Source organism: Leptolyngbya sp. PL-A3 (genome assembly GCF_039962325.1).
Lineage (GTDB): Bacteria > Cyanobacteriota > Cyanobacteriia > Elainellales > Elainellaceae > Vacuolonema.
Genome location: NZ_JAMPLB010000019.1, coordinates 57,672 through 115,342, shown reverse-complemented (window position 1 = coordinate 115,342; position 57,671 = coordinate 57,672). Strand labels below are relative to the sequence as shown.

Sequence of the window (57,671 nt, the reverse complement as noted above, 5' to 3'; positions counted from 1 at the left end):
ACCTCTCCCTACGCCTTCCAAGGCCACGGGGAAAGTGCTCTGGCGCTGCTGGCAGCAGCCAAGGAAGCAACCGGTCTGGGCATTATCACCGAAGTGATGGATGCCGCCGATATTGAAGTAATTTCTGAAGTTGCTGATGTGCTACAAGTTGGGGCACGCAACATGCACAACTTCTCCCTTCTGAAGAAGATGGGCGCTCAAGACAAGCCTGTCTTACTGAAGCGTGGCATGTCAGCCACCATTGAAGAGTGGCTCATGGCTGCTGAGTATATCGTGGCCGCTGGCAACTCAAACGTTATCTTCTGTGAGCGGGGTATTCGCACCTTCGATAACCAGTACGCTCGTAACACGCTGGATCTGTCTGCAATTCCTGTGCTGCGATCGCTCACCCACCTGCCCATTATGATCGACCCCAGCCACGGCACCGGCAAGTCTGAGTATGTGCCCTCCATGGCAGCGGCAGCTCTGGCAGCAGGTGCTGACTCCCTGATGATTGAAGTTCACCCTAATCCCTCCAAGGCGCTGTCCGATGGGCCTCAATCCCTGACACCCGATCGCTTCGATCGACTGATGACTGAACTTTCGGTCATTGGCAAAGCGGTAGGCCGTTGGGATACTCGGGTACCTGCTTTGATCTAGTTTTTCAACGCCTCACGACTGTTTGCATAGATTGGTTTTTAGTGGTGTGTCCCGTAGAGGTTACACACCACTTTTTTATAGGGTGTGGGGAAAGGGGCACTTCGTGCTTCTTTCACCACACCCTATCCACATGTCTAGAACACTACCTAATCGTCTTCGTTATTCTGATGAGACGATGAGGGGGGCTCGTCATCCTGCAAGCTCAAAATCTGCTCCTCTATCGTTTTGAGCATCTGGGCCAGAGCTGGAATAATTTCAAGTCGGGCACCACTCAGGGAAGATTCTTGTCGAGCGCGATCGCGCAACTCATTCAACTTATTTTGCAACTGTCGTGCAATACCCAAGGCATCCCGCTCCAGCAAAGCTAGTTGTTGCTGCTGGTAGAACCGTAAGGCCGCACCGCGCAGCACCTGCACTGTCGCTTCTTCACCATGATTTGACGGCATGAAGCGGCAGCGTAGAAGTAAGCGAGAGCCATTAAAAACGCGTTCCAAATCCACCTGTTTTGGTTTCTTCAGGGGAACCAGGGAAACATCGGCAAATCGCTTCAATTCACTCAATAACCCTCGAAACTTATCGAGGTCAACAGGGTCTAGCACAGATTTTAGTACGCCGTTCTGGCTCCAGAGCACTCTACCGTAATGCTCCTGACGTTCCAGGTAAAGGCGACCAATTCCCCCAACTAATACTCGGCCCAATAACTCTTGAAGTAACTCTCGGGGTGACAACGAGCCCAGTACTTCAACGGGGCTAGAAAGGTAATTAAAATTTAGCTTGAGGATTGGCAGGGGCTCTGCTAGCCCGGCAATATCCGAACTGGAAGCTGCTGGCTCGGCGGTAGACGGCGGTTCTACGATTTCCGTTAATGGTGCAGCCGCAAAGGTTACCTCCTGGATTGGAAGCTCCTGCTGTAGAGGTTGCTCCTCCTGAGCCACAGGAGTTTCTGAAGGCTTTACCTCAGGAGATGGCTCCTGTCTCAGCTCATCCACTAAGTTATCAGGGCTGTCTACTACCAGGGTGGGCTGCAAGTTGTGGTCAACCGGCTGCGCTGCACGAGAGCGGGCCGTGCGGCTTTCGGGCCGGGGGCGCTGTTCTACCTTATGCTCCCGTTGACCGGCATAATTCAAATAAGCCGTTAGCGACGCCTGCAAAGCTTCCGAGCTAATCTGCCGGGGTAGCACCATATAGTGGTGGTAGCTAATGATCCGCCGCACATAGTCAGAAGCGCTGCGATCATCAGGGCTTACCATCCCCAATATCAGCCGACTACCCTCTAGATAAAGAGGTAACACCTGATAGTAAAGACAAGCTTCAAAAGGCAGCACACCATCAATCAGAACGAACATTTGCTGAAAATCGATGCGTTCAGCCAGGTCGCCCTGAAAGTAGGTCAAGATGGAACGGGTAGACTGCCCGGAGGCATGAGGCTCCTGACCGTCGGATGGAGAAACCATAAAGTTGGGTAGAAGCGTGAGGTGGGATGCGCCTCAACGATCTTATGCCGAAGTATCGTTTGGAGCATCGTCATTATCCGATGCTGCACTCCTGAAGGCGTACGCCTCTAAGAGAATTTTAGTCCATTCGCTCTTCAGTTGGTGGAGCTTCACATTCCGCATACGAGCAACGTCCTCAAGGGTTTCGTGTTGCTTCACGTCTTGGATAAGCTGTTGCTGGTCAGGGGCGAGGCTATCCAGAAACACGGGCCACTGCTGAACTGAAAGACCCAAGTTATGCTCCAGTGTCGTTCCCAACCAGGTTCCTACCAGATCGGGCTGAAGTTTTGATGCAAAGACGTTTTTGGCGTGATAGCTGATCTTCTCACGCAAACGATAAACCTGCTTAATCGGCACATTCAGTTGGCTGGCGATCGCCTCCTGTGTCTTCCCCTGCACATGCAGTTCCAACCACCGGGCGGCCAGCGGGTCAACTTTTTCCTCTAAATATTGAGCAAACTCATCCATCACCGACTTCCGCAGAGCCTGTTGCTCTTCCCAGGCTTGTTGCTCCTGGTACTGCTCCAAGGCTTGAACATCCGTCAGACTCAGAGTACTTTCGGCTTCATCGTGACCGATCTCATCGGACACAAGACGAATGATGTCTCCGGTGGGAACCTGGGTCATGCCACCCCGCTGCGATCGCCGTAAATAATTCACAAAACGATACACAAGGAGCGGCTGATTGCGGATAGGTCTCAGACAATATTCTTCAATACTGGCCAATAGAAGCGAGTTCCGTAACCGGGGGTTGGGGGTACACTCAGCAATCCATTCCACCTGCTGGCGAATGTAGTTATCCCCCTGAATGAGTTCCTGCACAACCTCCTTCAACACGTCCATGACGCTGCGTTGGCGATCGCGCGACAACGAGACCCAGGTTTGAACTTTGCTACGAATTAGGGAAAGGCTTGCCAGTCGTTGTAATAGGTTACGGTACGCTGCATCCGGCCCTACCCCTAGATAGCGCTGTTGCAAAATTCGATAGCGATACTCCAGCGCTTGCTGAATGACCGTCCATTGAGCCGGGGGCAAACCCTCATAGCGCTCCATATCAGACCCTAACAACCAGTGAATGATACTGTCCTGGGTCGCCGCAGGCTGATTGGGATGGTCGGCCGCTAACCGCGCCTGCCACTCGTGTTTCAGTTCCTCCACCCGTGACATTGCAGAGTGTTCCTCGGTGAATGCGTGCAAGGGTAACTCCCCAATTTAGATCGATTTTCGATAGTTTTACTGAGAAGGTTTTATTTTTCTACCCACCATTTCCAGGAGTATTCCTGTTTCTGTTGATGTATAGCTGATATCAACAAAAACTGAAGCATTTCCCTGTTAAGGATACTTAGGATCGGGAAGAGTTGGAATCTTCCGGCAACTCTAAGGCCTTAACCAGTCGCTGCAACACTTCAATCACCTGATCCATCCGGGCGATCGCGGCATCATGGTTCTCCGCAAGGGTCTGCACAGCATCGCTCAGGGCAAAAATTTGGTACCCCTGCTGCTGCACCTGTTTCGATAGGCCATCTACATGATTGGAGAGCTTCTCAACAGTCTCCGTAGTTGCCAATACAGCCTCGCCAATGTGTTGAACCAGGGTGACTAATTCCTTCGTTTCCACTTTCTCTTGTTCCACAATGCTCCTCACGCACAATGGTTATGTTTAGCCTACTTCATAGCCCCCTGAATGTAGGGTTAATCCCCCGGTCATCCTACTCATTTTTCCAACTTATTTCTCCGTCAAGCAAAAATTTGCAGGAGTTTGAATCAAGGGAATGGACAGCAGTAGGTAGAATGGGGGTGCGATTGCGACCCTAATTTATAACGCGTAGTCTCGACAGTATGACCTCTGCCACTCCTGTCAAAACCCAGTACGAAGCGGTCATTGGGTTAGAAACCCATTGCCAGCTCAGCACCGAAACCAAGATTTTTTCGAGTAGTTCCACCCAATTCGGGGCCGATCCCAACACCAACATTGACCCCATCTGCCTAGGTTTGCCGGGCACCCTGCCGGTACTCAACGAGAAAGTGTTGGAGTATGCCGTTAAGGCGGGGTTAGCGTTGAATAGTACGATCGCCCCTTACAGTAAGTTCGACCGTAAACAATACTTCTACCCTGACCTGCCTAAAAACTACCAGATTTCTCAATACGATTTACCTATTGCCGAACATGGTTGGCTCGAAATTGAGCTAGAAGATGAGAGCGGCAACCCCACCCGTAAGCGCATTGGGATCACGCGCCTGCATATGGAAGAAGATGCCGGCAAGCTGGTGCATGGAGGGAGCGATCGCCTTTCTGGCTCTACCTTCTCTCTGGTAGATTACAACCGCGCCGGGATACCTCTCGTCGAAATTGTGTCGGAACCGGACCTGCGCTCTGGAGCAGAAGCCGCTGAGTATGCCCGTGAGCTGCGTCGCATCATGCGCTACCTGGGCGTATCAGACGGCAACATGCAGGAGGGCTCCCTGCGTTGCGATGTCAATATTTCCATCCGGCCGGTTGGCTCCGACAAGTTTGGCACGAAGGTCGAAATCAAGAACATGAACTCCTTCAACGCCATTGAACGAGCTATCAATTATGAAATTGAGCGGCAAATCAAAGCTTTGGAGTCGAACGAGCCCATTGTTCAAGAAACCCGGCTTTGGGAAGAAGGCTCTCAGCGCACCATCAGCATGCGCACCAAGGAAGGCTCCAGCGATTACCGCTATTTCCCAGAACCGGACCTAGGGCCCATTCAGGTCACACCCGAACAGTTGGAAACATGGCGATCGCAGCTCCCCGAATTGCCAGCTCAAAAGCGCAACCGTTATGAAACTGAGCTGGGGCTCTCCTCCTACGATGCACGCGTGTTGACAGATGACCTGGCGATCGCCACTTACTTCGAGGCTGCGATCGCCGCTGGGGCTACTCCCAAGCCCGCCGCCAACTGGATCATGGGCGACATCAGCGGCTATCTCAATAACGAGAAGAAGTCCATTACCGAACTTCCCCTCACCCCGGAAGCCTTAGCCGAGTTGGTGAGCTTGATTGAAGCCAATACCATCAGCAACAAGATTGCCAAGGATTTGCTACCTGAACTTCTCACTCAAGGCGGCTCCCCTAAAGCCCTAGTGGAAAGCAAAGGATTGGTGCAGGTTTCTGATCCGGGTGTGATTGAGGCTGCCATTGATGAGGTGATCGCCGCTCACCCGGACGAGCTTGAGAAGTACCGGGGTGGTAAAACCAAACTTCTGGGCTTCTTTGTCGGCCAGGTCATGAAGCGGACCGGAGGCAAGGCTGATCCGAAACTGACCAACGAGCTGCTGACCAAGAAACTAAACGGATAGAACCTGTCTAAAGGGGGATGTGGCGATCGTGCGCACCCCCTTTAGCATAAATAAAATAATCTAAACTTATATGCAAATCTTAGAATGATAAGAAAACAAAGAAAAAGCCAAAAAAGATCTGTCGAGGGGGGTGACACCCCTCACCCCTGGGATGGCATAATATGATAAGTAGATGCACCCTGATGGTAGGGAGAGTTCCCAAAAGACTCTCCCTTTTTTTTATGCTTTTTTGGGTTTGGCAAGAGGGATGTATTGCATAGTGCTGCGCTCAATTCGGTTGTGGCAACAAGAGGATTTGCAGCATTGCCTGAGGTTCTTCCTTTGCCACAACCGAATTGAACATAGCTATAGAATGGATCAGAGATCTCTGCCAAATGCACGTAAACCATGTTTGAAGCCTTAGCCGATCGCCTGGAGGGAGCCTGGAAAACGCTCCGGGGTTTGGACAAAATTTCTGATACCAACATCCAGGAAGCCCTGCGGGAAGTTCGTCGGGCGTTGCTAGAAGCTGACGTCAACTTGCAAGTGGTGAAGGAATTCGTCGCTGAGGTACAAGAAAAAGCTCAGGGCGCGCAGGTTGTCAGTGGTGTTAACCCCTCTCAACAGTTCATTAAAGTTGTTTATGACGAGTTGGTTGAGGTCATGGGGGAGACGAATGTGCCCCTGGCTGAGGCAGATACTGCCCCAACCGTCGTACTGATGGCAGGCTTACAGGGGACGGGTAAAACAACGGCCTCTGCAAAACTAGCTCTCCACCTCCGCAAGCAAAACCGTAGCGCACTGCTGGTCGCCACTGACGTTTACCGTCCTGCTGCTATTGATCAGCTCATTACCCTGGGTAAGCAAATCAACGTGCCCGTGTTTGAAATGGGCACAGACGTAAACCCCGTTGAAATCGCACGCCAGGGGATTGCCAAAGCCAAGGAAGACGGTATTGATACCGTTATCGTTGACACGGCCGGTCGTTTGCAGATTGACCCGCAGATGATGGCCGAATTGGCCCAAATCAAAGAGGTGGTGCAGCCCCACGAAGTGCTGCTGGTGGTGGACGCCATGACTGGCCAGGAAGCCGCCAACCTGACGCGCACCTTCCAGGAAGAGATTGGCATTACCGGAGCCATCCTGACAAAGATGGATGGCGACACCCGTGGGGGAGCTGCTCTCTCCGTACGACGGATTTCCGGTCAACCTATTAAATTCGTTGGGGTTGGTGAAAAAGTCGAAGCACTGCAACCTTTCTATCCAGACCGGATGGCCTCCCGCATTCTGGGTATGGGTGACGTGCTGACCCTGGTAGAAAAAGCCCAGGAAGAAGTGGATATTGTAGAAGCCGAAAAGCTTTCGCAAAAAATTCTGGAAGCTCAGTTCGACTTCGATGATTTCCTGAAGCAGACCCGATTGCTTAAGACAATGGGTTCCCTGGGGGGCATCATGAAGATGATCCCCGGGATGAACAAGCTCTCAGGTGAGCAACTGGAGCAAGGAGAAACCCAGCTCAAGCGAGCTGAGTCCATGATCAACTCCATGACACGGGAAGAGCGCAAGAACCCTGATCTGTTGGCTGGATCTCCCAGTCGTCGTCGTCGTATCGCCAAGGGCTCAGGCCTGGGCCTGGATGATGTCAGCAAGCTGGTCAGTGATTTCCAGAAAATGCGTACTCTCATGCAGCAGATGAGCCGAGGGCAGTTTCCAGGTATGCCTGGCATGGGAGGAGGACTGGGTGGATTGTTTGGGGGAGGCGGAGCCCCTGCCATGGGCGGTGGAATGCCTCCTGGAGCGGGTATGCCACCGCCAGGTTGGCGCGGTTACCCCGGCGGTGTGGCCCCTACTAGCAAACAGAAAAAGAAAAAGCCCAACAAGAAGAAAAAGGGCTTTGGTAGCCTCTGACGGGTAATGCGTCTGAAGTGCAGGAGCAGGCACAGCCATCAGCGATCGCTAAAGTTGTGCTTTCTCCCTACCTGTTGTGATAGCATTACTAACTGGGCGTTAAATGCCTTTTCTATCTATTAGGTGGTAGGCTAAGTGCCATTCACCTGATCTATCCACTCAATTCTCTGGAGTTAGTTTTTCAGGCATGATCAAGCTGCGTTTGAAGCGGTACGGAAAAAAATTCGCCGCTAGCTACCGTATTGTGGCGATGCAAAGCACCTCTCGCCGCGACGGCCGTCCGTTGGAAGAGCTGGGTTACTACAACCCCCGCACTGAGGAAGTTAAGATTGACGTTCCGGCCGTCGTTCGTCGTCTACAGCAAGGCGCTCAGCCTACTGAGACCGTGCGCCGCATCCTCGAAAAAGCTGATGTTTACGCTCAAGTGAATGCCTGAATCTCCTGTGCCTGATGTAACTAACACCGCGTCCAATACTCACCCACCGGACTTTGAACGGTTGGTACGATTCCTCGTGACGCCTTTTCTTGAGTCCCCCGATGCACTCAAAGTAGATTGTGAAGTGCGCCCATCCCGACAAAAAGCGCTGATTCGCATTGCCTTTGAGGGGGAAGAGAAGGGCAGAGTTTTTGGGCGCGGTGGGCGTAACATCCAGGCCATCCGCACCGTTGTAGAAGCGTTCAGTCAACTGGCAGGCTACACGGCGCACTTAGATGTTTACGGCAGTTCCAGTGCCAACCACCGGGACGGCGGCCCTCCCCGAGAACGAGACGGAGGGGGAGGCCATTCGCGTCCAGACCGTCGCCCTGGCCCACGTCGTCCTCCTCGACATTAGCGGCCTATTTTATGGCAACAGCCATCACGATTGAACTTCCCAGTGTAGACAGTGCGATCGCCCTCGCAGGCCACCGGGAAGAGAACTTAAAACAACTCTCGAAATTGACTGGCGCGACCTTTGTTTTACGGGGTCGCGATCTTGTTGTGTCGGGTACTGAGTCACAGGTGCAGCAGAGTGAGAGCTTAGTGCGATCGCTCCAATCCTATTGGAGTGAAGGCCGAGCCATCACTGGAGTTGACATCCTGACGGCTCGACACGCCCTTGATACACACCGCACAGATGACTTGCAGACGCTCCAGAAAGATGTTCTGGCTCGTACCCGTAAGGGTGATGATATTCGCGCCAAAACCTTTCGCCAGCGGCAATATATCGAAGCGATTCGCAATCACGACCTAACGTTTTGCATTGGGCCTGCGGGAACGGGAAAGACGTTCCTCGCCGCAGTGATTGCGGTGCAGGCGCTACTTTCTAATCAGGTGGAGCGGCTAATTCTTACGCGCCCTGCCGTAGAAGCGGGGGAACGCTTAGGTTTCTTGCCAGGGGATTTGCAACAGAAAATCGACCCGTATTTGCGTCCACTGTACGATGCGTTGTACGAGTTGATTGAGCCCGAAAAAATCCCCAATCTTATGGAACGGGGAATTATTGAAGTGGCTCCTCTCGCTTATATGCGAGGTCGGACACTCAACAATGCTTTCATTATTTTGGATGAAGCCCAAAATACAACGCCTGCTCAAATGAAAATGGTGCTGACGCGTCTGGGGTTTCGCTCCAAGATGGTGGTGACAGGAGATGTCACCCAGACAGATTTGCCCAGCACACAAACATCTGGGCTTTCGGTAGCGATTAATATTCTCAAGAATGTTGAAGGCATTTCCTTCTGTCAGTTGACGAAGGCAGATGTGGTGCGACATGCGTTGGTGCAGCGGATTGTGAGTGCTTACGAAGCCCACGAGAATCATTAATCACTATAGTCACTAAAAAACTTCAGTTCGGGATAAGCTGAAGTGCTCATTTTGACGTGCGCAAAGCGCACGCCAAAATCAGCGTTTTCGAGTGCCGCGCAACGCGTGGCACTCGAAAACGCCCTTAACCCGAACTCAGGTTAAAAATGAAGAAGTCGCCGTTCCTGAGGGATGGCGACTTCTTCATTTTGGTGAGCATGAGTGTCCTTACCCTTACCCTTGACGTTGCTCTAGTTTGAGATCAATTTTTTGTTCAGCGGCAAGACGTTCGAGGGCGTAGCTTTCCATATCAACGAAGTGCATGGAGGCGACGAGGGTAGGGTGCACGTGCTGGATTAGGCGATACATTTCCTGGGCGATCGCTCGATACGTTGGATGCCCCTGCCGAGCACTCCGCAGCTCCACAAAGTGATAAACCTCGCGGAGATTGAGCTTCATTCGCCAGCGCACCCGGTAAGCGAAGGGCACAACATATTGAGACGCAATGGGCAAATCTTGCGCGATCCATTCGGTGGTTTCAGCAGCTTTTTCCAGAGCGTTGCGGTAGGGTTCGGCTAGCCCGGCTTCTTCTAGCTCGGGGGGAATCATGTGGCCGTGACGGACGGTGTAACGCTGACGCTCCTGAGTAAGCACGCGGTGGCGATGGAGGTCGCGATAGGCTCCTAAATCGGCCAGCACATCGAAGGTGTAGTAAGTTTCTTCAAAAGCACGGCCGGGCCGATGGAAGCGGGAGGCGCGATCGCCCACATAGGTCTGAATAATCTCCTCACGCTCTGCCACCGAAAGTTCGGTAGCTTCTATCAGAAGTTGTTCGAAGGCGAGGTCACTGTGGGGATAGAGAATAGCAGCAATGACTTTCGCTTCTGCGTCCGGGTCGTACTCGACTAACTGGACATGCGATGGGGGCGGGAGTGCTGAGGTCGCGAGGCGTTTCTGGGTGAGGTGTTGCGTGCGATCGCGATTAGTCGATAGGTAGCGGGCATATTGCAGCCCCCGCTCAGACTTAGAGCGTTTGACAAAAGACGGAATCATCTGGTCTAAGGCTTCCTGCATGGAGGCTCCCAAAGCATGAACCTCCGCATGAGGGGAAGCAGCCAGCTTAACCAACAAATATTCAAAGGCTCGCCCATTACCAAACAGACCAACATTCGTTAAGGTGGCCATGGGTAGCAAGCCCCGCAACAAATCTAGTGCTTTGGCACGAGTCGCATTGTAATAAGCTCGATCTGAGGTATTGGCGTCTTTCGGTGTACAAGACTGAACCCAGGCCAGCAACGGCTCAACTAATGTTGTGTAGGTTTCAAATAGATGATCGAGAGTTGCTTCGTAAAGAGACGCATGGGATGAAGCCATGATAGAAGCTTCTCGATGGTAGCGATACCGGCCATTGACCTTACGGTTAAAGGGCACGTATCGGGTAGACTTCTCCAGCGGAGAAATGCCGAGGCGGCTATCTTCCAGGGCTTTTGCAGCGATATTGCTGATTCCCTCACAGGCCAGGTGAGCGCCACCCAACTCCGCTACGGAGTCGTCACCGTACCCAACCAGAACGCGATCGTAAAAGGCTTCGGCCTGCTGAATGGCGACAATCTGCTCTCCATCCTGCGTTGAGCCACCGACAATGCGGGAAAAGTCGGCTTCGGGTGCTTTGATAAATTCGTCTAGCAGAATGCGTCGCAGATCTTTATCACTGCGGCTATAGCGAGAAAACAGCGCACCTTTGACGACTTCTGGTAGATTGCGTAGGCCAAATATTGGACTATCTAAGCTCGTGACAAACGGCTCCAGCAATGCCTCTTCTTGATGAGTTAGGGAATTTTCTAAGCCGTCCGCCATGCTGCATCCACCACAGAGGTTATAGGGCAAACAATTCTATCAGAAACCCTACCTATTGGGTATAGATATAGATGCCAAACGCAATAGGTAGGGTTTAAGGCGTTACCAGGGGCTACCAATCATTGTGAAGCCTGCCCAGTAGTAGGGGTGTGCCAAGTTAGGCGTACTACCCTTGTCAAATTCGGAAGGCAACTCAATTACACTTCCCCGACGACGGCTAACAAGGCTTCTGCCATCCAGTTGTACTTCTCCCCTCAGCATAGCCAGTTGAGCTTGACGCAGGGCTTCTGCCTTCATGGGGACATCCTGCAAGTTCTGGTAGAACTCGGTCATCAAAGCCAGCGTGCCTGCGTCAGATACATACCATAAGCTAGCCAGAGCACTTTGAACCCCAGCTTGAAGAGCCAACCCCGCAAAACCCAACTCAGCCTGTGCATCTCCCATAGCTGTACGGCAAGCACTTAACACCAGCAGATTAACAGGTGGATTGTTCAGGTTCATTTGTCGTAGTTGATCGAGCTGTAGCCGCTGATCCCAGAATTGGATGTAGGAATTGCTAGGATCGCCGGGTCGGAACTCGCCATGGGTAGCCAGGTGAACAATGCCAAAAGGCTGGGCGTCGCGCTGCGCCAGTAGGTTTTTGAGGGTAAAGTCTTGATTTAAAAAGTACTCGCCTCGCCAAACTTGAGTAGCAACCTCCTCCAACTCAATGGGGACGGCAGGAAGCGGTAGCTGATCCGTAAACTGGGAAGCCCCCATTGCCAGAACTTGGTTGTTGCGAATGTCGCGGTAGCGGGTATCTACCAGAGCAAGGCTCGGCATTAGGCCAATGCTGTAGCGCTCGACCAGGAAGTGCTGACCATCGTGGAGGGCTGCTACGGGGAGCGATCGCAACCCCTGGTCAAAAATAAACGCCAGATTGTCAATCCCCTGACCCTGGAGATCCTCCTCTAGAGGTGCGACTAGCCACTGGTAGAGTTGCTGAGCTGGAGCCAGGTAGGAGGCCGTACGGGTGCGGGCGGGATTGGTCACTTCATTGCGAAAGCGGGCAGCGGTGGCAAGCACTTGCGATCGCGTCGTTTGTAAAACGCGTTTGCGGATGAGATCTCCTTCCGGAGTGACTAGCACCAGTTCTAACGAGTCGTTTCCTGAGTCGCCCGTATCCACGGCCCTCGGGACAAAGTTGACATAGACCAACGCTGGGGTAAGCCCGGTAGCCTGGGCCACATTCGATAGGGTACCCTGGACCCCCTGAAGCGACAGTGCGCCACTCTCAGGCAAACCAAAGTAATCCTCAAAGTCATCGGAAAACTCCTGGTCGATCGTCCTTGCAGTATTCTCTACCAGGCCATCGGAGGTCTCGTTATCAAGAGGCCTAGCCACGTCATCCAGCTCGGAATCTTCATCGAGCAGAGGATCTCCATTGAGCAGAGGATCTCCATCCTGTGAACCGGGATTAGCCTCGCGCGATCGAATGGCAATGTTGCCCTGGGTATAGTCACCCTCGAAGGATTGCGAGGGAGCAATGGTAGAACGACCAGAGGTGATACTTCCAGCAGTTCCGTTAACCGAAGCGTCTCCTACCGTAAAGGGGATATCCTGTGCAGCACCACCATGGGTGATGTCGACGGGACCACCCCACAACCCTCCTGTCGTATTGATGCTGATCAGACTGCCATTCCCGTCAGCATTTGTCCCCCCCGTGGCCCGGAAAAAACGATTCGTGACAATGCTGACTGCCCCGCCCCGCCCGTCAGTTCCCCCACGGGCATCAATTTGCTCCACTTGCACATCACCTGCGGGATTAATTAACACATCTCCGCCAGAACCTATCGAACCGCGGGTGAAAATGCCACCGGTTTCAACCGTACCGGCGGCCTGCAGTGTGACATTCCCACCCTCAACACCAGAGGCCAAAAGATTGCCTGTCTGAATCCTGAAGGCTTCGGTGAGGGTTAGATTACCAGCCGCTCCAGTTGACGCAGAGCTGGTGAGGTTGCCGGTCACAATTGCACCCGCAGCTTGGAAGAATTGGTTTCCCCCGCGATCGCGCCCCAATGTATTCACATCCCCAATCCGGATAGATCCCTCCCGACTCACCAGGCTCACGTCCGTTCCTGTTCCGCCAGAGGTGGCAGCAATGCTATTGATTGTTTGGGTTCCCTGCGACCCAATCCAGATAGGATCACCGACTCCATTAATTCCGGAGCTTGCCAGGATGTCTTGCAAGGCCAGGGTGCCACCAGCTCGAAGGGCGATCGCCCCACTCCCGGTTTCCCCGGAGGTGGTGACGGTACCGGCTTGAAGGTTGCCATCAACTGCGGCCAGTCGAATACGGCCTCCTGAGTAGGGCAGGTTGGATGTGCCACCGATCGCCTGGGTACTTACATTGCCAACCTGCACATCACGGGTAGATTGCAGGTTCACTGAGCCGCCGGGGCCATCCGTTCCAGTAGCGGAGACATCCCCTGCAATGGTTAGATCACGACCCGCCCGCGCCACAATATCCCCTCCGGCACCAAGGTCAGAATCAGCATTCAGCTCCCCATTGATCCGGATATCCCTCCGGCTTTGAAGGTTAATATCCCCAGCCCGATTTCCAAAGGTATTCACGCTGCCCCGAATCACAATGTTGCGCTGGGCCAGCACAACAATATCGCCAGAGGTTCGAGCTAAGGTAGCCGCATCCAGAGTGCCAGCAGAGGTAAACCGGGCGCGGGAGTCAATGAAAATATCTCCCCCTAAGCCCGTAGAGGCATCGGTTGAGATACCATCAGCTCTGGTGACGCGAATATTACCGCCCGGCAGGCTAAGGTCTGGCTGGTATTGCGTACTGAGGAACACCTGGCCATTGGGAGCATCAATCAGGATGGAGCCAATGGAAATGTTGGCCGATGTCGGCCTTGCTTGAATACGCAATCCAGGAGGTAGGGGCGTACCAGATATGCCTGAACCCACCACGTTGGGTTGCACCCCAGCCCGAATATCTAGCGTTGGCCGTTGTCGACCGTTGATCAATATGCTGTCGCCATTCGAAAGCGTGACGGTCTCCTGCAAGCCGTTCGTCGGATCTGCCCCTGTAATCGTGATGCTTCCGGGTATCACTACACGACCTGATGCAATGACGTGGAGTGAGGCTCCGGTATAGCTGTTAAAGCTGACATTTCCCTGGGCTCGAATGATGGGATCGTAGGGACTGAATAGATCACCCATGTCCCCGTCCAACTGGCGAATTCGGAAGTTACCTCCACTGAAAAAGTGGGCGTCGGCACTAACGGTTTGAGCCGATCGCAATGTCATATCGCCCCCTGACCAGAAGCCACTATCTGGATGGCTGAGGGCAAAAACATCGACCTGGCTGTTGCCACGCAGCACTAAGTCATCCCCAGCGATAATCCGCACTGCATTCGTATTGCTATCGCGTATCTGCAGGCGATCGCCAGCCAACAAAAACAGATCGTCAGCCGCCTGCACCTGCGCTTCACTCAGCAACAGGTCATCTGCTGCGGATATCAGCATATTTCCACCCCATACAGAAGGGTTGGGCGATCGCCCCAGGGCCACATCGCCTGCTGTGATGATGCCACTACCTTGCAATCGCACCGTACCATCGGCACTCACCGTCAATTGCGAAGCATTGTTCAGGCCACCTCCCGTCAACAGTTCAGGTAAAGTCGCCGGACGCAGATTCAGATTCTCGTCAGCCAGCCCTTCTAGCTCTAAGCTCAGAAGACTACCCTCCTGAGACAGGCGTACACGGCTTGAACCGGGCACTGCTGTCACGGTGAGATCGCCATTGGGGGCCGCCAGGCTGCCTGTGTTAATGACGGTCCCTGCGAAGAGAGACAGGTCACCGTTCGCCACCCGAAGATTACCGAGGTTAGCGATCGCCCCTGGTTCTTCCAAAGCAAAGGAAAAGTTTGTGGGATCGCCCACCAGGTTGCTGTAGTTCGTGTCTCCAACCACAGAAAATTCTCGCACTCCGAAGCCGATTCCCGTCGCGGTCGTAGCAACGAAGCTACCCGGTAGATCGAGCCGGGCCTGGGGGCCAAAGATGATCCCCGATGGGTTGATCAGAAATAGGTTGGAGTTGCCGCCGACAACTCGCAGCAGCCCGTCAATCGTAGACGGATCGCCTCCCACAACGCGTGCCAAGATATTGCGAATGTCTGCCTGGGATTGGAAAAGGGCAATTTGATCAGCGGTCAAACCGAACTGCTCAAAGCTATGAAATAGATTCGCGCCATCCTGCGAAGTGCGGCCTCCTGTGACGCGGATACGATCGCCCTGCACCTGTACCTGAGTACCCGTACCATCGGCTGCGGGTTGAATGGTTTGGGCGAGTGCGCGCTTCCCCAGAAGCAAGCTCAGCAATATTAGCGCCCCCAACCCCCACCGTCTCTGTTTTTGGTCCATGCTCCCTCCCTATCCCTCGGCTTTCGATCTGCGTCCCCAGACACCATTCCCCAATACATCAAGCTGCATTGGGAAACTTTAGGCAAACTTCTTTAGGATAGGCCAGGGATTCATCTCCTGCCCAGAGTGAACTTCTGCGCAGACTGACCATGCCACGCCTGTTTTAACACGACCTTCGCCGAATCGCAGCCGGACCTGAAGCAGGAATGGACAGGAATGGACAAGTCGTGAGGACTCAAAACTCAAGTTCTTTAGAAATCTGGGGAGCAGCTCTTCGTGTAGCTGTAACCGACAACAGTGCGTTAGTCCAGGCTATATTAGGTCGTGCGATCGCCCCTGCTCCAGTTCCTCAACGGTTCTATCCTTTATGTCGCCTGTCTACCGATCGATACCCCTTCCCAAGCTGATGAAGAACGAGAGATGGATGCGGGCCCAAGGCCCAGATCTATCTCTCGCACCTCCTCAGCTCCGACAATGCCGTCAGCAACGTTCAAAACTTAGACTGTCTCACCATGGGCTTTGGTTGTGTGGGTTGTTGTTGGTATGGCTTCTGGGTGGCGGCTCGGCCTGGGCAGGACCTTTATCTCAACGGCTAGCGACATTTCCTAACTGGGAGGAACGGCCCATTGTTCAAGCGGCAGTAGGAGATTTGTACTACCCGGATTGGGCCGCAGGTACCTGGGATGTCGCCACAACTCTGGTGGATATGGTCGCACCTCTGGCTCCAAATGTTGTGACCCCCGGATTTGAAAGTAATCGCTCTTATTTAAATCAGCCTATTCGGTTTCAGGCCCGCTTCGTGCCGGAACAGCGAGAGCCGCCGAGTTGGCTACCCATATCGATCCCCCGCACCCCACCCATTGTGGCCGATCGGGCTTTCAATGGAGAGAACTTGGCCCATGCTTACCTGGATTCCCCTACCGGACAAAGTCCTGTATTGGCCGTTAAAGTAGATCCAGAAAACCCCAACCGCCAGCTGACAGTATTGCAAGGCAAACGCCTGTTAGTTTCAACCGTGACTGCCCGCGCCACCGAGCGCCCTGACGACAACCAATTCATCACTACGGAAATTTTTCAGCAGGAATTTCGTAGCTCACCGCAAATCTATTTGAATCAGGTAGAAACAACCACCGCTTATCAACGCTTTCCCGAAACACGTCCGGGAGAGCCCAGCCTCACAGCGGATCAAGTAACGGCAATTTACCTATCGCCCCAGGATCCTGATTTTACTCAGGCAGGCGATCGCCCCGTTGCCCTCTACCGCTACCGCCTGGAGTTCTATCCAGCCAATTCTGACGAAACGACGACCTCATAAATTTGCCCATTTCCGGCTGACCCGATGCGTCTTCCTCTGGTCTACCATCCCGATTATGTTGCGCCCTTGCCTCCTGGCCATCGATTTCCTATGGCCAAATTTGGCAAGCTTTACGAGTTGCTACTCACCGATGGGGTCGCGACCCCAGACCAATTCTTCGAGCCCGAACTCCTCCCCCGGGACCATATTGAACTGGTGCATACCCACGCCTATGTGCAGGACTACTGCAGCGGCAGTCTTTCCCCTAAAGCCATGCGCCGCATTGGCCTGCCCTGGAGCCCAGCTTTGGTCAACCGCACCTGCGTCGCTGCCAGTGGAACACTGCTAGCAGCTCGTCTGGCCTTACAAACAGGACTGGCCTGTAATACAGCTGGAGGAACGCACCATGCGTTCCCACACTATGGCGCAGGCTTCTGCATTTTCAACGATTTGGCGATCGCCGCTCGAGTCGTCCAACAACTGGGGATCGCCCAGAAAATCTTGATTGTCGACCTGGACGTACACCAGGGCGACGGCACGGCCTACATCTTCCAGGACGATCCCAGCGTCTTCACCTTCTCCATGCACTGCGATATCAACTTCCCCAGCACCAAGCAGAACAGTGATCTGGATGTTTCCCTCCCGACTGGCATGGAAGATGATGCCTACTTGCAAACCCTGGCCCATTACCTGCCTGATGTCCTGAGCCAGGTACGGCCCGATCTGGTGTTTTATGACGCTGGAGTGGATGTTCATGAAGGCGATCGCCTTGGCAAACTGGCTCTCACCGATGCAGGCCTGCGTCGTCGCGATCTCCAGGTGCTTCACACCTGCATCTCCCGAGGGCATCCCGTCGCCTGTGTGATTGGTGGCGGCTATGCCGAAGACATGGAGGCACTGGTCTATCGCCACTCCATTCTCCACCGGTCAGCGGATGAGATTTTTCGGCAATTTCAGCTGTAACGATTCAAGAGGGGGAGCTTCGCTCCCTCTCTTGAATCCTTATCCGACGTTCACTCGTTTTTCAGATACTCGACGGGATCGCCGCCTAGGCAATGTTAATCGGGGACGAATGCCCTCGGGATCGCGCCACTGCACCCAATCCCGCAACTCACCTAATAGAGAATTGGACGCGCTACGAATTTCAACTAGAGCCATCCCGACTGACAACACCATCACACCATTTCCCACCGCGAACATCACCATCGAAGCTGGGATCAACCAATCCTGGTTCCACAAGCTCCGCAAGGCTAGCATTAGCGAGCTGATCAGCAGCAGCAACAACGCACTGTAAGCAATCAAAATGCTGGCGTGGATTTGTCTGTAGTGCCGACGTAACTCCTGCTGCTGGCTTTTCAACTGTTGAAAGCGATCGCCCTGTAAAATTGCCGTGCCCATCAGTTGCTCGCGGTATTCCCGGTTAATCCAGTGCAACTGTTGCTGAAGTGTTCCCTGACGCACCAGCAACCCCATCAGCACCAACCCACATACCGCCACCATTAGGGTTGAATTGAGAATGAGCTGAATCAGTTGACTCGTTTGCTCAACGGTCATGGCGATCGCCCCCACATAAGATACAAACAGAGAAAAAGCCTAAAAAAAGTAGCCAAAAAGTACAAACGTATTAATACTCTATATCAATTGAGCGAGGGAGCAAGGGTATTCTAGAAACTGTCACATAAAAGTCTGGAAACGTTCACAGATCAAAGTTATGCTGTGTTCGCAAGTAGGTGTGAGGTCCGTTCATTTTTTACACAACGTAATGATTTTCTGCCGTACCGACCGCGAGAATCGTCGTAGTTGTTACAGAGGAAAACCGCACCCTCCTCGCAAGCTTAGAGAGTGGTAGCTGACAATCTTCAGGGGGCTTACCGTTTTTGCCAGGTTTGCGGAATTTCAATTATCCGGTCCAGCAGGCCGGAGGTTTGCCACAGCCCTCCCGCTGCTGCTCAGGCTCCTTGTTATGCCCGTCTTTTTTACAGCGAGTCGTAAACTATGCCTCAATCTCCTCGATTTCGTTCGTCCTTGCATCCTCTCTTCTTGGGAAGTGCAGCGGCGGCTGGTGCAGCTCTTTCCATTGTTAACCCCCTCTTCAGTACCGCTGTTCAAGCATCCCTAGAAGACAGCCCCAAGGCCGTTTTGGATGAGGCATGGCAAATTGTTAACCGCAGCTACGTCGACAGCAACTTTAATCAGGTCAATTGGCAGGAAACTCGCCAAGAACTGCTGAGCCGTGAGTATAGCTCCCGCAACGAAGCTTATGCAGCTTTGCGACGAGCGCTACAACAACTGGATGATCCCTATACGCGCTTCATGACTCCTCAACAGTTTGAAGCACTCACCAACCAAACCTCTGGGGAACTCTCTGGCGTTGGAATTCGCCTGAGCAAAGATTCCAGCACGAATGCCTTGGTGATTGTAGAACCGATCCCCAACTCCCCTGCGGCTGAGGCTGGAGTGCAGCCAGGCGATCGCATTCTCTTCATCGACGGAGCGGCTACCGATGAAATGACCCTGGAAGAAGCTTCTGAACGGATTCGCGGAGAGGAGGGTAAACCTATCACTCTACACCTCAGCCGCAATGGTGGTAATGGATTCGACGTAATCCTGACCCGCGCCCGGATTGAGCTCACGAACGTCACCTATAACCTTCGCCAGGAACGGGATATGAAGGTTGGGTACATTCGTTTGACCGAGTTTAGCGCCCATGCCGACGAACAGATGCAGGAGGCCATTCAGAATCTGTCTGAACAGGGAGCCGATGGCTATGTTCTAGACCTGCGGGGAAACCCCGGTGGCCTTGTGGATGCCTGTTTATCGATCGCTCGCATGTGGATCCAAAATGGTACCCTGGTACGCATTGTGGACCGAGTTGGAACGAATGAATCGGCTCTGGCTGACAACAGCGCCCTCACCCGCTTACCCCTGGTTGTCCTGGTAGATGGCAACTCCGCCAGCTCCAGTGAGATCTTAACAGGAGCATTAAAGGATAATGGACGGGCGACAGTTGTAGGTAGCCAGACATTTGGTAAAGCCCTGGTGCAATCCGTTCATGAGCTTTCGGATGGCTCTGGGTTAGCCGTAACAATTTCTCACTATTACACCCCCGACGGCACCGACATCAGCCACCGAGGCATTACTCCGGATGTCCCCATCAACCTGACAGAAGCTCAACAAAGACGCCTCGCCACCGAGCCCAACGCTTTGGCAAGCCAATCTGACCCACAATATACCCGAGCGATTTCTGTCCTTCACAACGATGTCATCGCCTGGCGTAACAACCCCGATAATCGGGTTTCGCCATCGGCTCAAACAGCTCCTAGCTCTGAAGTTGGAGCCCGTGTCCTGCACCCGTAGCTCGTTTCAGGCAGCCTGCTAACGGTATGGAGGATGGGCGAAAAACCTATCCTTCATATTCCCAGTTCTATTTCCATCAAACCTCTATCATTCGATAGGGATCAGGTTAAATCCCTCAGATTGTGCTTACTAGAGACTGAGCACAATTCAGAAGGTTTATATCCCTTTCTATCTGACGAAGAGGGGTGAGTGCTGAACACTCACCCCTCTTCACGCTTAATCTGAAGAGCAGTAGTTAACTTGAGTTCGGGTAAGGGTATTCGCCTGAACTCCATTAAGAATCGCCCGCCACCATTCCTCGCACAATATCCGAGTCGTTAAAGTTAGTTCCTCAGATGATGTTTGTGGGGTTGGGCATGTCCACTCTCGTAGAATCTGAGCGTACCCGCAGAGTAAAGTGGCTGAACGCCGGTGCTCCCTGCCGAGCGCGAGCAACCAGGCGAATGGTTATAAGCACCTTCAGAGGCAACCGGCAGCAGTCCCTGGAAGAGATTTTGTGGGTTAAACCGTAGCCAGGCTGGCAGAGTGTGGCCATTGCTCAGTTGAGCCTGATGGCTCAGGCGATCGCCCCGATTCCCATCGATAAAAGTGCTGCCCGGAAAGCGGAGGCTAAATAAAACGAAGCCATTCAGGAAGGGCAGCCCCATTGCTCAGACGTGCCTTATAGGTGAGGCGATCGCCATTTAGATCTACAATCGTTGGCTAAAACGCCATTCAGGGCAGTAACGGTCGGAATAGTATCTTCGTTCAGGGTGTACTGGTCGGCGATCGCTCCGTGAATATTCTTACAATCCACATTGCGATGATAAAAATAGGCGATCGCATTCAGTAAAAAAACGGTTTTATATACACAACTGTTTTTACTCCGTACTCATAACAGTACACAGTAATGTTCCATTTAAATCCAAATCCTGTTTCTGATGGCATCAACTCTTTTGCGTAACAACTGCTTAGGATTAGGATGAAACGCCGTTCTTGCACACCTTCATTTCTATGTTCTGGAAGTGTGATTCTTGAAAGAAGAGTGCTTAGCGTCTCTCTCAACAACTACACACTTGAAATTGGATTCAGCCCGAAGACTGCTCGCTTGGGCCGAGTGGTCTTCGGCTTCAAAGCCGAGAGTTCGTGCCCTATGGGCACGAACTCTCGGCTTTGAAGCTCACTATGAGAATTACTGACGGATTATGGAATCAATTGCCGGATAGCCTGGAGTTGCACCTCAGTGAGTAGGACTTGGGGACGAACCTGTTTCACCTGATGAATGGCTTCCCATAGTTCTAAATCCTGGTGGCAGCACAGGTAGGCAATACAAACAGCAGGCGATCGCTCAATCCCCGCCAGGCAGTGTACATATACTGGAGTCTTCTGGCTAACCTGTGTATGGATGAAGCACACAGCACGGGCCATTTGAGTAGCATCCGGGCGAGCGGCATAGCGACTGTCCGGCAGCATCACCCGCAACCAATCAAACTGTTGAGGCATGTCTGCTGGAATATCCCCTTCCTGAGCGGCACAAAGGGTCAGTACACTGCGAATCCCAAGTTGATGAAAGCGCTGGCTATCTCCTTCTCTGGGCAAGGAACCAAAGGCTAACAACCCGGGCAGAAGCCAGGCCATTGAACAGCCCTTAGAAGCTGGAGACAGTTCATCCTGGCGTGCGCTTTTTCGCCGGGGATTACCCCAGGGTGATGCAAGTGATTTCCACATGGAGAATAGCTCGATTACGGATGGCGATATGGGCCTCTAAACAGGTTTCAATGGAGCGATCGCCTGATCCGGCTAAAACATAAGAGGTTATTTAATGTATTCATAAGGAATTCATAACTTGAACAATATTTGCTGTCAGCACAGAAGAGGGCAGGTACGAAGTACCTACCCTCTTCTGTCCCAAGATTAATCCTTATAGTGATTCGGGATTTGGAATTGGCTTTTTCGCCCCTTTCGATCGCTTCTTATTACCTATACGGGCCCAGGGAGTGAGATACCAGACGTAGGCAAACAAGACACTCGAGATCAACGCACTCAAGTTCCACTTGATGGAGCTTTGCAGCAATGTGTTACGCCGAGCCGCTTTTTCTGCATCAGCTTGGGTCTGCATCTGTTGCCGGAGAGTTTGTAGTTGCCCCATGATTTGCTCCTTCGGGGGCTGCGTGGATTCCTCTAACTTAATTCCCTGGCTGGAGAGGAAGTTGGCAATATCCTCTGGTGTGGCTTGATTCAACTGTTGCTCAAATTGAGTAAACCGCTCTGTTTGAGCTTGAAACTGCTGGTTAATCGTTGCCTCGTTCATAGTATTCAGCCGCATCGTATCCATCACACCCCATAACGGAATCATCAGGAACAGAAATAGGCTAAAGCCCAGTGCCAACCACGATAAAACCTTCAAGCAGGGACGCTCCCACGCCTGGCGAGTTTGCGTATCTCCTAGAAAGACCAACGCCAGGGCCAGCAATGGCACAGGAACCCGCTCCACCATTTGTCCCATAGCGGAGAATTCCCATTCAGGGTTCATCAACTGGGGAGGAATAAGAATGGTTAGATATTCCAGCAGGCTGAGTAGCAATAGACCATAGCCTACCATTCGGATAATGGAAAATGAAAAGGCTTTGGATGGGGCGTCATGGGATACTTGAGACATGAGTAGTTCTCCACAGTAGATGTTGAGAAGAAGTGAAATCAGGTTGGATAACTCGTATCCTTTGCAAAAACACGAACGGTGCGATTTAAGGGTTGGGAAAGCGGCTTTGCCATTGAGTTTGCCAACGTTCCCAAGAAGCTTCGAGGACAGGGTAAGTGGCCTCAGCGGAAGCGTTTGGAGCGATCGCCAAGGTCATATACGTCCATAAGCAACGGCTATCTTGCAGAGACACCTGCCCCAACACAATTGGGATAGCCCGGTCAAGGCGAAGGTCATAGGTATAGCGGTTTTGGGTGAACTGAGCCGACGTCACCGTCGTTCCACCTTTGGGATTGATACAACTACTGAGGTAAGCGGTGTCACCCTCGGCAAAAAGGCTGTAGTAACCTGCTTCGTTTTGCCGAATAGTGCTTTCAAAGGGAATGGTCGGTGTGACCTTGCCGTATTGCAGTATCAGGTTACGAACGCTGGTATCAGACTTTTCGAGATACCGCATTTCAATATCCAATTGGCGATCGCCCTGGTGATAGCGGTACAAGGCCACAGCTCGCAATTCGTTGGCCTTATTCTCGGGAATAGGCAAGGATTGGGGAGGTTGTGAGCGCCAGTTGGGAAGTTCGATGGCGTCAGCAAATACGGTAGGTGCGGCGATCATGCGAGTTGGCATCAACCACAGCACTTTTGCCAGAGTGATCAGTACTCCACCACAAAGCAGGGCAAGCCACGAAGCCCGTAGGGACGGCGTCAGAGAAGTCATTCTTCCAGTACCTCCAAGTCGCTTTCATCCTCCCAGTCACTCTCATCCTCCAGATCGTTCAGGCGCATCATGAGATAGCAGAGAGCCCCGGCGATCGCCACCGCAATCATTGAAAAAATTAAGGAACCTGTACCCTCGTGCCAGTAGCGAAACGCCTCTGGTTGCGAGTTGGCTACCAGGTAGGCCATCAGAGCTACCCGAAAAGCGTTCACCATAAAGGCAATGAACACTCCTGACACCAGCAGAAATAGACGCGACAGCCATCCCAACGGCACCAGTACCAGAAACAGCCCGGTCAATGACAAAACATGGGTCATAGACTCAATCCCTGAACAACCGGGGTAAACTTCCACGGCCCCCCCAGCCATTTGAATATTCAGCCCATCTCGCACTACAGAAAACCCGGAATACCAAAGAATCAGCGACGCAAATTTAGCGGTCCATGGTGTTGGATCCAGTAGTATCGGCAAAATCACCCGGGGTAATCCCAGAAATGCCAGGGCCGTAAACTCCTGGCTATATTGCCTCAAGTAGGAAAAGCCAGAAGTCAGTAGAGCCAACCCTAAACCTGCTACCAGCGGGGCCAAAAGCAAAAATGTTGTGCTGGGTAACCCGACGCTTCTCAATAGGATGAAGACCAGCAACACAGTCCCCACCGCACTCGCAATATAGGTGGATTGCCGGCTTAAGCTAGACCAGCGATCGCCTAACAGCGAAGCAATAACGGCCAGAAAGAGGAGGTTTGCAGCCAACAAATCGGCATCATTGACCCGCCAAACCAGGGTGAGTTGGATAGATACTAAACCTGTGGCGATCGCCCGTAACCAGAAATCGCTATATCTGAGCAAGCGCAAATTGTGTGATAGAGAGGAAGCTTTTGTATTCATGGGTTAAACCACGACAACAGCCAGGAGCCAGGGAATAAGGAGATTAGGTGATCACTTGAGAAGGATAGTTACCCGTTCAAGAATTGATTTTGGGAAACGTAGCGCACAAAATCAACGCTCAGACAACAACAGGTCAGATTATTCTTTAAGCTCTTGAATAGTTTTAGAAGCATTTATTCTCTTCAAAGTAGAGCCGAATGAAGGGAGCTTTCATTTCAAGGAATTTTAGGCTGATTCTAAAGCAGTCAAATTCCTTCCAAGAAGGCCAATTCATGACAGCAAACTAGACACGAACTTTACATAGAATTCAAAACTTTTTCTGGAATAGACCTCGTAGAAATTGCTAGGGATAAATTCCCGAAAAGGGGATGGTTGGCAGCCTCAATTGCAGTTCAAAAAACATTTTATCTATCTACAGAAAAGCCATAGACCGAATACAGATGATGCCAAGGATTTTGTAGGGTAATTACACAATTCCAAAGGCACCAGGTTCATACTGACGTGCAAGCTTAGTTTACCCAGTTCCTTTAAAGCACTAACAAAGCCTCCTTAGGACTATTCTCTTGGAAGGCTTTTGAGAAGGTTTTTCGTGGACTGAGCAACACAACAGAAAATAACAGGACTTATGCATTTAAGTTGTAGGTGGTGTGCAAAGCACACCACCTACAACTTAAATGCTCTAGGTATAGAGTACTTGCGTAAGTCCTAAATAACTTAGAGAAACATTCAATCTACTTTTCAGGCAGGAAATTTATTCCCAAAATGTCTGCCATGGTATTTCCGTCTCAAACAAGTAAAGACTCCGTAAAGAGACAAATTACCTTTCTAAAAATCCCATCAAGTCCGGCGTTACTCTCTCCTATCAAAGCACTCCACCGGTTTTAATCAAATTTAGAGGCAATATCAATCTACTGATCCAATGGTATTGCTAATCCAAATTCCGTAATTCTTCTGAGTCTATTTACCTTTTTCCAGTGTTAGTCGTAGAGGGGCTACTCGTGTACGGAATTTGCGATGCTACGTCTGAAGCCAGTTAGGTGGATATACCGAATCCCTGAATTCCGTAAAGCGTATTTCATGGGTTCTCCCCTATTTTCACCGTCTGGCTCGCGCACTTTAAAAGAGCGCAAACTGCTCACGCACAGGCCTGTGCAGTGATTCGTCTGCAAGGTCTTCTCTATCCTGCTGCCTTTCGCAATGTCATGGAGTACGCGGTTAATGGACACAGTTAAAATTCTAAATCTCGAAATTCATAACCTAACAATGGACTCGTTTCTGCATCAGCTAAAAGCAGGAACGGTTTATACTCCAAACACCGATCACATCATGCAATTGCAGCGGGATGCTGCTTTTATGGAGGTTTACCAGGAAGCTGACTACAAAGTATGCGATAGCAAACTGCTGGTATTTGCTTCCTACCTATTGGGCACACCTTTCAAAGATAAAATTTCAGGTTCTGACCTCTTCCCAGCCTTCTACAACTACCACCAAGACAATGAAGATGTCACAATTTTCTTGTTAGGTGCCATGGAAGGAGTAGCCGCTCAGGCTCAGAAAAACATTAATGCCAAAGTTGGCCGTGAGATGGTGGTGGGCACCTACTCTCCGCCATTCGGCTTTGAGAAGGATGAAGCCGAGTGCCAGAAAATCATTCAGATGGTTCAAGATTCTGGAGCTACCGTCTTGGCCGTTGGCTTAGGGGCACCCAAGCAGGAGAAGTTCATCCATCGGTTCAAATCCCAATTCACCAATGTCAAAATTTTCATGGCTATTGGTGCCACCCTTGACTTTGAAGCAGGCAACGTAAGCCGAGCGCCTAAAATTTTGAGTGAGCTGGGTCTGGAATGGTTCTACCGTATGTGCCGAGAACCCAAACGGCTCTGGAAGCGTTACCTTCCTGCTGCTCCTCGTTTTGCCTATCTACTGCTCCTACAAAAGCTGAATCTTTACAGAGATCCCTGGCAGGGCCAAGGACAGGCTAAGGCTCTTGAACAGCCCACAGACGCTACTGCCGATGCGAAGCTGCCGTCCTCCCCGGGTGTCTCTATCTAATACAACATCTGATTGAATGATGAAGTGCGTGGTGCATGGCATCGCGCACTTTTTCTATTGAGGCTTTTACTGCTACAGGGGCACTAATTTACAGTACTTAACGTCAGTTCGGGATAAGCCGAACCGCCCATTATTGCGTGCGCGTTGCGCACGCAATAATGGGCTTTTTCGAGTGCCGCGCGAAGCACGGCACTCGAAAAAGCCCTTAACCCGAACTGAGGTTACTTAGACAAGAAGAGGGGTGGGCGTGAGGCACACTCGCACCCCTTCTTGTCTAATCAGAGTAGAAGCTGCGTGAGTGGGCTTGCAGCTTACGGTTGAAGGCGTACACGCCCTACCTCTCACTCTGGGCAGCTCCATATAAAAATGGTATTAGCTCAATTGTTTGAACTCGGAAGTGGGGTAGATGCTTTTCAACATCTCATTCTCAAAACAATAACTATGGGGATAAAGCCTAAATCGTCAGTATGTCTTAAACTTTGGTTTAAGTTTGATTGCATTGGTTTACCAAAGTTTTTTTAACTTGCAAATGGAACACCATTACCGTGAATTTTCCTAACTTGAATTCATCGCTAGTTTGTGGTCAGGTTAATCTGAATACAGGCCGTTGAGATGTTGTTTGGTTGATTTCTTCATTGATACCTGGCACTCCGCCAATTGTGTCAAATATGAAAACCTGACTATCAGGAAGCCAGTCTCTACTGTATACAAGCTCTTCATTTCAGAACTTCCTTTAGGTTTTTCATCGGCAATTCTCGGATACTCAGCGGTAGATATTCTATCCCATTCGATCCGATGATTCGGAGGGTTTTATGAGTGAAAAAGTTTTATCGGGCTCACGAAATGTGGCGATTGTGGGGCCATACCTGAGTGGCAAAACGACGTTGCTGGAAAGCATTCTCTCTGTAACCGGTACGGTTTCTCGAAAAGGTAGTGTGAATGAGAAAAATACCGTAGGGGATAGCTCAGCCGAAGCCCGCGATCGCCAAATGTCTGTAGAAGTTAATGCCGCCAGTGCAGAGCAGGGCGGCATTTGTTTTACGTTTTTGGATTGCCCTGGCTCCATCGAATTTGTACAGGAAACCTGCAATGCATTGATGGGAGTAGATGCAGCGATCGTCGTATGCGAGCCTGACATTGGTCGTGTGCTGACCCTGGCCCCCTTATTTCAGTTTTTAGACGATCGGGAAATTCCCCACCTGCTGTTCATTAATAAGATGGATCGCGCCCACGCGCCTTTCACAGAAATTATTGAAGCCCTTCGCAGTGTGTCCAGTCGGCCCCTGGTATTACACCAGTACCCCATTGGCCAGGGCGAACATTTGAAGGGCTACATCGACTTGGTGACCGAGCAAGCCTACCAGTACCATCCCGGTTCACCCGCCGATGCCATTCCTTTACCGCCAGAACTGCAAGATGCAGAACGTGCTGCCCGGACGGATATGCTGGAGCACCTGGCAGACTTTGACGACCACCTCCTGGAAGAACTCCTGGAAGACATTCAGCCAGAGCGTGAGGAAATTGAGCGCGACCTCAAGATGGAGTTGGGCGCTGATCTGATTGTGCCCGTATTCGTTGGGGTCGCTGAGCAAGATTTTGGCGTACGGCCCCTGTTGGATGCGCTGCTTCGAGAAGCACCCGAACCGGAAGTCACTGCTGAACGCCGTGGGCTGAAGGCGAATTCAAATGAGGCGATCGCCCAGGTTCTCAAAACCTACTACACCCCTCAGGGCGGCAAACTCTCCCTGGTGCGCGTCTGGAGCGGCAAACTCACGGATGGTATTACGCTCAACAACACCCGCACAGGTGGTTTGTACCGCATGATGGGGCAGCAACAGCAACCTATTAGCGAAGCGCCTGCTGGCACCATTGTTGCCATGGGACGGATGGAAGGTGTGAAAACCGGAGAAATACTCACAACAAATGGTCAGAAAACCGATCTGTTGCCTCAAGCTCCAACATTAACCCCTGTATATGCGATGGCCATTGCGCCACGCGATCGCAAGGATGAGGTGAAAATTACTGGAGCCCTCAACAAACTTCTGGAAGAGGATCCCTCCCTGTTCTGGGAACAGCATGGCGATACCCACGAAGTTATTCTCTGGGGCCAGGGCGATATTCACCTGCAAGTGGCGCTCGATCGGCTGGAACGTAAGTATAAGCTACCCATGAGCACCCACGCGCCTCAGGTTCCTTACAAGGAAACTATCCGCAAACCGGTTACCAAGATCCATGGTCGCTACAAGCACCAGACAGGTGGTCACGGCCAGTTTGGGGATGTATATCTGGATATTCAACCACTGCCGCGTGGTAATGGCTTTAACTTCAACGAGACGATTGTAGGTGGTGTAGTGCCCCGGCAGTACATCCCGGGTGTAGAAACAGGCGTGCGGGAATATCTGGTGCATGGGCCCTTGGGCTTCCCAGTGGTGGATGTAGCTGTAACGCTAAAGGACGGCTCCTACCATTCCGTTGACAGCTCGGAGCAAGCTTTCAAGATGGCGGCACGGTTAGCGATGCAGGAAGGCATGGCCAAGGCAGAGCCTCAGCTACTGGAACCCATCCTCTCAGTGACGATTTCGGTACCTAACGATGCGACCTCTAAGGTGCTGCGTTTGGTAAATGGCCGTCGCGGTCAGGTGTTGGGCTATGAAGCCAAGGAAAACTGGAAAGGCTGGGATGAGGTGCAAGCGCAAATTCCACAGGCGGAGATCCAGGACATGATTCTGGAGTTGCGATCGCTCACCATGGGCGTTGGCTTCTTCCGCTGGGAGTTTGACCACCTGCAAGAAGTTCCCGAGAAAATTGCGGAACGGCTGTTAGCCAAAGCAAATGGCCATAACGGTGGGTGATTCATCTAATGTTCAGGCGCGTTATGCCTGAACACTAAAAACCCCATAACTTCTTAAAGTGAGACGTTGATGGTTTTAAGGGCAAGCTCTCCGGAGCTTGCCCTTTGTTCAGGCTATTGGCTGCGTAGGGTGTGCTTCGCACATCACATCACAAACAATGGAACGGCGCGGAGCTTTGCTTCACGCCGTTCCTATAGGTATTGAATCGAATGTGTATTACTCGCGAGTGGCAACACTTTCAGGGGGAGGAGTCTCCTGAAACAATCCATCGCTGCCAGATTCTGTTGCCAGGAGCCAGGGCAGAACATCGGAAGACCGCAAGGTATCAAAGCTGGCTTTAATAAAGCTGGCAATAGGAACAGCAATTAACAATCCCAGTGCGCCCCCCAGCTTGACTCCTATATCTAAAGAAATCAGCATCCAAACAGGATTGAGTCCCGTCAGCTCACCGACAATTCGTGGTCCCAAAATATTTTCGCAAACCTGGTTAATCAGAATGGCGATCAGCAGCACCTTTACCCCTAACCAGAAGTTTTGCAAGGCCAGAAGAATGCTGACAATAGAAATTGTTGTGATGCCACCCAGGGGAATCAGGCTGGCAACGCCAATACCAAAACCAAACAGTTGAGCCAGGGGAACACCGAGGATCATCATGGCGGTCACCTGAGCAAACCCAACGATGCTGGCCAGGGTCACTTGCCCGGCAATAAAGCGTTCAAAGTTTTGCGGTAGGGACTGGCGGATCTGGGTACTCCATCGGGGAGGAAGCCAGCTGAGAATACCGGCCCATAGGCTTTCACCTCGCCATACCAGGAAGATGGTGAGGGCCACCGTTAGGAAGATGTTAACGATGCTGCCGATCGCACTAAAGAGAATAGTGATGAACTGGCTGGTGAGCGATCGCAACACACTGGTCAACCGCTCAATCAACTGATTCAGGTTGGTGCTGAAATCAACGGGAATCTGCTGTTCTGCAGCCCAAGTTTCCAGGGACTTGAGCTGTTGTTGACCTGACCGCAGCCACTCTGGTAGGCGAATAATCAATTCATTTGCCTGGCGCAAAATGACTGGTCCCAGGAAAATGAACAGCACTGTCACCAGCACCACAAACAGCAGCAGCACAATCCCCGCTGAAATTCCCCGATTGACCCCACGCTGTTGCAGAAACCGAATGGGATAATCTAGCAAAAACGCGACCAGTGTCGCTGATATGAGCGTGCTCACCAAAGGCTGCAACGAATTGGCCAGCAGCAGGAGCAGCCAACCATTGAGAAAAATGATGGGGAAGGCCAGCCCGATGGTGAAAAAGCGGGGCAGCTTATTCAAAAAATCCAGCATAGGAGCATCAATAATGCATCAGAACGGGGCAGATTCCGCCTTATGTTCATTATTATTGCCGGAATTGGCTTCAACGTCTTCGCTACTGGGATAGGGGTTAGGCAATAGCAAGACTCCCATTGATTGAGCGAATGCTAAACTTCCTCCTCTATGGGAGCAGTAGCCTATAGTAGAAGAGCATTTGCCGAAGGCAGGAACATCGGTGGAGCGGTAGTGGCCATATCGGTAACACGCGCCCTAATCGGCTCACCTGAGCAAGAGGTAGCCTGCATGATCGTGGATACTGTTGAGCCAGACTGGATCTTCTGAGCTGCACCTACCTTCGATCACAAAAACTCTAAGGATGAAAATCAGCTTGATGAATTTTGCATGCGTGTTGTGCACGTAAATCAAAGGTTTTCACTCTCGATACAGGCAGGTCACCCCAGATGAGGCCGCCGTGCAAATAACTCGACGCGATAATGTAGATTTGACGGAGCTTTTAGATCGGTAGCGATCGCCCAACCTCATGCATGATTTTCCAGACGAGCCTTCCGCAACGCCTTCCTCTCGCCCCGAGGAAAACCAACGCCGATTCAGTAGTGGAGGTTCGCTCGAGGAGTGGGAAGCCGTTGAGGCAGAACTAGCGCGACCCATTCACTCCTACGAACCTATTCAGGGGCAGCGAGCGAGTGCGCCCCCTTTAGCCCTTGTAGAAACAGCATTTTTAGCCAGCACGACAGGTTTGCTTTGGTTAGCCAGCTACTATTTGAGTCTGGTGCCCTGGATGCGGGTCGTCTTTCCACTCCCTCTGGCACTGGTTTATCTGCGATGGGGCAGTCGCGCCGCATGGATGGGGCTCACAGTCACAGCCCTACTGCTGTCAATTCTCATGGGGCCTTACTTAAGTGTGCTATTTTTAGTGCCCTATGGCCTGTTGGGAGTGCAACTAGGAGCCACCTGGAAGCATCGGATGGGTTGGACTGGGTCAATCACAACGGGAACGTTGCTCTCTACTCTGAGTTTTTTCTTTCGAGTCTGGTTGCTATCCGTTTTCGTCGGGGAAGATTTGTGGGTTTATCTGACCAGCCGCATTGCTGACTTAGCGCAATGGATTGTTGCACGGTTGGTAGACTGGGGGATTTTGGGAGTAGGAGCCCTGGGCCAAGTCGATTTGGTGTGGGTTCAAGCCCTGACGATTGGTACCGTCCTACTCAGTGATCTCATTTATCTCTTTACCGTCCATCTAGCAGCCTGGTTGCTATTGCAACGCTTGGGCAACCCTATTCCAGATCCACCGGAATGGGTACAGGTGATTTTTGATGAGGAATAGAATCAACTGAATTTAAGCTATCGAAACTAATACTTCCCCACACCCATTTTGATAGATGGGATGTGGTGGGCAATGCCCGCACATCTCACCTATCAAAATAGGTGGTCTCCTGGAGTCTGAAAGGGTTGTTTCTTCGTTTGTGAAGTGCACGAAAAAACAACCCTTTTAGACTGCTGCAAAACACGTCTTAATAGGGAAAATCAATTTTGCCCGATGGGTACACTTGGAAATATAGCTAAACCGAGCCATTGATACTCACCGAACTAAGCTATATCCCTTATCGGGAGGGGTTTCCGTCGCATGCTCTTCAGCAAGGAGAAACCACATGGGTTTGTTTGACCAGGTCCTAGATGCACAACAGAGTTCAGTGCAGGCAGTGTTGAGCCCAGCCGAAGCTTTTGCAGCCATCACTTTGGCAGCGATCGCCTCAGACGGCCATCTCTCCGAACAGGAATTGAATGGATTAATCACCGCGCTAAACCGCATGCGGCTTTATCGCAGTTACACTGGCGATACCATGCGACAGATGTTCGACAAGCTATTCGGCATTCTCAAGCACGATGGTGTCGGGGTTCTATTCAACGCAGCTCAGGATCTGCTGCCCAAGGAATTGCAAGAGGCAGCCTTTGCGGTTGCGGTCGATTTACTAATGGCCGATGGCCAGGTCAGCCCCGAAGAAAAGGCTTTTTTAGAACAGCTCTACAACACGCTCAATATCCCCGAAGAAAAAGCCAACAAAATTATTGAAGTCATGGCAATTAAAAATCGGGGTTAAACTAACCAGAATTGGCGCAGTTTTGCTAAATTCCGTAGGGCTCATCCACCATTCACACAATTAGCCCCCTGTATGAATCAGTTTTTGAGGGCTTGAATCGTTGCGCGGCTTCACTTCGCAACGATTCAAGCCGGAAGTCTACTGAGCAAGACTATAGCCCTTCTCTACTTTGTTTGAATAATTCCAGGTCAGCTTTAATGCGCTCGTACCCAGCGGAATTTTCCCCCTCCAGGTACAGCTCACCTGCACGTACAAGGCTACGAACCGCTTCATTATCCTGGCGCAAATTGGCCTGGATCATTCCAAGGTTGTGGAAAAATTCGGGACGGGTAGGATCCGACTGGATAGCCGTGGTAAGGGGGGCGATCGCAGCACGAAACTTCCCCTGCCGAAAGGCCACACAACTCTCATCAAACGCTTTCCAGCCTTCGCTGGTTGGGCGCGGTTCAGGCACATTGATGGGGTTTGCAAAAATAACCCGGCGGCTTCCACTGCCCACATAGGCCCAGAGCATCACGATCAGGGCAAAGCCACCTACCGCCAGGATAAACGCCAGCCAGGTTAATAGATTGCTCGTTTCCAATGTCATGGTTATTCCACTAATGGGTCAGACTTAACCCGACGAATGGGCAGATTGGCAATCAGAGCCGTAGCTCGCTGATTATTCTCTAGCATGAATTCTGTCGCCTCCGTGTCGATATCCACGTAGCGGGAGACCACCTCAAGGATTTCCTGCCGCATTTTTTCGACCGTCTCAGGCGGTAGGTCAGCGCGATCGTGGGCCAGCACAATTTGCAAGCGCCGCTTTACGGTCTCACGGTTACTGGTTTCGGGGGTAGATGGTCGCGGAAACAGGCGATCAAGAAGTTCGGAAAGCATGGGAGAGCAGAGGAAATAGCGATGGATTCAATGGACGTTGGATCAAGACCCCCGGAACAAGCGACGGATGCGTGAGAACAAGTCATCGTGGGTTGCCGTGAGGTCTAAGAACGGCACCGCTTCCCCTTCTAAGCGGCGAGCAATGTTGTGGTAAGCCAGCCCAGCCAGGGTCAGCTTTTGCTCCAGCACCAGGGGTTCACCCTTGTTAGTAGATACAATTACCCGTTCATCATCAGGCACGACGCCAATCAACGGAATCGCCAAGATTTCCTGCACATCCTTCACCGACATCATCAGGTCTTCCTGCACCATGGCAGGTTTGAGACGGTTGACGATCAGGTTTTGCTTTTTGATGTCGTTAGCTTCTAGCAGACCTACCACTCGATCGGCATCGCGCACAGCGGCGATTTCGGGAGTGGTGACAATCAGGGCTTCTTGAGCAGCGGCGATCGCATTCTGAAACCCCTGCTCAATTCCTGCCGGACAGTCAATCAACACATAGTCAAAAGAAACCTTCAGGGAGTCCACCAGTTGCTTCATTTGATCAGCATTGATGGATTCTTTGGTGCGGTTCTGGGCGGCTGGCAGCAATGACAAATTCGGTTGCCGTTTATCCCTCACCAAAGCCTGGTCTAAACGGCACTCGCCAGATAGCACTTCGATTGCCGTGTAAACGATACGGTTTTCAAGGCCCAATAGCAGGTCAAGATTACGCAGGCCAAAATCAGCGTCCAGCACCACGACTTTTCTTCCGCGTTGCGCCAGGGCCATGCCCAGGTTGGCGGTGCTGGTGGTCTTGCCAACGCCTCCCTTCCCCGATGTAACGACAAAGATGCGACTCATGAATCCCCTCTAAACCCTCTAGTTACTTGGCGTCTGGACGAAATTTTGCAAAATCTGTGGCATGGGTAATGCGGATACCCTCCTCGCCCACGTAAGCCACTTCAGGAAAAATTTGATCGGGAGCTTTTTCAGGGGGACGAGCTACATGCTCCCCAATCCGCAACTGGGTCGGCTCCAGACGTAGTGCCATGATCAGGCAGCGGTTATTCCCGCCTGCTCCGGCATGGGCCACGCCGCGAAAATAGCCCCAAACGACGATGTCCCCATCCGCAATCACCGAGCTGCCAGGATTCACATCCCCAACAATGACCACAGTGCCGGGATGGCGAACTTCCATGCCCGATCGCACGGTCGTTTGGATGTACAGAGGCTCCTCTAGCGGCTTTCCAGTCTCAGTGGATGGATTGAGATGGCTGATGGGCGCTTGTTGCTCAACGGAGAGCCCTGTGGTCGCAGCAGCCACGGCGGTTTGGCGACGGCTGGTATAAACCCGTTTTAGCTTCAGTTCGGCGTTGGAGAGGGCATCTGAGATGGCCTGCAACTGCCGACCGTCAAGGAGGCGATCGCGGGCAATTAAATGTACAGGCGTATTGGGCTGCCAAAAGCGTTCATTCGCATCCAAACGCTGCTTGAGTTGTTGCCACAGTTCAGGCCAACCCTGGGCTCCGCCCGTCTGCTCGCCTTCAGGCGGCATCAACAGCAAGAGTTTTCCAGCCTCGCTCTTAAAGCGAACCTGCATGTTGGGATCAACGGGCACCGCTGATTGCGGAATAGTTGGGAGCGAAGCAGTGGCGGGAGAGGACTCAGAGTTCATGAAAATTGCCAAAGCGACAACGCTTTCAATGAAGGCTTAGTAAGTATACATATTAGTCGGACGTTTGTAGTTCTTAACGGAAATTTTGGTGGAATTCTGATGGGCTGAACCCCTTGTAGAGGCCCTGCATACAACGTCCTCAAAGCCAGGAATTCAGCCTATGGGTGTTCCGATAAATGGTGCGGATTAAGGTTTCAGCCGTGTATACGCTTCAGCCAGAGAATCTGCATTTCCCACATTGCCGGGAAACAGCACGACAGGCAGATCGGGAAATTGAGGATGATCCGCTGGAGTCCGTACCATAGATACCCCCGGCAGAATTTGCCCCAGCAAGCGTGCTGTCCTCAGCGCCAGACCATCACTGAGCACATCGTTAGACGTGATGCCCCCCTTGCTGATGAGAAAACCGATTGTCGGCGGCAGGCCCCGCACAACATCCATCAGCAAACGGGATACGGCTACTCCAAAATCCAGACGAGTTTGGGCATCCGGGAAGGTAACTTCCTGACGGCTGGTAAAAATGACAGGGGTTTTGCCTTCGGCATGGGCAGCAGCAGCCTGCTGGAGAACAGATTGCAGCACGTCGCCCCGCTGAAGTGTAGAGTCTTCCATTAAATGGGATACGTCCACTTCCAGGGGAGCGACATCAGGCGCTTGCAGGAGTTGGTTCAATTGCTCCGTTGTCTTTTTAACGTGAGAGCCGACAATGACCGCACCGGGCTTGTGGTCACGGGTGTACTCGCCCATGGCTGAGGGCGACGTGGGCTGAGGTGGCAAGTTTGCCACAGCCGTGAGCAGACTGGCGGCGCTCCGAAACAGGAAACGCTTGCCCTGGGACGCGGCATGGCGCACATCGCCAGCAAATTGGTCTAGATCCAACTGGTTCTCAGCGTCCACAACGCAGCACTGGTTGTTGTTGAGTTCTAGCAAGCGCTCCAGAATGCCTGCTCGCACATCTGGCAGCAAAAATCGCTCAACCTGGGCTGCGGGAATGCGCCCCCGGGTTTTCTCTTCGACGTAATCGGGCAAATAGCTATAGCTGTAGCCAAACACCGAGTCTCGGGCGAACTCCGTCTCATGCACTGGAGTCGGCACCCCATCCACCAGCAGGTAATGAATGCTGTCGCGGGTGAACCGCCCCCCTTCAAAAAAGGCGGGGGTGAGGAAGTGGGCATCAAAGGGGCCCAGTTCTTCCGCGATCGCATCCGTCTCTACAGGATAATGACCACGCAGGGTGGAATCGGAGCGACTAACCATCAGAAAATCTTCGATCCCAACCTGGGCGATCGCCTCCTTCAAATTCTGGCACGCCTCTCGGGTCACGACGTCGGCCCGTTCGGGAGTCATGGCACGGGTATTTGTCAACACAAAAAATATAGGTGAGGCGTCCGTCAGCCCGACCTTCAGCGTGTCTACATCCCAGCGCATCAGTAACAGACAACCATGCACCGTCTGGGAACCGGTGGGGTCATCATCCAACACAATAATTTTTGGGGTACTCATCTCACCGATCTCGTCTGGGACGCATCCAGTATCGATTATGCGGGTTGACTGTCACAAAACTTGCAGCAATCCGCTCAGTTCATACCGGCGCCTGGTTAGCAAAATCAAACTTCAAGAAAGTCTTCCATTCCCCTAAAGATGGGTTAACCTCTGAAAGGGAGAAGAAACAAGACAGAGAGCCTTCTCTCAGTGATGCATCGCTTCGTTCTATCCGGCTGAGTTAAGCTGTCGTCACTTGAGCTGTCATCAATACTTTTGAAACCATTGTTTGCTAGGGCTGCACAGGATGGGTGAATCGCAAAATCGACCTCCCGAATCCACACCAAACGACCGCCAGGCCGTCGATCAAGTTTTGCGGAGCGTCACGCAAGACTTACGGAGCCTTCAGCAGAATCTGGTGTCACAACTGAGCCAAGATATCTCGCGCTTACAAGCCGAGCGATCGCGACTCCAAACCGAAATTGACACCCTTCAGACTCAAAATTCTCAACTCCAGTCTGAGCATGAGGTTCTGCTGAGTCAGCAACAGCAAGCTCAACAAAAAGTTTGGGCGAAACAACTGGCTCAGGCTCTCGCTGGCCACCTTTACCAGATTCTGAGCCAACGTCTGACGGCAGATAGCAATCCCTCCCTCCCCGGAGGAAACGGTAACGGTCACACCTCCCAAACTTTAATGGCACTGGATGAGACCCTCAATCAGGCTCTTGTCTCTCTCCAGCAGGATCTGAATAGCTATCACAGCTCCCTCACCCAGCAGCTCGATCGCATGCAAAGCCTGGAGAAACAGGGTGAGGTGTTGCTGGAAACCCTGGTCAGCCGATTGAGCGATCGCCTCCAGAGCGAGCTGGCCCGTATTCCTCAAGATTCTCAGTCGTTTCCAACAGGGCCCCACACCCTAGCCAATGGGTTCCGAGTTGAGCCTCCTAGCTACCCAACCGATACGCCACCTCCCAGTAATGGCTCGCGGTCAACCTATCCGACTACGTCACCGCCGCCCCCGCCGCCACCCCCGCCTCAAATGGTTCGGTCCATAGCCGTAATCCCTCCGCAATCTGCTTCCCGCTCTGGGTCTGCTCCTCGCTTCAATGTTGCTCAGCAGGGCTTAATTCTGATCCTGCTCTCGACACTGGCGTTATCTCTACACAATGTGGTTGTCAGGATTGTCAGTACGGAGCAAACCAGCATTTTTGGTGTCTTTAACCTGTCCCGTTCAATCGAGCTGAAGAGCTTAGATGCTGCGCTGCTGATTCTTTGGTTACGGATGCTGGTGGTCGTTCCGGTAATGATGGGCATTGCCAGTTTTCTTTACCCAGCCTCCTGGCGCGATATCAAAAGCTTTACCCTATCCCGCGATCCGCGATTGATTCGTAGCGTCATCGGCAGTGGGGTCTTTCTATTTTTGTCCCAGGTGCTGATTTATATTGCGATCGCCAGCATCGGCCCTGGTGTTGCAGTCACCATTCTGTTCATGTATCCGCTAATTACGGTGCCCCTGGCATGGTTTTTGTTTGGCGATCGCCCCAGCTTAATCCGATGGCTGGTGATGGCGACAATTCTATTCGGGGTGGTTCTGACCACACTTCCCCGATTAACCGTAACCAACGTCTCTCAATGGGGAATTTTTAGCGCCATTCTATCGGGTATTTTCTTTGCGCTATATCTGATTGCCATGCAGATTAGCTTCCGCAAGCTGCACCCGGTACCTGTCAGCGTTGTTCAATTCATCACGATTTTTGTCTTGACCAGCGTCATGCTGACCATCTGGTTCCCTGTCAAGGAACCCCCCAACAACCTGCTGGGCTTATTGCTTGGCGGTATTGTGTTAGGAAGCTTAACCCTAGTCGGTTATCTACTCAATAACTTGGGTGTCAAACGACTGGGTGCAGCGCGAGCCTCCATCATTGCCGCTAGCGGCCCTGTGTTGACGGCATTGCTCGCCTTTTTTATCACAGCGGATGAGTTGCAGGCAGTACAGTGGTTGGGTATTATCCTGGTGACCACAGGTATTTTAGGGCTGAGTTTTGAGCGGATGTTTCTGCAAGCACGTCCTCAAAACGGGCGGTAATCACCCTCATATTCTTACGGTTGAGGGGCAGTGCAGTGCACTGCCCCTCAACCGTTTATCCTTCGCTCAATAAGCTCTCTATGGGCCCTGAAGCATGGTTTTAGAGACGAGACGGGTTTTCTTGCGATCGCTCTCCGATAGGTTCTCCCCGGATTGCAAACGGGTTGCGTTTTCTTGTAACACCGTCGCCGCATTCTGGTCGCCCATCTGTAGGGCTGTTTTGGCGGCAGTCTGGAGCATGGTAGCCGCTCCGGTGCGATCGCCCTGTTGCAGCTTGGTCTCGGCAATCTGGGTTTGGCGGTACTTTGCCAGGGCCAGCACATGTTGTTGCACAGCCGGTTCGGGCGCAGGTTGATAGGCCGTTAAGGCATTCGCAGAAATCGTAATCGGCTCCGAGAGCAACCCTTCCCGGTTTTGAGACGGGTCATCGTAGCGCACTCGAACTGCCGCCAGTGGGTGCGTTCCTTCGGATAAGCCACCGGCATACAGGTTTGCCAATACAACACGGGGGGAATCGACCATCAAATCTCCCAAACGTACCAACAAGTTGGAACCTTCACGGGTAGGGGTTAGCTCGACAGTATCGGGCACCACCTGGGCCAGGGGCTTCATTTCCGCCAGCCGCACGTTTGGCATGAGTTGCAGCATCAGGTAGGCATTGGTCAACGCCACAGACTGCATTCGTTCAAACAGACGGCCAAACTCTGATACAGCGTCTTCAGGACGCTGGATATAGGCCAGAGTACCGCCCGCTGCATCGGCAATCCGTTCCAAAACGTCCTGGTTCCAGTGGTCACCAAAGCCCAGGGTGTTCAGCGTAAGGTTGTAGTTAGCGGCCAGCTCCGCTAATTTGAAACAGCGATCGTTGTCGCCATGCTCGTTCTCCCCATCTGTCAGCAGCAATGCCTGGGAAATCGTATCTTTTTTGGCTTTCGCCAGTTCTTCAATTCCCAAACGCATCCCTTCATCAATGGCAGTGCCGCCGCTGGGAGTGAGTTTATTAATTTGAACCTTAATTCCTGAAGGGCTTTCGACGTACTGGTTGGGCACCAGCACTTTGGCCTTGTGGTCGAACACCACAATGGAAATGCGATCGCCCGGAGATAACTTCTCCACAATCCGATGAGCGGCCTGCTTCACCGTTTCTAACGGTCGGCCCGCCATGGATCCACTATGATCGAGGATCAGACACAGATTCAGGGGAGCCGTGCGGCTACTGGGTTCTGCGATCGCCGAAATGGACACTGCCAATTGTCGCTGGTTACTGGGTTGAGCTGCATCTAAATTGGGATCGCTCAACACCGCCTGTACACCCACTCTCATGCCGCGCTCCTACCACATCTCAGCTTCACGCTACTATGGTAGAAAGAATATCCCTGTTTCAGGCAACTGCAACGCTAAACTGCAACATTTGCATATGGATTCACCCATTAAGGCCGTTCAGTCCACCTATTATGGCGAAGCATCTTATCGGACGCCGCCGCCCGACCTGCCGTCTCTTCTGTTAAAGGAGCGCATCGTCTACCTGGGGATGCCCCTGTTCTCTTCCGACGACGTGAAGCGGCGCGTCGGCGTGGATGTAACGGAACTGATCATCGCTCAGTTGCTCTATTTGCAGTTTGACGACCCCGAGAAGCCCATCTTTTTCTACATCAACTCGACGGGCACCTCCTGGTACGACGGCGACGCGATTGGCTACGAAACCGAAGCCTTCGCCATCTGCGATACCCTCAGCTACATTAAACCACCCGTTCATACCATCTGCGTCGGTCAGGCCATGGGTACTGCTGCCATGATTCTGTCCGCTGGTACAAAGGGCTACCGCGCTAGCCTCGCCCATGCCACCATCGTGCTCAACCAGACACGTACTGGAGCCCAGGGGCAAGCGACGGATATTCAAATCCGTGCCAAGGAAGTGATTGCCAACAAAACCGCTACGTTGGAAATTCTCTCCCGCAACACAGGGCAAGATCCCGAGAAGATCGACCGGGATACCGATCGGATGCTGTACCTGACGCCCCAGGAGGCCAAGGAATACGGTCTGATTGATCGCGTTCTGGAAAGCACTAAACAGCTTCCCAAGCCGGTTCCCGCATTAACCTGATAGCGTTCCGGGGGCGAATCGCCTTCGCCCCATCTGTCGAATCCCTTGAGAGGGCGAATTCTTCGCCTTTGCCAGAGGTTTTCTGTGACGGCCGCTAGCCTGACCAGAATTCTCACCTGGAACCTGCGTTAAACTTCTACTCCACGGTTCTGACCCATGCCTATCGGTATTCCTAGCGTTCCTTACCGCCTCCCTGGCAGCACCTACGAGCGGTGGATTGATATCTACACCCGCCTGAGCCAGGAGCGCATCATTTTCCTGGGACAGGAAGTCACTGACTCCCTGGCCAACTCCATCATCGCGTCGATGCTGTACCTCGATTCTGAGGATCAGAACAAACCCATTTATATCTACATCAACTCTCCCGGTGGCTCGGTGACCGCTGGCATGGCTATCTACGACACCATGCAGCACATCAAATCAGAAGTGATCACCATCTGCGTGGGTCTGGCGGCTTCCATGGGAGCCTTCCTGCTCACCGCTGGAACAAAGGGCAAGCGCATGGCCCTGCCCCACTCCCGCATTATGATCCACCAGCCTCTAGGTGGAACCGGACGGCGTCAGGCAACTGACATCGAAATCGAAGCCAAGCAAATTCTACGAGTTCGTCAAGAACTCAATGAGTTGATGGCGATGCACACCGGCCAAACGGTGGAGCAGATCGAAAAAGACACCGATCGCGACAACTTTATGTCGGCCTTTGAGGCACAACAGTACGGATTGATCGATCGCGTGATTGAAGATAAGAACGGGTAATCTTAAATCGATAGTCGAAAGATTGGTTTTCCAGGTTGCTACCTGTGAAAGCCAATCTTTTTTCGTAGAAGTTGGTAATCGGCAATGGGCCATGGACTGACCACAGCTTATCCCCATTGCCGATGCTGCAACTATCTACTCACGCCAAAACCCTACCGATCGTGTAATGATGGCAATAATTTCTGTTCAGATCGGTTAATTTTTACGTTTCTGGTGGCAGAATTCCATTAATTCTGCCTTTTTTGGATGAAGCTTGCGGATTGCTATCGCCTGTTGGGATTAAGGGAAGGGGCCAGTTACGACGAGATTAAGGCCGCCTACCGTCGTTTGGCACGTCGTTACCATCCCGACATGAATCCCGGCTCGGTCAAGGCTAAAGACACCTTTATTCAGCTCACAGACGCCTATCACAAGCTCCTGGATGCCGCCCAACCCTCGGTGCTAAAGGCCCGGCGCAAAACCCAGACAACCGCCGCTGCAAAGCCTGCTGACACGAAATCCACAAAGTCAACGGCGGCCGCCCAGCCTAAAGTCGCTCAACCCAAAACTTCAGCTCAGCCTGCTGTAAAACCGGCCACCCCCAGCAGTATTCGGAAACGCCCGGTGGTGCAGCGTGACCCCAATACGTCCGCCAGTGACCACCAGATGAAGGAAAAGGTCTTTGAGCTGTTGCAGCGATCGCTCCAGGAACAACGGTATCCACGAGCGATCGCCCTCGTTGAAGGTCTTGCCCAACGCCTTCCCCAGGACGCCGAAGTTCGCCAGTGGTTGGCCGTGGTTTACCAGCGTTGGGGCCGCCACCTGATCAGTACTCGCCAATTTGATAAAGCCAAAATCTTCCTCAACAAAGCTCTGCGCACCGACCCCCACAATCGGACTTTATGGTATGAAGTCGATCGGGATATGCGACGGATTGATGGCATTGAGATTATGTAAGGAGGTTTCTGCATAAGAATTTACCCAGAATGTTGGTGCTTTGCCCGCTTCGCGGGCAAAGCACCAACATTCTGGGGGTAATTTCATTACTGGAAATCTCCTAATATCATGTCGCCTTAAATGCACATAATACTCACTTTTGCACAATGACGATTTAGCAAGCACTCCAGCGTTTTTCCCTGACCTTATATCATGTGCATTTAACCAGACATGATATAAGGCAGAGGGCAGGAGGTAGAAGTAGGGATTAAAGCCAAAGGTAGAGGGATAAATTAAGCGCAATACCTGAAAATACTTGCCTTTTTCCCTCTGCCCTCTGCCTCCTATCTTTCCTCCTGCCTTATCCCAAAACCTGAGCGATCGCCCCTTCTAACTCTCCCTGGTTCAACGTCGTCAACACGAATACTTCTTGGAAGGTTTTACCTTTGCGGGCAATTAACTTAAAGCCACCGCGAATGGGGATGGAAACCTTGATTTTAAGTTCGGGCGTGTTGCTTTTGGCCCGACCGATGACGGCCGGGGTGATGGTACTGATGCCAGCAACCTGGGTCAGGCGTTCCAGAATGGGGATGAGGCCGGGTAGATGAGTTGAGTGGTTCCAGACCAAGCGGCCGCCAGGGGTATTACGCATGGCCAATACCCAAAGCAGCCCGTTGATCAACAGCTATACAAGTTATAAGCGGCACTAGGCGGCCTCCAGAGGAGCCATTGTCAGCCCCTCGCGGCGGAGTTGTTGATGGTAGAGTTCGGCCTGTTCTTGTGGCCCTACCCAGACGACCGCTTGCCCGTCGAAGTGAACCTGGTTGGTCAGTTCCCAGGCGCGATCGCTGGTCATTTGAGGAATGTATTTCATTAAGCATTCGGCGACGTGCTGAAACGTATTGAAGTCATCGTCGAGCACGATCACTTTGAAGTTAGGATAGGTCTTTTTAACGGTTTGGCTAACCTTATCGGGAGTGACGGTTGGGGAAGCCATTGCACGAGGTTGAATGAACGGTATTGCCATAACAGGAGGAATGAAGACGAAACAAATTGTTACATTTTTCCTCAATCATCAGCTTACCGAGCATTGGGCGATTTGGGTAGAAGCCAGCGGGCGATCTCATTCCCACCCAAACACCTGAAGCAACCGAGGAAAGCTGGGATGATGCGCCCAGTTTTTTTCTAGCCAATTATCTTGCCGTTCGCCTAAAACGAGCGATCGCGACAGCATCCATCAGACACACAGACCAGATTAGCCGATCGCTTTATTGATTGCCCAAACGAAGTTAATTGGATTCTTCCAACAGATGAAATTTGTTGAGAGCGGCCATTAATTGGAACTCTAGCCTTAGGAAATTGCGTCCCTTGGCAACCAACTTACGAAACTTTACAAAAAGATCTGTGGAAAAGCTCACGATCTTTTGGGGAAATCTTGGGGGGAAGATCGTGGAAAACCGTGAAACGATCGTGGAAAAAGAGTTTCAGCTTTCTGGCCTGTGGATAAACCCCTAGGTTTTCCACAAGTTTTCCACAGGCCCGATCAGACTTGAGCAGGCGTTTTTGATTGATCCCCGATCTTTTTCCACAGTTTCCACACGCCCTACTACTACGATCCGGTCTTTTAAAAAATTGATCAAAAGCAGATCAAGAAAGGCGTTCAGGCGATCGCGTTGAACGGGCAAAGCAGGGGTGATAAGATCACCGTCCAAGCCGATCGCGCTTGCACCGATTCGTTCAGACCTCTTCTTTCCCTCGCGGTTTTGCACTCCATGAAACTGACCTGTACCCAGAGCGATCTCAACGCCCACCTTTCACTCGTTAGCCGCGCCGTACCGTCTCGACCCAGCCACCCGGTTCTTGCGAATATTCTCTTGATAGCGGATGAAGAAACGCAGCAAGTGCGTTTAACGGGTTTTGATTTGAGCTTAGGAGTGCAAACCAGTTTTAGCGCTGAGGTAGAAACTGGAGGTAAATTAACGCTTCCAGCTCGTCTGTTGTCAGACATCGTTTCGCGCCTTCCCGATGGAAGCCTTACGCTAGAAGATGAATCTGGCGAGCATACCGCTACGCTGACTTCTACCTCTGGGCGGTATCAGATGCGTGGCATGGGCGCTGAAGATTATCCAGAATTACCAACGATCGCGGACACTGAAGGTACCAGTAGCCTCCCTGTCGAAGCACTGATCGAAGGATTGCGTGGTTCTCTTTTTGCAGCCAGTAGCGATGAAGCCAAGCAAGTTCTCACGGGAGTTCACCTGACGGTTGATACCGAAGGTATGGAATTTGCAGCCACGGATGGCCACCGACTGGCCGTTGTCCAAACTCCTAATGTGGAGGATGCCGCTGTCAGTGAAGATGACACGTTTGATGTAACCGTTCCCGGTAAAGCCTTGCGAGAGCTAGAGCGGATGTTGCAGATGAACAGTGCGGGAAATGCGATCGCCGTTCGCTTTGACCAGGGGCAATTAATTTTTGAATGGGAAAATCAGCGGCTCACCAGCCGTCTGCTGGAAGGCCAGTATCCTAACTATCGCCAACTGATTCCCCGGCAATTCTCACGTCAGATGACGGTCGATCGCCGCGCTTTTACCAGCTCTCTGGAACGAATCGCAGTTTTGGCTGACCAGAAAAACAACATCGTCAAATTTAATATTGATTCTGGTGCCCAGGAAGTTGTGTTGTCTGTAGATGCTCCAGACGTTGGCAGTGGTCGAGAAGCGATGCCCGCCCAAGTCTCCGGCGATGACTTGGAAATTGCCTTCAACGTGAAATATCTGTTGGAAGGACTCAAAGCCTTCAACACCACTGATATTCAGATGCAGTTCAATACATCGACCAGCCCCTCGATCATCGTCCCTTTAGGTGGCATGAAAATGACTTACTTGGTAATGCCTGTCCAAGTGCGAAGCTAAGCTATAGAGTCCCAAGACGTTAAACATCCTGGGATTCTGGCTCTTTAGTTAATCTCAATGCTTTGGAGACAGAAGAACGCCTGTAGATACAACAACATTCGAGAGAACGTTTAGCAGTTTCAACAGCGTTTTACTCTGGTTTCGATCTTCTGAAAGAACGAATTGCTAGCGATAGCAAGTGCTGCTATACAAAAAGCTTCTTCATGTGGCAGCGCTTTCACGCAAACCCTAAGAGTACGCAAATACTCTTCATGAAGAAGCTAAATCCAAATTAGCAATGAACCTGTTGGTGCTATTGCCTTTTCAATTTCTAGTCGATGTATCCCAGTCCGAGTAGCAGGGCCATAAGGACATTCGCGGCGATCGCCACTCCACCAAAGCTACCGCTGAGGCAGCGGAACCATTGCAGAGATTGACGGCTGTGTTGCCAGAGTTGAACGGCGGTGAAAATAGCGAAGATAGTGGCGATCGCCATAGAAACCCACATCAGCACATACCCAACGTGTGAAGAAGATGTACTCAAGCTAAAGAAGGGTGGGAGATGAACGAAAGTCCAGCGGAGGGAGGACCAACACAGTTGAAACATCCCAAGAACGCTGAGGATGCCCGCTAGAACTGCGCCAATGGGGTTGAGCCGCTCCCAGAGGAAGAGGGCCGTAGTCAAGATGGTAATGATGCCTACGGCGATCGCCCCGCCGTGAAGTACCCGATGCCAGGTATCGAGTGTGAGGCCATGAGAGGTAACGGCATCATAGTAGGGTAAACGCCCTAACACACTCCAGACCATTTGGTAAGTGCCGAACCCACAGGCCACACTGACAAAGCCTTTGCTGATCCCTCCTGGATGCAGCCAGGCAAAAAGACCAAAAATGACTCCAGCCGCGAGAGCCAACCCCATCACGATCCACAGAAGGCGGATCTCTCCCCATTTCTTAATCGTGTTAATTCCCCAATATTGGCGTTCGATGGCTTGCAGCTGCTCTGTAGTTAATGGGAGCCCTGTCAGTTCATACATCGTTGCCAGAATGGGTGCATAGTTCATGCCTGTGTCTTTGCAGCTAACGAGTTGGTTCCCATACTCGGCACGGCAAACATTGGGGTTGTATGGATAGTCAGAGCCCTTCAGCAATGTGACGTTGAGTGTTTGATTTTGGACATCGGCTTGACATTGAAATTGTGCGTCTGTTGCTGTGCAGTTAAAAATAGGATTGGGTAGATAGATGACGGAGCTTTCGGTTGTAGAAATTGCCAAACTCGCAAAAGGGGTGCTGGGTACACGAGGTGCATTGAGTAAAAGCAAACTTAGAAAAGCACTAACTAGAACAATCCATAAGCCAATCATGAATCTTGATGAAAACAGGAGTGCTCGATACATAAGCGGGTTGCTTTGAAGGGCTAATAACTTGTTGTAATTGATAGATACACTCTGTTAAAAGTTCCTTTAATTGATTGAAATAGTTGTCTTTATCTAATCTTTAAGAAAACGAGTTGAAAATCCGCATTGCTCTTGAAATAGCGAACAGTTGAGCTACTTATTTTCTCTAAGCAATATTTCATGGAGTACCTGAAGACACGTTATGCAAAAACTAGAACAAGCCATTCAATTAGCGACTCGTCTACATGCAGGGCAGGTTGACAAAGCCGGTGAAGATTATATTCAGCATCCATTACGGGTCATGAATGCAGTAGAGGGTGAAACTACGAAAATCGTTGCGGTTTTGCATGACACTTTAGAGGATACTCCCATTACATTTGAGGAACTGGAGGGACAATTTGGGAGTGACGTTGCCTCTGCTGTTCAGGCTTTAACGCGATTAGAAGGTGAAGATTATTTTGACTTTATTGAGCGGGTGAAGCAGAATGCGATCGCCACCACCGTTAAAATTGCTGACTTGAAAGACAACATGAATTTAAGCCGGATGGCAACGATTACTGAAAAAGATCTTGCAAGACATGAAAAATATAAAAAAGCGCTCCAGTTACTTCACTAGTAGGCTGCGGCCTAAGTTCGCAAACTATGTTTTTGTGTAGGGTGCGAAGCACCCTACACAAAAACATAGGTGATGGATTTCCGCCGCAGCGTACTAGGATGTATTCCACTTTTGTAAGTGAAGGGGACAAAGCCTCCTCACTCACAAAAGCGGGTTTCAAATTTTTAAAGGTTGATAGCTACAATACTCTGGACAGTTTTTCTGAAACTCTTGGTTTTGCGTGCGCGAAGCGCACGCAAAACCAAGAGTTTCAGAAAAACTGTCCGAACTAATGAGCTAAAAACCATACACCATTGCTTTTTTCACAAAAATTCGACCAACAAATGTGACAGCAGACTTACTGGTTAAGACTTTCCGGAAATTCGCTGAATAAATGGGGAGTCATCCCAGGTAGTCATAGTTGTCAATGGTCAGTTGATATGAAACGTGCGGCTGTGGTTGGAGGATTGGTTACGTTAGGGTTAGGGATTTTGGGATTGGGAGTGCTGGAGATGCGCTTTCCAGAACGGGAGGCGATCGCGGCTGAAACCACCACTCCCAATCCCGACGCGCCTGATGTCAATCGCGATGTCTTTTATTTCAGCGAGTATGGGTTTCGCTTTGTCATGCCAAAGGGCTTCACCGTGGTGCCCAGTGAAGAGCAGTCCACTGCGCCAGTTCCAGTGCAACATCTGGAAATCTGGAATTTAGGGGATTTTTACAATCGTGGAAATCAGACGGAAAATCCTCCCATTGTTCGCATTCGCGTGTTTGAAAATCCCCAGGGTTTGCCCCTGCGAGATTGGAAAGGAGAACTGAGTGAGGAGGGCGATCGCCCCATCTCCGTTGCAGGTCAGGAAGGTTTGGCCTACAGCGCAACCGGCTTATACGAATCGGATAATGTTGTGTTCTCCTCGCCCGATGGCCGTTACGTAATCCGCATTCGTGCAGACTATATCGGGCCTGAGGATGACACCCGCGAGGTCTTCCAGGGCTTGCTGCAAAGCTTTGTGTTTGACCTGGTGCCCGGTGCGACGGGAACCACCCAAATAGATTACAGCCACCTTCAGCAACACCTGGCGGCGCAAGATTGGCAGCGGGCTGACCTGGAAACCCGTGCCATCCTATCCCGTATCTGGCAACGCGATCGCCAGGGTGACCTCTACTATGGCAGTTCCGGATTCCTGGCCAATCTCCCCTGCGAGGACGTACGGACCATTGACCAGTTGTGGTCAGCAGCCAGTCAGGGGCGGCTGGGATTACGAGCTCAGCAACGCATCTGGGAAACCGTTTCGGCCCAAACCACTGACCCACGGGAACGGGTTGATCGTTTCGGTCAGGCGGTTGGCTGGCGACGGGACACCCCCTGGGGCGAAGACAATCCTTTTGGCTTTGTTCTGGTCGGTAGCTCCTGGAATTTGGATACTACGATGAACGTCTCTGAACCTGTGGATGGGCAATTTCCCTGGGGGGGTATCTCTGCCAGTCGTCTGGAAAGCTTGCTGGCGGAAACAGCGACCGGATGCGGCAGTTGCACGACGGATGCGATGTATTTGGTGAGCGATCGCTACTACGAATACATTCCTGCTCTCTTTGAGCGGCTGGATACCTGTTTGTGCAACGAAGCGAAAACTGAGGAATAAAATTGTGGCAACGTGAGGGAAGATCTGTTGACAAGGCTGGAAACGATTAGATCACAAGCCACCCAGTAGCCCAACTCAATTAAACATAAAACCCCAAATGCTGTGATGCCTACGAGGTGGACGTCACAGCATTAGGTTTTGGATGCCAGATATGAGTATGCCGCTCCCCTTAAAAGTGACGAAGAATTTGGCCGTTTGAGGCGATCGCCAATCAACCCATCTGACTATCGATAGATCTACCCCCAGCTTGTGGAACCTTTAGGGCCAAAACGATTCAATGGAACTCAGATAGAAGTGTTCCACTACACCGTAATATGAAAACCCTATTGGCTTCCGTTGCTGCCCTTGGAGTCGTGCTATCTCCTGTCGTTCTGCCCCAATTTGCCCTTGCTCAGCGACTTGTAGATGTAGAACCGGCTGTCAATGGCCAGAATGTGCCTTCCAACACCTCCATTTCCGGGGAATTCGATGCGGGTAATGGTCCCGCTGTCGATCCGGGTTCCGTCCGGATTCTGGTCAACGGCCAGGATGTGACGGGACAAAGTACCATTACCCGTGGTTTCTTTACCTATCGTCCTGCTCAACCCCTCCCTGCTGGGCAACTGGTACGGGTTCAGGTCGATTACCGCAACGTGAATGGCGATCGCCAAACTACCAGCTGGTCTTTCACCACTCAGGCAGCCCAACCCACCGCTCAGATTACATCCGTCACCCATTCGGCTAACGCTGGCTCCCAGGCTTCCGGTTCTACCTTCCGCGTCACCATTAATGGTACGCCGGGGGCTCAAGCCTCTGTGCTGTTAGTGCAGGATGGACGCACCATTCGGGAGTTGAGGGCGCAGGAAACCTCTTCTGGGGTTTATACCGCTACTCTGCCAGTTGGACAGAGCGATCGCGTTCAGGAAGGAGTTGTTGTTGCTCGCCTCCAGCGACAGGGCCAGTCCACCTATGCAGCGGCTCCCCAACCTTTCCAATTTGGTGTTGCAACCCAACCTACACCCACACCTACACCTTCCCCTTCTCCTTCCCCTCAACCCACGCCGTCTCCAACTCAGGGAGAGCTACGTCCCCGGTTTACCAGTCATAGGGACGGTCAAGAGGTAGGTAATGGTAGGTTTACCCTCGTTGGGCAAACTCGGCCTAATGCCACTGTCGATATCCAAGTGACCTACCGGGTTTCTGTGCTAGGGGTGAATGTGGTGGAACAGACGTTGGTTGACGAGGAAGTCCAGGCCGATCGCAATGGCCAATTCCAACTGGAGGTGTCTCCTCCCCGTCTCCCAGTGCCAGGCGTGCGTTACACGGTCAGAGCAACCGCCCGTCAGGGTAACGAAACTAGCTCTGAAACTCGGATTACCTTGTCGCAACGCTAATAGTTCAGTTCACTAATGGATTTGTGAAGGGTTAATGCGGCGTGCATTGCACGCCGCATTAACCCTTCATGTTTGCATTTCAGCCTTGCCGTAATTCTCGAACAATTTTTTAAGCCAAATAGTTAGGAGGTTTCTGCATAAGAATTTACCCAGAATGTTGGTGCTTTGCCCGCGAAGCGGGCAAAGCACCAACATTCTGGGGGTAATTTCATTACTGGAAATCTCCTTAGACCACAAGGCATCAAAGGGGCAAAGAATTTGGCGGTTTTCGGGCGAAAGCCAAATTATGACATCTTCGACATCAGGTAGGATTGATTGCCTCAAACTTCCTTGGGATTTGCCAGAGTGCTTTGTTGCAATGAGCACCCAGAAGCTTTTCAGAATTCGCTAGCGTAGAAACTGCTGTATTGGCGATCGCCTCCCAAAATCCTCAAAGGTAAGTAGGCGATCGCTGGTTATCTCGACATCGCCGAGCAACCCCAACAGCTCTGAAACCAATACTCACGATAGTATGACCATTACTCGCGAATCCTCGCCCAGCATCACAGCTCCCGCTCTGCACCCACTGGAGCCTCTGAGCCCTGCCGAAATTGAACGGGCCGTTGCCATCGTCCGTCAGGAGAAACGTGTGGGCAACACCTACCGTTTTCCCTGTGTCACTTTGCGGGAGCCTGCTAAAGCTTTCATGTTGGGCTATCAACCGGGCGATCTCTTTGAGCGGGAAGCATTTCTGATTCTGCTCGACAATGCGACTGGGAAGACCTATGAGGCGATCGTCTCTCTCAACCAGGGCACTGTTACCCGTTGGACTGGCATCCCAGACGTGCAGCCCAACATCATGCCCGATGAGCTAGTGGAGTGCGAAGCTGCGGTTAAACAGCACCCTGAGTTTCTTGCGGCACTGGAAAAACGCGGTATTACCGATTTGGATCTGGTGGTGGTTGACCCCTGGGCACCGGGCAATTTTGGCTTTGAGGACGAGGTGGGGATTCGCATTTCCCGCTGCATCTGTTATCTGCGGGCCAATCCTGAGGGTAACTTCTACTCTCGCCCCATCGATGGCCTGATTCCCATGGTGAATCTCAACACGATGGAGGTAATTCGCATTGAAGACCATGGAGTTGTGCCGGTACCTCCTGATCCAGGTGAGTACGAAGCCCGCTTCATGCCCGACATGCGGAAGGACATCAAGCCGTTGCACATTACCCAGCCGGAAGGCCCCAGCTTTGAGGTTGAGGGGCACCACATCCGCTGGCAAAAGTGGGATTTACGCATTGGTTTTAATCCGCGTGAAGGATTGGTGCTCTATCAGGTGGGCTATGAGGATGAGGGACGGTTGCGGCCTATTCTTTATCGCGCATCTATGGCGGAAATGGTGGTGCCCTATGGCGACCCACGCATTCAGCACTATCGCAAAAATGCCTTTGATATTGGCGAACATGGCATTGGGATTCTGGCGAACTCCCTCAAACTGGGTTGCGATTGCCTGGGCGAGATTTACTACTTTGATGGCGTGCTGACGGATAGCCGAGGCAATGTCTCCATCACCGAGAATGCCGTGTGTATGCACGAAGAGGACTACGGCATCTTGTGGAAGCATACCGACTGGCGGCGGGAGAGCGTGGAGGTGAGGCGATCGCGCCGTCTTGTCCTCTCGTTCATCGCCACAGTGGATAACTACGAATATGGTTTCTTCTGGTATTTCTATCAGGATGGAACCATTCAATACGAAGTCAAGCTAACAGGAATTCTACTGTGCGGTGCATTAATGGATTTCCAGAAATATGGCACCGTCGTTGCGCCCGAGTTAAACGGTTTAAACCATCAACACATTTTCTGTATGCGCCTCGATTTTGACATCGATGGTTGCCCCAACACGGTTTACGAAGTCAACTCCGAGTCTGCACCTCCGGGGCCAGACAACCCTATGGGCAATGCTTTCTTTGCAACCTCCACTCCCCTCAAAACCGAGCAGGAGGCGAAGCGCATCATTGACCCCCTCAAAGCTCGTTACTGGAAGATTGTGAACCCCTCCGTCAAAAATCGGCTCGATCAACCCGTTGGTTTCAAGCTTATTCCCGGCGAAAATGTTCTCCCCTTCGCCCATCCAGACTCTCCTATTCTGAAGCGAGCTGGGTTCATGGCCCAACATCTCTGGGTTACCCCTTACGACGATGCAGAAAAGCATCCTGCTGGCAACTACCCCAACCAACATGCGGGTGGTGAGGGTCTACCCAAGTGGACACAGGCTAACCGCTCCATTGAGGAGACAGACGTAGTGATGTGGTACGTCTTCGGCCATCATCACATTACCCGCCCTGAAGATTGGCCAATTATGCCGACCGCTTACTCGGGTTTTATGATTAAGCCTGTGGGTTTCTTCAATGCAAATCCGGCATTAGATGTGCCACCGACTAGTGCCTACAACGGTGAGCATTGTCACAAATAGGTTGATTTTTCGTGCGCCTAGCGCACGAAAAATCAACCCTACAATGTACAGGACTTATGCAAGTTTGCTAGCTGTAGTACAGGTGTGTTGTGAGTGGGTTGCTTAGCAACCCACTCACAACAGATATGCGTCAGTCCCGTGAGTTAGCGCTTGATGTTCCTAATTTTGTGGATAGCACGTCGTCTAGGAACAATTTGTGTTTTTCTGGTATATCAATTTTTGAAATAGAACCAAAGATAAATTTAGAAGGCCGTTTATGATTTAACACTAGAATGTTGGGTCGTGCCGCATCCCAATGGTAAGAATCGATCTCTTGCCACTTCAATAAGTTAAACATAAAGTACATTCCATTTTCGTATACAAGCACATTGCTGCATCCAATCAGGATGTAGAGAATGGATATATTCCAATAAAGAATTAAAGGTGACCAGTCATCTGATGTAACTACAAAGTTAGGAGAGCCACCGAAGTGTTCATAAATAAAAAAAATTGATAAAGCCAGGCTAGCAACAGCAAAAATCAACCCACAGGACAAGAACCAGTAATTTGATAATGAACGACCAATCTTCAGGATAAGAGAGCCTGTCTCTCTTATCCCAGGCTCTAACCATGACACTATTGGAAGCCAGGTCAAAAGACTGGCGGCTGTGTATACACATACGGCGTAATTTACACTGGGGCTAACATCCAAAATAGATAGAACAAAAGATAGACCAATAACAATAAAAAGACCTAATAGGAAAAAACTAAGAAAGCGTGACATGTGCTACTTCCAACGAGCGCCCAGGTAAAACAACCTTTAAAAACACTGACGCGATCTACAATTCCAGACGCGATCGCCTCATCAAATCAAACTTTTTACAGGATTAAGCTTAAAGGCTATTTAAGCAGTTAATCTTTTATGCCCTATGCACATAAAAGATTAAGGAGATTTCCAGTAATGAAATTACCCCCAGAATGTTGGTGCTTTGCCCGCGAAGCGGGCAAAGCACCAACATTCTGGGTAAATTCTTATGCAGAAACCTCCTAACTGCTTAAACAGCCTCTCGGAACATCGGGGTGTGTAACGCCGGGTGCATCCCACTTTTGCAGATTTGGAAACCCACTTTTGTAAGTGAGGCGGGCTTAGCCCGCCTCACTTACAAAAGTGGGATGCACCCTGTAACGCCTCACTGGAGGGGAAATTCCTACAACCGGTAGATCGCCCACAAGCACTGCGATGGATGCATTCCTTCGAGGCATGTGCTGTTGAATCAGTTTTGTTAATTTCCAAGACAACCCTTTCTAATCAATCAAAAATTCTGTATCATAAGCTACAGAAACAGAGGAAATTTTTTATGGATTCAGCAACGCTCTCCTTTAACTCACAGTCCAATGCTTCTGGTGGGTTCATTCCTCAGGCCAACTGCTGGGTGCAGTTGCGCGATCGCCTCACTCCCTTCAGCCATGATGAGGCGCTGCTGCTGTGCGAAGAAGAGGGCGATCGCTGGGTAGCGTGGATTCCCGACCATGGGGAAGTTGTCTTGCACCGATCACAGTTTGTTGCAGAATAAATCCAAAAAACGTTGCTGAATGGAGGGTGAAACCCAGGTTTCACCCTCCATTCAGCAATACCAAAAGAAAAGTGAGCGGTGCTAAGCACCGCTCACTTTTCTTTCTTTAAAGCTTTACATGACAGCTCTAAACTGGGTAACCGCTTCGGTGTAGCGAATCGGTAGCACATACTCCAGGTTTTCATTGGGACGGGCAATGATATGGGTTGACAGCACTTGACCGCCGTTAACCCGCTTGACCGACTCCATTCCGGCAGCGAGGGAAGCCTGAACTTCGGAAACATTGCCCCGAACGATAACGGTGACCCGGCCACTGCCAATTTTTTCGTAGCCGACTAAGGTGACCTGCGCCGCTTTCACCATGGCGTCCGCCGCTTCAACAACCGCCGGGAAACCCAGGGTTTCAATCATTCCAACAGCAATTGACATAAAGATACGTCTAACCTTTTTGGTTGTATTGAGGGTTAATAGACACCCAATTATCCGTCGCTGATTTAATTTGAACAGGATCTACCCGATGGGTTAATGTGCTATCTGACCCACATCGATCCGGTATCTTTTGTTGCCTGTTTTATGAAGTGCTGTGCGCCTTAGTAGAGTCCGAGGGTAGGAGCTGTAAGAACCAAACACCAAGCCTTTCGCACTCAACTCCGTTGCACAACGCTATGAATAAAGTTCAGGATACGGTGTCAAATAAATCTTGATTTCTCAAAAGTGTATCTAAACATTAAGTGTACCCCTGTTTGGCCAGGATATGGGGGCGAGAGAGGTCTTTCTGACCTTGTCTTGCAATAATCTGCCAAAAGTGATGGGTCTGGTGAAACAACGCCCAGTCATTTTGATACAACGACTGGCGAAACACATCCCACGTTAAAGCACCCAGCCGTTGCCGTTCCTTGACGGATTCTACAAAGTACGTTTCAGTAGCTAGCCATAGCCGTCCCTAAAGTGTTTGGGGTGATCCCTCAGGAAAGCTCTGTCATAAGTATTTGAGTATCGTTACGTAATCATGAATTTATTTGCCAGCGGAATTATACTCGGAGAGCTTGTATCTCCTTGAGGATTGTTGGGCGATCGCCTCCCCTGGGGAATCGCCCCCTCCATGCACCGTTTTGCATAGTGGCCATCCGAAGTACATCGCATCGATTCCATTCCACCGCTTCATCCTGAGGTCATCGCCATGTCTGCCTTCTCTCGCCTCTGGTGGTTAGTTCCTGCCGTGACGCTCTCGTGGTGTTGGACGGCTGCGGCAGGATGGGCGCAGTCGATCGCCCCAGCTCAGGACGGAACAGGAACACAGGTAACTCAGGATGGAAGCCGCTATGACATTGATGGGGGGACATTGTCGAGCGATCGCCAAAACCTCTTTCACAGCTTTGAACGCCTGGGTCTGAGCCCCGACGAAATTGCCAACTTCCTCGCCAACCCGCAGATTGAGAATATCTTGGGACGGGTAACGGGTGGGGATGCCTCCGTTATTGATGGGTTGGTGCGCGTCAGTAATAGCAATGCCAACCTGTACTTGATGAATCCCGCAGGGATTGTATTTGGCCCCAATGCCCGCCTGGATTTAGCCGGTTCTTTTACAGCAACGACGGCTACCGGCATTGGGTTTGATGATGGTTGGTTTAGTGCGGTAGGCACGAATGGCTATGATGCGCTGGTCGGGACACCGTCAAGCTTTGCGTTTGAGTTGGGGCAACCGGGGGCGATCGCCAATTTAGGAACTCTATCCGTTGATGAAGGTCAAAGCCTTACCTTGATCGGCGGCACGGTTGTTAACACTGGTACGTTAGAGGCTCCAGGCGGCACGATTACTGTGGCAGCGGTACCAGGGGAAAATCTGGTGCGGCTGAGCCAGGTTGGCAGCTTACTGAGTGTTGAGTTTGAGCCGCTATCTGGAGGATCGAACCCGGTCGCTTTGACCCCGGCTACGTTGCCGGAATTGTTGACCGGTGGGAATTTAGCGAACGCTACCGCGCTGACGGTGGATGCCGATGGAACTGTGCGATTAGGTGGGTCTGGAACTATTGCCACTACTCCGGGCAGCACCACCATTTCGGGCTCCCTTACAACAGCTTCACCCCAGACGGCTGCGAATTCTGAGATTACCGTGGTAGGCGATCGCGTTTCCCTCATCGGAGCCACGGTGAACGCCAGTGGAGAGGGCGGTGGTGGCACGGTTCGCATCGGTGGTGATTACCAGGGGCAAGCAACTTTGCCTGCTGCCAGTCAAACTGTAGTGGATGGGGGGACGGCGATCGCTGCCGATGCTCTTACCACAGGAGATGGCGGGAGAGTTATTCTCTGGTCTGAAAACGGTACCCAGTTTAATGGCACCCTGACCGCACGCGGTGGCTTAGCAGCTGGTAACGGCGGCTTTGCAGAAGTTTCCGGTCGCAACGGGTTGAGCTTTGATGGGACCGTGGATGTGAGTGCCCCAGCCGGAACGATGGGCACCCTGCTGCTCGATCCAGCCAGCGTCATCATTGGAGCCGTAGGGACTGACGATGCCCAACTGGATGACGGACAAATTCTTGCGGGTGATCCGGGTGGCACCTTTTTCATCACAGCGGATCGGGTTGCTCAGTTGCTGAACACAGGCAATGTCATCATTACCGCCAGCAATAACATTGATATCACCAGCGCCATTAACGCTTCTGCCAATACATTGGTGTCTGACCTCACCCTCACAGCACCCGATATTTTGTTGGATGAGGCAATCACGCTCAACGGTGGTAATTTGACCTTCAATGGTGATGTCACCGTAGGAAGTGCATCTTCGGCCCAATTAGGGGTTGGGTCGTCTACTGGAGGAACTGTTACCTTTAATGGCACAGTGGAACGCCCGGTGGGATTTCGGCGGTTGTCTGTGAGTGCAGATACCGTTGCCTTTAACGATACTGTTGGCAGCGCAAACCCCTTAGATATTCAAATCTTTGGGCGTGATGTGTCCTTCCTGAGTAATGGAACAACACAACTGGATGGCTTTTTCCCTTCGCTTACTGGATCTCTTCAATTAACAGGGCAGAACTTTAATATTCAAAATGCCACTATCAACACCCGGGGTAACCTGAATGCCCAGGTGCAAAATTTTGTTCTTACCGAGAGTTTTGTGGATGCAGGTAACGTGGCGGTGCAGGCTGTCACGATGAATTTGAATGATTCAACGGTGCGATCGCGCCAGGATCTCACTCTCCAGTCTCAAACTAACCTTGGTATTCGCAACAA

The 57,671-nt window shown here is 51.6% G+C and carries 48 protein-coding genes (2 of these 48 cut by a window edge); 25 read left to right on the top strand and 23 right to left on the bottom strand.

Annotated elements, in window-relative coordinates; all coding sequences use genetic code 11:
* Window positions 1–639, top strand: the 3' portion of a protein-coding gene (aroF, locus tag NDI52_RS16235) for a 3-deoxy-7-phosphoheptulonate synthase (RefSeq protein WP_190772113.1). 420 nt of this gene lie to the left of the window's left edge; 639 of the gene's 1,059 nt are visible here — the last part of the coding sequence; its start codon lies off the left edge, out of view; it ends in the stop codon at window positions 637–639.
* 146 nt (window positions 640–785) lie between these two features.
* Here aroF and NDI52_RS16230 read toward each other — a convergent pair whose 3' ends face one another.
* The 3 genes from NDI52_RS16230 to NDI52_RS16220 form a co-directional block, all read right to left on the bottom strand.
* A complete protein-coding gene (locus NDI52_RS16230) occupies window positions 786–2,093 on the bottom strand; it encodes a hypothetical protein (protein ID WP_190772114.1) in 1,308 nt (435 codons plus the stop codon).
* A gap of 42 nt (window positions 2,094–2,135) precedes the next feature.
* On the bottom strand, window positions 2,136–3,329 hold the full coding sequence (locus NDI52_RS16225; RefSeq protein ID WP_348254099.1) for a HetZ-related protein 2: 1,194 nt from the start codon (window positions 3,327–3,329) through the stop codon (window positions 2,136–2,138).
* Window positions 3,330–3,474: 145 nt separating this feature from the next.
* Window positions 3,475–3,765 (bottom strand): hypothetical protein, encoded by a 291-nt coding sequence (locus NDI52_RS16220; RefSeq protein WP_199307801.1) that lies wholly within the window; start codon window positions 3,763–3,765, stop codon window positions 3,475–3,477.
* A gap of 206 nt (window positions 3,766–3,971) precedes the next feature.
* Here NDI52_RS16220 and gatB point away from each other — a divergent pair, with 206 nt between their 5' ends.
* From gatB to NDI52_RS16195, 5 genes are all read left to right on the top strand, one after another.
* On the top strand, window positions 3,972–5,456 hold the full coding sequence (gatB, locus tag NDI52_RS16215; RefSeq protein WP_190772116.1) for an Asp-tRNA(Asn)/Glu-tRNA(Gln) amidotransferase subunit GatB: 1,485 nt from the start codon (window positions 3,972–3,974) through the stop codon (window positions 5,454–5,456).
* A gap of 387 nt (window positions 5,457–5,843) precedes the next feature.
* Window positions 5,844–7,343 carry a signal recognition particle protein gene (ffh, locus tag NDI52_RS16210; protein ID WP_190772117.1) on the top strand — a complete coding sequence of 500 codons (1,500 nt, stop codon included), beginning with the start codon at window positions 5,844–5,846 and terminating at the stop codon, window positions 7,341–7,343.
* A gap of 187 nt (window positions 7,344–7,530) precedes the next feature.
* On the top strand, window positions 7,531–7,779 hold the full coding sequence (rpsP, locus tag NDI52_RS16205; protein ID WP_190772118.1) for a 30S ribosomal protein S16: 249 nt from the start codon (window positions 7,531–7,533) through the stop codon (window positions 7,777–7,779).
* Window positions 7,772–8,176, top strand: coding sequence for a KH domain-containing protein (locus NDI52_RS16200; protein ID WP_190772119.1), 405 nt, complete (start codon window positions 7,772–7,774; stop codon window positions 8,174–8,176). The genes rpsP and NDI52_RS16200 overlap by 8 nt, the downstream gene beginning before the upstream one ends.
* A gap of 11 nt (window positions 8,177–8,187) precedes the next feature.
* Window positions 8,188–9,144: a PhoH family protein gene (locus tag NDI52_RS16195; RefSeq protein WP_190772120.1), complete on the top strand. Its 957-nt coding sequence runs from the start codon at window positions 8,188–8,190 to the stop codon at window positions 9,142–9,144.
* A gap of 213 nt (window positions 9,145–9,357) precedes the next feature.
* Here the strand turns inward: NDI52_RS16195 and NDI52_RS16190 are convergent, their stop codons facing one another.
* Window positions 9,358–10,980 carry an FAD-dependent thymidylate synthase gene (locus tag NDI52_RS16190; protein ID WP_190772121.1) on the bottom strand — a complete coding sequence of 541 codons (1,623 nt, stop codon included), beginning with the start codon at window positions 10,978–10,980 and terminating at the stop codon, window positions 9,358–9,360.
* Window positions 10,981–11,082: 102 nt separating this feature from the next.
* Window positions 11,083–15,396 (bottom strand): CHAT domain-containing protein, encoded by a 4,314-nt coding sequence (locus NDI52_RS16185; RefSeq protein ID WP_190772122.1) that lies wholly within the window; start codon window positions 15,394–15,396, stop codon window positions 11,083–11,085.
* Between the two features lie 227 nt (window positions 15,397–15,623).
* Here NDI52_RS16185 and NDI52_RS16180 point away from each other — a divergent pair, with 227 nt between their 5' ends.
* From NDI52_RS16180 to NDI52_RS16170, 3 genes are read left to right on the top strand one after another with little or no spacing between them, the layout of a single operon-like run.
* Window positions 15,624–15,803 (top strand): hypothetical protein, encoded by a 180-nt coding sequence (locus NDI52_RS16180; protein WP_206754936.1) that lies wholly within the window; start codon window positions 15,624–15,626, stop codon window positions 15,801–15,803.
* Window positions 15,804–15,820: 17 nt separating this feature from the next.
* On the top strand, window positions 15,821–16,711 hold the full coding sequence (locus NDI52_RS16175; RefSeq protein ID WP_242035772.1) for a DUF6816 family protein: 891 nt from the start codon (window positions 15,821–15,823) through the stop codon (window positions 16,709–16,711).
* A 24-nt stretch (window positions 16,712–16,735) separates the two neighbouring features.
* Window positions 16,736–17,653, top strand: a complete 918-nt coding sequence (locus NDI52_RS16170) for a histone deacetylase (protein WP_190772123.1) — start codon at window positions 16,736–16,738, stop codon at window positions 17,651–17,653.
* Window positions 17,654–17,692: 39 nt separating this feature from the next.
* Here the strand turns inward: NDI52_RS16170 and NDI52_RS16165 are convergent, their stop codons facing one another.
* Window positions 17,693–18,244, bottom strand: a complete 552-nt coding sequence (locus NDI52_RS16165; RefSeq protein WP_190772124.1) for a DUF2721 domain-containing protein — start codon at window positions 18,242–18,244, stop codon at window positions 17,693–17,695.
* Between the two features lie 441 nt (window positions 18,245–18,685).
* Here NDI52_RS16165 and ctpB point away from each other — a divergent pair, with 441 nt between their 5' ends.
* Complete coding sequence (ctpB, locus tag NDI52_RS16160) at window positions 18,686–20,047, top strand: carboxyl-terminal processing protease CtpB (RefSeq protein ID WP_190772125.1); 1,362 nt, start codon at window positions 18,686–18,688, stop codon at window positions 20,045–20,047.
* 661 nt (window positions 20,048–20,708) lie between these two features.
* Here ctpB and NDI52_RS16155 read toward each other — a convergent pair.
* The 5 genes from NDI52_RS16155 to crtA all read right to left on the bottom strand — a co-directional run bounded on the left by NDI52_RS16155 (window position 20,709) and on the right by crtA (window position 24,329).
* Window positions 20,709–20,843, bottom strand: a complete 135-nt coding sequence (locus NDI52_RS16155) for a hypothetical protein (protein ID WP_277874388.1) — start codon at window positions 20,841–20,843, stop codon at window positions 20,709–20,711.
* Between the two features lie 386 nt (window positions 20,844–21,229).
* Window positions 21,230–21,754, bottom strand: coding sequence for a dual specificity protein phosphatase (locus tag NDI52_RS16150; protein WP_190772127.1), 525 nt, complete (start codon window positions 21,752–21,754; stop codon window positions 21,230–21,232).
* Between the two features lie 193 nt (window positions 21,755–21,947).
* Window positions 21,948–22,685, bottom strand: a complete 738-nt coding sequence (locus tag NDI52_RS16145) for an HpsJ family protein (RefSeq protein WP_190772128.1) — start codon at window positions 22,683–22,685, stop codon at window positions 21,948–21,950.
* An 85-nt stretch (window positions 22,686–22,770) separates the two neighbouring features.
* On the bottom strand, window positions 22,771–23,442 hold the full coding sequence (locus tag NDI52_RS16140; protein WP_190772129.1) for a cyanoexosortase A system-associated protein: 672 nt from the start codon (window positions 23,440–23,442) through the stop codon (window positions 22,771–22,773).
* Window positions 23,439–24,329 (bottom strand): cyanoexosortase A, encoded by an 891-nt coding sequence (gene crtA, locus NDI52_RS16135; protein ID WP_190772130.1) that lies wholly within the window; start codon window positions 24,327–24,329, stop codon window positions 23,439–23,441. Before crtA ends, NDI52_RS16140 begins: the two co-directional genes overlap by 4 nt.
* Before the next feature lie 1,218 nt (window positions 24,330–25,547).
* On the opposite strand from crtA, the gene NDI52_RS16130 reads away from it, so the two are divergent.
* The gene (locus tag NDI52_RS16130) at window positions 25,548–26,381 is read left to right on the top strand and encodes a WecB/TagA/CpsF family glycosyltransferase (protein ID WP_190772131.1); all 834 of its coding nucleotides are present in this window, start codon (window positions 25,548–25,550) and stop codon (window positions 26,379–26,381) included.
* 812 nt (window positions 26,382–27,193) lie between these two features.
* A complete protein-coding gene (locus NDI52_RS16125) occupies window positions 27,194–29,233 on the top strand; it encodes an elongation factor G (protein WP_190772132.1) in 2,040 nt (679 codons plus the stop codon).
* A 216-nt stretch (window positions 29,234–29,449) separates the two neighbouring features.
* Here the strand turns inward: NDI52_RS16125 and NDI52_RS16120 are convergent, their stop codons facing one another.
* Window positions 29,450–30,571, bottom strand: coding sequence for an AI-2E family transporter (locus tag NDI52_RS16120; protein ID WP_190772133.1), 1,122 nt, complete (start codon window positions 30,569–30,571; stop codon window positions 29,450–29,452).
* A gap of 508 nt (window positions 30,572–31,079) precedes the next feature.
* Between NDI52_RS16120 and NDI52_RS16115 the strand changes: the two genes are divergently transcribed.
* Complete coding sequence (locus tag NDI52_RS16115) at window positions 31,080–31,883, top strand: DUF2232 domain-containing protein (protein WP_190772134.1); 804 nt, start codon at window positions 31,080–31,082, stop codon at window positions 31,881–31,883.
* A 325-nt stretch (window positions 31,884–32,208) separates the two neighbouring features.
* On the top strand, window positions 32,209–32,658 hold the full coding sequence (locus tag NDI52_RS16110) for a tellurite resistance TerB family protein (protein ID WP_190772135.1): 450 nt from the start codon (window positions 32,209–32,211) through the stop codon (window positions 32,656–32,658).
* Window positions 32,659–32,809: 151 nt separating this feature from the next.
* Here NDI52_RS16110 and NDI52_RS16105 read toward each other — a convergent pair whose 3' ends face one another.
* From NDI52_RS16105 to NDI52_RS16085, 5 genes are all read right to left on the bottom strand, one after another.
* Window positions 32,810–33,247, bottom strand: coding sequence for a hypothetical protein (locus tag NDI52_RS16105; RefSeq protein WP_190772136.1), 438 nt, complete (start codon window positions 33,245–33,247; stop codon window positions 32,810–32,812).
* A 2-nt stretch (window positions 33,248–33,249) separates the two neighbouring features.
* Complete coding sequence (minE, locus tag NDI52_RS16100; protein WP_190772137.1) at window positions 33,250–33,537, bottom strand: cell division topological specificity factor MinE; 288 nt, start codon at window positions 33,535–33,537, stop codon at window positions 33,250–33,252.
* Window positions 33,538–33,579: 42 nt separating this feature from the next.
* Window positions 33,580–34,380 (bottom strand): septum site-determining protein MinD, encoded by an 801-nt coding sequence (gene minD / locus NDI52_RS16095; RefSeq protein ID WP_190772138.1) that lies wholly within the window; start codon window positions 34,378–34,380, stop codon window positions 33,580–33,582.
* Window positions 34,381–34,402: 22 nt separating this feature from the next.
* Window positions 34,403–35,194: a septum site-determining protein MinC gene (gene minC / locus NDI52_RS16090; protein ID WP_190772139.1), complete on the bottom strand. Its 792-nt coding sequence runs from the start codon at window positions 35,192–35,194 to the stop codon at window positions 34,403–34,405.
* Window positions 35,195–35,380: 186 nt separating this feature from the next.
* Entirely contained in the window at window positions 35,381–36,697 is a 1,317-nt protein-coding gene (locus tag NDI52_RS16085; protein ID WP_190772140.1) for a four-carbon acid sugar kinase family protein, read from the bottom strand.
* Window positions 36,698–36,983: 286 nt separating this feature from the next.
* Between NDI52_RS16085 and NDI52_RS16080 the strand changes: the two genes are divergently transcribed.
* On the top strand, window positions 36,984–38,762 hold the full coding sequence (locus NDI52_RS16080; protein WP_190772141.1) for an EamA family transporter: 1,779 nt from the start codon (window positions 36,984–36,986) through the stop codon (window positions 38,760–38,762).
* 78 nt (window positions 38,763–38,840) lie between these two features.
* Here the strand turns inward: NDI52_RS16080 and NDI52_RS16075 are convergent, their stop codons facing one another.
* On the bottom strand, window positions 38,841–40,085 hold the full coding sequence (locus NDI52_RS16075) for a VWA domain-containing protein (RefSeq protein WP_190772142.1): 1,245 nt from the start codon (window positions 40,083–40,085) through the stop codon (window positions 38,841–38,843).
* A gap of 94 nt (window positions 40,086–40,179) precedes the next feature.
* Here NDI52_RS16075 and NDI52_RS16070 point away from each other — a divergent pair, with 94 nt between their 5' ends.
* The 3 genes from NDI52_RS16070 to NDI52_RS16060 all read left to right on the top strand — a co-directional run bounded on the left by NDI52_RS16070 (window position 40,180) and on the right by NDI52_RS16060 (window position 42,558).
* Window positions 40,180–40,866, top strand: a complete 687-nt coding sequence (locus tag NDI52_RS16070; RefSeq protein WP_190772143.1) for an ATP-dependent Clp protease proteolytic subunit — start codon at window positions 40,180–40,182, stop codon at window positions 40,864–40,866.
* A gap of 156 nt (window positions 40,867–41,022) precedes the next feature.
* On the top strand, window positions 41,023–41,622 hold the full coding sequence (locus NDI52_RS16065; RefSeq protein WP_190772144.1) for an ATP-dependent Clp protease proteolytic subunit: 600 nt from the start codon (window positions 41,023–41,025) through the stop codon (window positions 41,620–41,622).
* A gap of 246 nt (window positions 41,623–41,868) precedes the next feature.
* Window positions 41,869–42,558, top strand: coding sequence for a DnaJ domain-containing protein (locus tag NDI52_RS16060; protein ID WP_190772145.1), 690 nt, complete (start codon window positions 41,869–41,871; stop codon window positions 42,556–42,558).
* A 340-nt stretch (window positions 42,559–42,898) separates the two neighbouring features.
* On the opposite strand, the gene NDI52_RS16055 is transcribed toward NDI52_RS16060, so the two are convergent.
* Both NDI52_RS16055 and clpS read right to left on the bottom strand, forming a co-directional pair.
* Complete coding sequence (locus NDI52_RS16055) at window positions 42,899–43,189, bottom strand: DUF2103 domain-containing protein (RefSeq protein ID WP_190773255.1); 291 nt, start codon at window positions 43,187–43,189, stop codon at window positions 42,899–42,901.
* 54 nt (window positions 43,190–43,243) lie between these two features.
* Window positions 43,244–43,534, bottom strand: a complete 291-nt coding sequence (gene clpS, locus NDI52_RS16050; RefSeq protein WP_242035771.1) for an ATP-dependent Clp protease adapter ClpS — start codon at window positions 43,532–43,534, stop codon at window positions 43,244–43,246.
* Window positions 43,535–44,309: 775 nt separating this feature from the next.
* On the opposite strand from clpS, the gene dnaN reads away from it, so the two are divergent.
* Complete coding sequence (gene dnaN, locus NDI52_RS16045) at window positions 44,310–45,452, top strand: DNA polymerase III subunit beta (protein WP_190773257.1); 1,143 nt, start codon at window positions 44,310–44,312, stop codon at window positions 45,450–45,452.
* 310 nt (window positions 45,453–45,762) lie between these two features.
* On the opposite strand, the gene NDI52_RS16040 is transcribed toward dnaN, so the two are convergent.
* Complete coding sequence (locus tag NDI52_RS16040) at window positions 45,763–46,704, bottom strand: hypothetical protein (RefSeq protein WP_190773258.1); 942 nt, start codon at window positions 46,702–46,704, stop codon at window positions 45,763–45,765.
* 325 nt (window positions 46,705–47,029) lie between these two features.
* Between NDI52_RS16040 and NDI52_RS16035 the strand changes: the two genes are divergently transcribed.
* From NDI52_RS16035 to NDI52_RS16020, 4 genes are all read left to right on the top strand, one after another.
* A complete protein-coding gene (locus NDI52_RS16035; RefSeq protein ID WP_190773259.1) occupies window positions 47,030–47,443 on the top strand; it encodes an HD domain-containing protein in 414 nt (137 codons plus the stop codon).
* 419 nt (window positions 47,444–47,862) lie between these two features.
* Window positions 47,863–49,065 carry a GUN4 domain-containing protein gene (locus tag NDI52_RS16030; RefSeq protein WP_190773260.1) on the top strand — a complete coding sequence of 401 codons (1,203 nt, stop codon included), beginning with the start codon at window positions 47,863–47,865 and terminating at the stop codon, window positions 49,063–49,065.
* 314 nt (window positions 49,066–49,379) lie between these two features.
* Window positions 49,380–50,438 (top strand): Ig-like domain-containing protein, encoded by a 1,059-nt coding sequence (locus NDI52_RS16025; RefSeq protein ID WP_190773261.1) that lies wholly within the window; start codon window positions 49,380–49,382, stop codon window positions 50,436–50,438.
* Between the two features lie 511 nt (window positions 50,439–50,949).
* Window positions 50,950–52,887 carry a primary-amine oxidase gene (locus tag NDI52_RS16020; RefSeq protein ID WP_190773262.1) on the top strand — a complete coding sequence of 646 codons (1,938 nt, stop codon included), beginning with the start codon at window positions 50,950–50,952 and terminating at the stop codon, window positions 52,885–52,887.
* 130 nt (window positions 52,888–53,017) lie between these two features.
* Here NDI52_RS16020 and NDI52_RS16015 read toward each other — a convergent pair whose 3' ends face one another.
* The gene (locus NDI52_RS16015) at window positions 53,018–53,650 is read right to left on the bottom strand and encodes a hypothetical protein (protein WP_190773263.1); all 633 of its coding nucleotides are present in this window, start codon (window positions 53,648–53,650) and stop codon (window positions 53,018–53,020) included.
* A gap of 574 nt (window positions 53,651–54,224) precedes the next feature.
* On the opposite strand from NDI52_RS16015, the gene NDI52_RS16010 reads away from it, so the two are divergent.
* Complete coding sequence (locus tag NDI52_RS16010; protein ID WP_190773264.1) at window positions 54,225–54,440, top strand: hypothetical protein; 216 nt, start codon at window positions 54,225–54,227, stop codon at window positions 54,438–54,440.
* 114 nt (window positions 54,441–54,554) lie between these two features.
* Here NDI52_RS16010 and NDI52_RS16005 read toward each other — a convergent pair whose 3' ends face one another.
* Complete coding sequence (locus NDI52_RS16005) at window positions 54,555–54,869, bottom strand: carbon dioxide-concentrating mechanism protein CcmK (protein WP_190773265.1); 315 nt, start codon at window positions 54,867–54,869, stop codon at window positions 54,555–54,557.
* 751 nt (window positions 54,870–55,620) lie between these two features.
* On the opposite strand from NDI52_RS16005, the gene NDI52_RS16000 reads away from it, so the two are divergent.
* Window positions 55,621–57,671 carry the 5' portion of a filamentous hemagglutinin N-terminal domain-containing protein gene (locus NDI52_RS16000; protein WP_190773266.1) on the top strand. Its footprint extends 1,855 nt past the window's final position, so 2,051 of the gene's 3,906 nt are visible here — the first part of the coding sequence; it begins with the start codon at window positions 55,621–55,623; the stop codon falls past the right edge of the window.

Bases quoted from the DNA above. Each gene is read 5' to 3' on its own strand.
- NDI52_RS16060 (WP_190772145.1), top strand. From the start codon at position 41,869: ATGAAGCTTGCGGATTGCTATCGCCTGTTGGGATTAAGGGAAGGGGCC.
- NDI52_RS16165 (WP_190772124.1), bottom strand. From the start codon at position 18,244: ATGACCGTTGAGCAAACGAGTCAACTGATTCAGCTCATTCTCAATTCA.
- NDI52_RS16025 (WP_190773261.1), top strand. From the start codon at position 49,380: ATGAAAACCCTATTGGCTTCCGTTGCTGCCCTTGGAGTCGTGCTATCT.
- NDI52_RS16055 (WP_190773255.1), bottom strand. From the start codon at position 43,189: ATGCGTAATACCCCTGGCGGCCGCTTGGTCTGGAACCACTCAACTCAT.
- NDI52_RS16075 (WP_190772142.1), bottom strand. From the start codon at position 40,085: ATGAGAGTGGGTGTACAGGCGGTGTTGAGCGATCCCAATTTAGATGCA.
- crtA (WP_190772130.1), bottom strand. From the start codon at position 24,329: ATGAATACAAAAGCTTCCTCTCTATCACACAATTTGCGCTTGCTCAGA.
- NDI52_RS16125 (WP_190772132.1), top strand. From the start codon at position 27,194: ATGAGTGAAAAAGTTTTATCGGGCTCACGAAATGTGGCGATTGTGGGG.
- NDI52_RS16145 (WP_190772128.1), bottom strand. From the start codon at position 22,685: ATGTCTCAAGTATCCCATGACGCCCCATCCAAAGCCTTTTCATTTTCC.
- ctpB (WP_190772125.1), top strand. From the start codon at position 18,686: ATGCCTCAATCTCCTCGATTTCGTTCGTCCTTGCATCCTCTCTTCTTG.
- gatB (WP_190772116.1), top strand. From the start codon at position 3,972: ATGACCTCTGCCACTCCTGTCAAAACCCAGTACGAAGCGGTCATTGGG.
- NDI52_RS16020 (WP_190773262.1), top strand. From the start codon at position 50,950: ATGACCATTACTCGCGAATCCTCGCCCAGCATCACAGCTCCCGCTCTG.
- NDI52_RS16130 (WP_190772131.1), top strand. From the start codon at position 25,548: ATGGACACAGTTAAAATTCTAAATCTCGAAATTCATAACCTAACAATG.
- minC (WP_190772139.1), bottom strand. From the start codon at position 35,194: ATGAACTCTGAGTCCTCTCCCGCCACTGCTTCGCTCCCAACTATTCCG.
- ffh (WP_190772117.1), top strand. From the start codon at position 5,844: ATGTTTGAAGCCTTAGCCGATCGCCTGGAGGGAGCCTGGAAAACGCTC.
- NDI52_RS16110 (WP_190772135.1), top strand. From the start codon at position 32,209: ATGGGTTTGTTTGACCAGGTCCTAGATGCACAACAGAGTTCAGTGCAG.
- NDI52_RS16035 (WP_190773259.1), top strand. From the start codon at position 47,030: ATGCAAAAACTAGAACAAGCCATTCAATTAGCGACTCGTCTACATGCA.
- NDI52_RS16200 (WP_190772119.1), top strand. From the start codon at position 7,772: ATGCCTGAATCTCCTGTGCCTGATGTAACTAACACCGCGTCCAATACT.
- rpsP (WP_190772118.1), top strand. From the start codon at position 7,531: ATGATCAAGCTGCGTTTGAAGCGGTACGGAAAAAAATTCGCCGCTAGC.
- NDI52_RS16230 (WP_190772114.1), bottom strand. From the start codon at position 2,093: ATGGTTTCTCCATCCGACGGTCAGGAGCCTCATGCCTCCGGGCAGTCT.
- NDI52_RS16015 (WP_190773263.1), bottom strand. From the start codon at position 53,650: ATGTCACGCTTTCTTAGTTTTTTCCTATTAGGTCTTTTTATTGTTATT.
- NDI52_RS16190 (WP_190772121.1), bottom strand. From the start codon at position 10,980: ATGGCGGACGGCTTAGAAAATTCCCTAACTCATCAAGAAGAGGCATTG.
- NDI52_RS16080 (WP_190772141.1), top strand. From the start codon at position 36,984: ATGGGTGAATCGCAAAATCGACCTCCCGAATCCACACCAAACGACCGC.
- NDI52_RS16150 (WP_190772127.1), bottom strand. From the start codon at position 21,754: ATGTGGAAATCACTTGCATCACCCTGGGGTAATCCCCGGCGAAAAAGC.
- NDI52_RS16195 (WP_190772120.1), top strand. From the start codon at position 8,188: ATGGCAACAGCCATCACGATTGAACTTCCCAGTGTAGACAGTGCGATC.
- dnaN (WP_190773257.1), top strand. From the start codon at position 44,310: ATGAAACTGACCTGTACCCAGAGCGATCTCAACGCCCACCTTTCACTC.
- NDI52_RS16030 (WP_190773260.1), top strand. From the start codon at position 47,863: ATGAAACGTGCGGCTGTGGTTGGAGGATTGGTTACGTTAGGGTTAGGG.
- minE (WP_190772137.1), bottom strand. From the start codon at position 33,537: ATGCTTTCCGAACTTCTTGATCGCCTGTTTCCGCGACCATCTACCCCC.
- clpS (WP_242035771.1), bottom strand. From the start codon at position 43,534: ATGGCTTCCCCAACCGTCACTCCCGATAAGGTTAGCCAAACCGTTAAA.
- NDI52_RS16010 (WP_190773264.1), top strand. From the start codon at position 54,225: ATGGATTCAGCAACGCTCTCCTTTAACTCACAGTCCAATGCTTCTGGT.
- NDI52_RS16120 (WP_190772133.1), bottom strand. From the start codon at position 30,571: ATGCTGGATTTTTTGAATAAGCTGCCCCGCTTTTTCACCATCGGGCTG.
- NDI52_RS16185 (WP_190772122.1), bottom strand. From the start codon at position 15,396: ATGGACCAAAAACAGAGACGGTGGGGGTTGGGGGCGCTAATATTGCTG.
- minD (WP_190772138.1), bottom strand. From the start codon at position 34,380: ATGAGTCGCATCTTTGTCGTTACATCGGGGAAGGGAGGCGTTGGCAAG.
- NDI52_RS16070 (WP_190772143.1), top strand. From the start codon at position 40,180: ATGGATTCACCCATTAAGGCCGTTCAGTCCACCTATTATGGCGAAGCA.
- NDI52_RS16065 (WP_190772144.1), top strand. From the start codon at position 41,023: ATGCCTATCGGTATTCCTAGCGTTCCTTACCGCCTCCCTGGCAGCACC.
- NDI52_RS16175 (WP_242035772.1), top strand. From the start codon at position 15,821: ATGCGGGCCCAAGGCCCAGATCTATCTCTCGCACCTCCTCAGCTCCGA.
- NDI52_RS16140 (WP_190772129.1), bottom strand. From the start codon at position 23,442: ATGACTTCTCTGACGCCGTCCCTACGGGCTTCGTGGCTTGCCCTGCTT.
- NDI52_RS16115 (WP_190772134.1), top strand. From the start codon at position 31,080: ATGCATGATTTTCCAGACGAGCCTTCCGCAACGCCTTCCTCTCGCCCC.
- NDI52_RS16005 (WP_190773265.1), bottom strand. From the start codon at position 54,869: ATGTCAATTGCTGTTGGAATGATTGAAACCCTGGGTTTCCCGGCGGTT.
- NDI52_RS16170 (WP_190772123.1), top strand. From the start codon at position 16,736: ATGCGTCTTCCTCTGGTCTACCATCCCGATTATGTTGCGCCCTTGCCT.
- NDI52_RS16105 (WP_190772136.1), bottom strand. From the start codon at position 33,247: ATGACATTGGAAACGAGCAATCTATTAACCTGGCTGGCGTTTATCCTG.
- NDI52_RS16085 (WP_190772140.1), bottom strand. From the start codon at position 36,697: ATGAGTACCCCAAAAATTATTGTGTTGGATGATGACCCCACCGGTTCC.